The organism is Pseudomonas sp. NS1(2017) (assembly GCF_002269425.1).
GTDB classification, from domain to species: domain Bacteria; phylum Pseudomonadota; class Gammaproteobacteria; order Pseudomonadales; family Pseudomonadaceae; genus Aquipseudomonas; species Aquipseudomonas reactans.
Window position 1 is genome coordinate 3,595,088 of the sequence record NZ_CP022960.1, and the last position, 44,717, is coordinate 3,639,804.

At 62.5% G+C, this 44,717-nt stretch carries 47 protein-coding genes and 2 pseudogenes; 20 read left to right on the top strand and 29 right to left on the bottom strand.

Going from position 1 to position 44,717, the window contains the following annotated elements:
• Nucleotides 1-46: 46 nt before the first annotated feature.
• Nucleotides 47-1,126, bottom strand: coding sequence for a hypothetical protein (locus CI807_RS17120; protein WP_095015459.1), 1,080 nt, complete (start codon nt 1,124-1,126; stop codon nt 47-49).
• A 157-nt stretch (nt 1,127-1,283) separates the two neighbouring features.
• On the opposite strand from CI807_RS17120, the gene CI807_RS17125 reads away from it, so the two are divergent.
• From CI807_RS17125 to CI807_RS17140, 4 genes are read left to right on the top strand one after another with little or no spacing between them, the layout of a single operon-like run.
• The gene (locus tag CI807_RS17125) at nt 1,284-1,586 is read left to right on the top strand and encodes a PepSY domain-containing protein (RefSeq protein ID WP_095015460.1); all 303 of its coding nucleotides are present in this window, start codon (nt 1,284-1,286) and stop codon (nt 1,584-1,586) included.
• Nucleotides 1,586-1,897 (top strand): PepSY domain-containing protein, encoded by a 312-nt coding sequence (locus CI807_RS17130; protein ID WP_016980044.1) that lies wholly within the window; start codon nt 1,586-1,588, stop codon nt 1,895-1,897. The genes CI807_RS17125 and CI807_RS17130 overlap by 1 nt, the downstream gene beginning before the upstream one ends.
• Nucleotides 1,897-2,565 (top strand): response regulator transcription factor, encoded by a 669-nt coding sequence (locus tag CI807_RS17135; protein WP_016980045.1) that lies wholly within the window; start codon nt 1,897-1,899, stop codon nt 2,563-2,565. The genes CI807_RS17130 and CI807_RS17135 overlap by 1 nt, the downstream gene beginning before the upstream one ends.
• Nucleotides 2,562-3,881: a sensor histidine kinase gene (locus CI807_RS17140; RefSeq protein WP_095015461.1), complete on the top strand. Its 1,320-nt coding sequence runs from the start codon at nt 2,562-2,564 to the stop codon at nt 3,879-3,881. The genes CI807_RS17135 and CI807_RS17140 overlap by 4 nt, the downstream gene beginning before the upstream one ends.
• Before the next feature lie 25 nt (nt 3,882-3,906).
• On the opposite strand, the gene CI807_RS32135 is transcribed toward CI807_RS17140, so the two are convergent.
• Together CI807_RS32135 and CI807_RS32140 are read right to left on the bottom strand one after the other, a co-directional pair.
• The gene (locus tag CI807_RS32135) at nt 3,907-4,662 is read right to left on the bottom strand and encodes a methyl-accepting chemotaxis protein (protein ID WP_371858008.1); all 756 of its coding nucleotides are present in this window, start codon (nt 4,660-4,662) and stop codon (nt 3,907-3,909) included.
• Between the two features lie 102 nt (nt 4,663-4,764).
• Nucleotides 4,765-6,054, bottom strand: a pseudogene (locus tag CI807_RS32140) (HAMP domain-containing protein); the annotation flags it as partial.
• A gap of 247 nt (nt 6,055-6,301) precedes the next feature.
• Between CI807_RS32140 and CI807_RS17150 the strand changes: the two are divergent.
• On the top strand, nt 6,302-7,621 hold the full coding sequence (locus CI807_RS17150; RefSeq protein ID WP_177409632.1) for a Na+/H+ antiporter family protein: 1,320 nt from the start codon (nt 6,302-6,304) through the stop codon (nt 7,619-7,621).
• A gap of 167 nt (nt 7,622-7,788) precedes the next feature.
• Here CI807_RS17150 and CI807_RS17155 read toward each other — a convergent pair whose 3' ends face one another.
• The 9 genes from CI807_RS17155 to CI807_RS17195 form a co-directional block, all read right to left on the bottom strand.
• Nucleotides 7,789-8,208 carry a hypothetical protein gene (locus CI807_RS17155; protein ID WP_095015464.1) on the bottom strand — a complete coding sequence of 140 codons (420 nt, stop codon included), beginning with the start codon at nt 8,206-8,208 and terminating at the stop codon, nt 7,789-7,791.
• A gap of 130 nt (nt 8,209-8,338) precedes the next feature.
• Complete coding sequence (locus CI807_RS17160) at nt 8,339-9,124, bottom strand: glycoside hydrolase family 19 protein (RefSeq protein WP_095015465.1); 786 nt, start codon at nt 9,122-9,124, stop codon at nt 8,339-8,341.
• Between the two features lie 100 nt (nt 9,125-9,224).
• Nucleotides 9,225-9,620, bottom strand: a complete 396-nt coding sequence (locus CI807_RS17165; RefSeq protein ID WP_095015466.1) for a hypothetical protein — start codon at nt 9,618-9,620, stop codon at nt 9,225-9,227.
• 27 nt (nt 9,621-9,647) lie between these two features.
• Nucleotides 9,648-9,887 carry a hypothetical protein gene (locus tag CI807_RS17170; RefSeq protein WP_095015467.1) on the bottom strand — a complete coding sequence of 80 codons (240 nt, stop codon included), beginning with the start codon at nt 9,885-9,887 and terminating at the stop codon, nt 9,648-9,650.
• A complete protein-coding gene (locus CI807_RS17175; RefSeq protein ID WP_095015468.1) occupies nt 9,871-10,173 on the bottom strand; it encodes a hypothetical protein in 303 nt (100 codons plus the stop codon). Before CI807_RS17175 ends, CI807_RS17170 begins: the two co-directional genes overlap by 17 nt.
• The gene (locus CI807_RS17180) at nt 10,173-10,445 is read right to left on the bottom strand and encodes a hypothetical protein (protein ID WP_095015469.1); all 273 of its coding nucleotides are present in this window, start codon (nt 10,443-10,445) and stop codon (nt 10,173-10,175) included. The genes CI807_RS17175 and CI807_RS17180 overlap by 1 nt, the downstream gene beginning before the upstream one ends.
• Nucleotides 10,446-10,531: 86 nt before the next feature.
• Complete coding sequence (locus tag CI807_RS17185; RefSeq protein WP_095015470.1) at nt 10,532-11,146, bottom strand: DUF2589 domain-containing protein; 615 nt, start codon at nt 11,144-11,146, stop codon at nt 10,532-10,534.
• 19 nt (nt 11,147-11,165) lie between these two features.
• Nucleotides 11,166-11,663, bottom strand: a complete 498-nt coding sequence (locus CI807_RS17190) for a DUF2589 domain-containing protein (protein WP_095015471.1) — start codon at nt 11,661-11,663, stop codon at nt 11,166-11,168.
• A gap of 187 nt (nt 11,664-11,850) precedes the next feature.
• Nucleotides 11,851-12,846: a helix-turn-helix domain-containing protein gene (locus tag CI807_RS17195; protein ID WP_256578519.1), complete on the bottom strand. Its 996-nt coding sequence runs from the start codon at nt 12,844-12,846 to the stop codon at nt 11,851-11,853.
• A 300-nt stretch (nt 12,847-13,146) separates the two neighbouring features.
• Here CI807_RS17195 and CI807_RS32145 point away from each other — a divergent pair.
• The 5 genes and pseudogenes from CI807_RS32145 to CI807_RS17215 all read left to right on the top strand — a co-directional run.
• Nucleotides 13,147-13,968, top strand: a pseudogene (locus tag CI807_RS32145) (cache domain-containing protein); the annotation flags it as partial.
• A gap of 102 nt (nt 13,969-14,070) precedes the next feature.
• Nucleotides 14,071-14,826 (top strand): methyl-accepting chemotaxis protein, encoded by a 756-nt coding sequence (locus CI807_RS32150; RefSeq protein ID WP_371858009.1) that lies wholly within the window; start codon nt 14,071-14,073, stop codon nt 14,824-14,826.
• A gap of 102 nt (nt 14,827-14,928) precedes the next feature.
• Complete coding sequence (locus CI807_RS17205) at nt 14,929-15,597, top strand: RraA family protein (RefSeq protein WP_095015473.1); 669 nt, start codon at nt 14,929-14,931, stop codon at nt 15,595-15,597.
• A complete protein-coding gene (locus tag CI807_RS17210) occupies nt 15,594-16,253 on the top strand; it encodes an RraA family protein (protein WP_095015474.1) in 660 nt (219 codons plus the stop codon). The genes CI807_RS17205 and CI807_RS17210 overlap by 4 nt, the downstream gene beginning before the upstream one ends.
• Nucleotides 16,250-17,452, top strand: coding sequence for a pyridoxal phosphate-dependent aminotransferase (locus tag CI807_RS17215; protein WP_095015475.1), 1,203 nt, complete (start codon nt 16,250-16,252; stop codon nt 17,450-17,452). The genes CI807_RS17210 and CI807_RS17215 overlap by 4 nt, the downstream gene beginning before the upstream one ends.
• 5 nt (nt 17,453-17,457) lie before the next feature.
• Here CI807_RS17215 and flgE read toward each other — a convergent pair whose 3' ends face one another.
• Together flgE and yegQ are read right to left on the bottom strand one after the other, a co-directional pair.
• Nucleotides 17,458-18,768 carry a flagellar hook protein FlgE gene (gene flgE, locus CI807_RS17220; RefSeq protein ID WP_095015476.1) on the bottom strand — a complete coding sequence of 437 codons (1,311 nt, stop codon included), beginning with the start codon at nt 18,766-18,768 and terminating at the stop codon, nt 17,458-17,460.
• Between the two features lie 128 nt (nt 18,769-18,896).
• Entirely contained in the window at nt 18,897-20,210 is a 1,314-nt protein-coding gene (gene yegQ / locus CI807_RS17225; RefSeq protein ID WP_095015477.1) for a tRNA 5-hydroxyuridine modification protein YegQ, read from the bottom strand.
• A gap of 224 nt (nt 20,211-20,434) precedes the next feature.
• Between yegQ and CI807_RS17230 the strand changes: the two genes are divergently transcribed.
• Genes CI807_RS17230 through CI807_RS17240 form a run of 3 tightly spaced genes read left to right on the top strand, consistent with a single transcriptional unit; the run spans nt 20,435 to nt 22,193 of the window.
• Complete coding sequence (locus CI807_RS17230; RefSeq protein WP_095015478.1) at nt 20,435-20,698, top strand: DUF2790 domain-containing protein; 264 nt, start codon at nt 20,435-20,437, stop codon at nt 20,696-20,698.
• A gap of 42 nt (nt 20,699-20,740) precedes the next feature.
• Nucleotides 20,741-20,953 (top strand): hypothetical protein, encoded by a 213-nt coding sequence (locus CI807_RS17235; protein WP_095015479.1) that lies wholly within the window; start codon nt 20,741-20,743, stop codon nt 20,951-20,953.
• A gap of 31 nt (nt 20,954-20,984) precedes the next feature.
• Nucleotides 20,985-22,193 carry a cytochrome c biogenesis protein DipZ gene (locus CI807_RS17240; protein WP_095015480.1) on the top strand — a complete coding sequence of 403 codons (1,209 nt, stop codon included), beginning with the start codon at nt 20,985-20,987 and terminating at the stop codon, nt 22,191-22,193.
• A 1-nt stretch (nt 22,194) separates the two neighbouring features.
• Here CI807_RS17240 and CI807_RS17245 read toward each other — a convergent pair whose 3' ends face one another.
• The 3 genes from CI807_RS17245 to CI807_RS17255 are packed head-to-tail and all read right to left on the bottom strand — an operon-like array spanning nt 22,195 to nt 24,833.
• Nucleotides 22,195-22,860, bottom strand: a complete 666-nt coding sequence (locus tag CI807_RS17245) for a response regulator transcription factor (RefSeq protein ID WP_095015481.1) — start codon at nt 22,858-22,860, stop codon at nt 22,195-22,197.
• 39 nt (nt 22,861-22,899) lie between these two features.
• Complete coding sequence (locus CI807_RS17250) at nt 22,900-23,271, bottom strand: response regulator transcription factor (RefSeq protein WP_095015482.1); 372 nt, start codon at nt 23,269-23,271, stop codon at nt 22,900-22,902.
• Nucleotides 23,271-24,833, bottom strand: coding sequence for a PAS domain-containing sensor histidine kinase (locus CI807_RS17255; RefSeq protein WP_095015483.1), 1,563 nt, complete (start codon nt 24,831-24,833; stop codon nt 23,271-23,273). Before CI807_RS17255 ends, CI807_RS17250 begins: the two co-directional genes overlap by 1 nt.
• Before the next feature lie 197 nt (nt 24,834-25,030).
• Between CI807_RS17255 and CI807_RS17260 the strand changes: the two genes are divergently transcribed.
• Both CI807_RS17260 and CI807_RS17265 read left to right on the top strand, forming a co-directional pair.
• The gene (locus tag CI807_RS17260; protein WP_095015484.1) at nt 25,031-25,447 is read left to right on the top strand and encodes an organic hydroperoxide resistance protein; all 417 of its coding nucleotides are present in this window, start codon (nt 25,031-25,033) and stop codon (nt 25,445-25,447) included.
• Between the two features lie 148 nt (nt 25,448-25,595).
• Complete coding sequence (locus CI807_RS17265; protein ID WP_177409634.1) at nt 25,596-26,567, top strand: quinone oxidoreductase; 972 nt, start codon at nt 25,596-25,598, stop codon at nt 26,565-26,567.
• On the opposite strand, the gene CI807_RS17270 is transcribed toward CI807_RS17265, so the two are convergent.
• Complete coding sequence (locus CI807_RS17270; RefSeq protein ID WP_095015485.1) at nt 26,548-27,774, bottom strand: MFS transporter; 1,227 nt, start codon at nt 27,772-27,774, stop codon at nt 26,548-26,550. The genes CI807_RS17265 and CI807_RS17270 overlap by 20 nt on opposite strands.
• 173 nt (nt 27,775-27,947) lie before the next feature.
• Here CI807_RS17270 and CI807_RS17275 point away from each other — a divergent pair, with 173 nt between their 5' ends.
• Nucleotides 27,948-29,240: an epoxide hydrolase family protein gene (locus CI807_RS17275; protein WP_095015486.1), complete on the top strand. Its 1,293-nt coding sequence runs from the start codon at nt 27,948-27,950 to the stop codon at nt 29,238-29,240.
• A gap of 7 nt (nt 29,241-29,247) precedes the next feature.
• Here the strand turns inward: CI807_RS17275 and CI807_RS17280 are convergent, their stop codons facing one another.
• Together CI807_RS17280 and CI807_RS17285 are read right to left on the bottom strand one after the other, a co-directional pair.
• Nucleotides 29,248-32,118: a winged helix-turn-helix domain-containing protein gene (locus tag CI807_RS17280; protein WP_095015487.1), complete on the bottom strand. Its 2,871-nt coding sequence runs from the start codon at nt 32,116-32,118 to the stop codon at nt 29,248-29,250.
• 90 nt (nt 32,119-32,208) lie between these two features.
• Nucleotides 32,209-33,423: a CynX/NimT family MFS transporter gene (locus tag CI807_RS17285; protein WP_095015488.1), complete on the bottom strand. Its 1,215-nt coding sequence runs from the start codon at nt 33,421-33,423 to the stop codon at nt 32,209-32,211.
• 105 nt (nt 33,424-33,528) lie between these two features.
• On the opposite strand from CI807_RS17285, the gene CI807_RS17290 reads away from it, so the two are divergent.
• A complete protein-coding gene (locus CI807_RS17290; RefSeq protein ID WP_095015489.1) occupies nt 33,529-34,344 on the top strand; it encodes a helix-turn-helix transcriptional regulator in 816 nt (271 codons plus the stop codon).
• Here the strand turns inward: CI807_RS17290 and CI807_RS17295 are convergent.
• The 6 genes from CI807_RS17295 to CI807_RS17320 all read right to left on the bottom strand — a co-directional run bounded on the left by CI807_RS17295 (nt 34,330) and on the right by CI807_RS17320 (nt 39,618).
• Entirely contained in the window at nt 34,330-35,661 is a 1,332-nt protein-coding gene (locus tag CI807_RS17295) for a HAMP domain-containing sensor histidine kinase (RefSeq protein WP_095015490.1), read from the bottom strand. The genes CI807_RS17290 and CI807_RS17295 overlap by 15 nt on opposite strands.
• Complete coding sequence (locus CI807_RS17300) at nt 35,658-36,398, bottom strand: response regulator (protein WP_095017572.1); 741 nt, start codon at nt 36,396-36,398, stop codon at nt 35,658-35,660. Before CI807_RS17300 ends, CI807_RS17295 begins: the two co-directional genes overlap by 4 nt.
• Before the next feature lie 5 nt (nt 36,399-36,403).
• The gene (locus tag CI807_RS17305) at nt 36,404-37,837 is read right to left on the bottom strand and encodes a catalase (protein WP_095015491.1); all 1,434 of its coding nucleotides are present in this window, start codon (nt 37,835-37,837) and stop codon (nt 36,404-36,406) included.
• Between the two features lie 96 nt (nt 37,838-37,933).
• On the bottom strand, nt 37,934-38,350 hold the full coding sequence (locus CI807_RS17310; RefSeq protein ID WP_095015492.1) for an Ohr family peroxiredoxin: 417 nt from the start codon (nt 38,348-38,350) through the stop codon (nt 37,934-37,936).
• A gap of 37 nt (nt 38,351-38,387) precedes the next feature.
• The gene (locus CI807_RS17315; RefSeq protein WP_095015493.1) at nt 38,388-38,759 is read right to left on the bottom strand and encodes an RNA polymerase subunit sigma-24; all 372 of its coding nucleotides are present in this window, start codon (nt 38,757-38,759) and stop codon (nt 38,388-38,390) included.
• Nucleotides 38,760-38,838: 79 nt separating this feature from the next.
• Nucleotides 38,839-39,618: a creatininase family protein gene (locus CI807_RS17320; RefSeq protein ID WP_095015494.1), complete on the bottom strand. Its 780-nt coding sequence runs from the start codon at nt 39,616-39,618 to the stop codon at nt 38,839-38,841.
• 226 nt (nt 39,619-39,844) lie between these two features.
• Here CI807_RS17320 and CI807_RS17325 point away from each other — a divergent pair, with 226 nt between their 5' ends.
• Nucleotides 39,845-40,912, top strand: coding sequence for an AI-2E family transporter (locus CI807_RS17325; RefSeq protein WP_010211353.1), 1,068 nt, complete (start codon nt 39,845-39,847; stop codon nt 40,910-40,912).
• 9 nt (nt 40,913-40,921) lie between these two features.
• Here CI807_RS17325 and CI807_RS31450 read toward each other — a convergent pair whose 3' ends face one another.
• The 3 genes from CI807_RS31450 to CI807_RS17335 all read right to left on the bottom strand — a co-directional run bounded on the left by CI807_RS31450 (nt 40,922) and on the right by CI807_RS17335 (nt 41,971).
• On the bottom strand, nt 40,922-41,086 hold the full coding sequence (locus tag CI807_RS31450) for a hypothetical protein (protein ID WP_016980059.1): 165 nt from the start codon (nt 41,084-41,086) through the stop codon (nt 40,922-40,924).
• Nucleotides 41,087-41,176: 90 nt separating this feature from the next.
• Nucleotides 41,177-41,371, bottom strand: coding sequence for a hypothetical protein (locus CI807_RS17330; protein WP_010211349.1), 195 nt, complete (start codon nt 41,369-41,371; stop codon nt 41,177-41,179).
• Nucleotides 41,372-41,596: 225 nt separating this feature from the next.
• The gene (locus CI807_RS17335; protein WP_016980060.1) at nt 41,597-41,971 is read right to left on the bottom strand and encodes a hypothetical protein; all 375 of its coding nucleotides are present in this window, start codon (nt 41,969-41,971) and stop codon (nt 41,597-41,599) included.
• A gap of 156 nt (nt 41,972-42,127) precedes the next feature.
• Between CI807_RS17335 and CI807_RS17340 the strand changes: the two genes are divergently transcribed.
• Nucleotides 42,128-42,946: a shikimate 5-dehydrogenase gene (locus CI807_RS17340; RefSeq protein ID WP_095015495.1), complete on the top strand. Its 819-nt coding sequence runs from the start codon at nt 42,128-42,130 to the stop codon at nt 42,944-42,946.
• Between the two features lie 174 nt (nt 42,947-43,120).
• A complete protein-coding gene (locus tag CI807_RS17345) occupies nt 43,121-44,584 on the top strand; it encodes a DASS family sodium-coupled anion symporter (RefSeq protein WP_095015496.1) in 1,464 nt (487 codons plus the stop codon).
• Nucleotides 44,585-44,717: the final 133 nt, after the last annotated feature.

The window sequence follows — 44,717 nt, forward strand, 5'->3', positions numbered from 1 at the left end:
ATCAAGAGCGGCTCGCTTCGCATCGTGGTTAGCGGTAAGTCAGCGTCTACAGGGCCAGTAGTCTCTCGCCCAATTGGTCGTTATCCGCCAATTCCAAAAACTCATCGCCTAACCGTCGGCTCTCGCTCATCGCGGTCTGCCAGTACTTGTTACGGCTTGGGTCGTCGCCCATGAAACGCTTGAAGTCGCTGCGATCCGGCAGTTTGCCGTGGGGCAGGCGGGCGAGGTAGTCCTTGGACGGCGCCAGCAGCAACACATCCTGCAAACCCTGCGGGTTGCTGCGTCGCCATGGCAGGCCCTTGTCGAACCAGCCGGGGATGACCCGATCGGTGAAGTGCGGGTACAGCACGATATCGTCGCCGTGGTAGGGCAGATCAAGGTGATAGTCCAGCAGGCCGCCGTCGCGGTAGGTGCCGGCGCCTGCACCCGGCAGGTCGCGCACGCCTTGCATCACCATGGGGATCGAGCCCGAGGCCAGCAGGGCCTGGCGCAGGTTGCCCAATTCCAGGGCCAGGAAGCGCGACGGGAAATCCTTCAGGGGATGCACCGGTGGCGCCTGGCGGGGGTCGTGGATGATCAGCCGTTCAAAGTGTCGAGACAGTCGCGCGCGGCCGCGCAGGTTGTCGGCGATCACAGACGACAAGCCCAGCCCGAGCCTTCCACGGTGGTCATCGGCAAGCAGGCCGTGGCTCTTGACCACCATGATGTTGAGGCGATAGTTCGGGTTGTCCAGCACCCGTGCATCGCGACCGGCCAGCAAGTCGTCGAGCATGCGCTGGCAGCTCTGGCTGACCTCGGCCATGGTCACGCCTTTGGCAAAGCGTTGCTCGTTGTACAGGCGCCCGAGGTCCAGCAGGCCTTGCACCGGGTCGGGCAGGCACGCGCTGGCAAACCGCCAGGAGCCGATGGACGCACCGACCAGAGCCCGCTCCCGTGGCGCGCGGGGTAACCAGTCGCCGAACAGCGCCAGGTCCAATCCCTGGATACCCAGTGCCTTGGGGCCGCCGGCTGCGCCGGGCAGGATGCCGACGTCGGCCGGCGTGAGGCCTTGCTCGCGAATGCGGGCAAAGGCGCGTTTGCCGGCCTTGAGCGTCAGCGCGGGAAACTTGATGTGGATGGCTGTCATACCGGTCTCTGTTCGAGCGAGCGGGGCATTATAGAAAATCTCGCGGAATGTGTGAAAAGGCCTTGCAGGGAATTGCCATGGTGGCAATTCAGTTTCAGTTAAGTTGCAGCGCGTACGGTGACCGGCGTAGGAAAACATCCTGTAACGGAGACTTATCATGAAGCGCCTCACCGCGCTGTTAGCTGCCGGTATCATCGCCCTCACGGCGACCCAGGCCCAAGCCGTGGACCCCGACAAGCCACTGAAAGTGCCGGCCACTGTTACTATTGTCGCCTTCGATCAACTGGAAGCCACGGCCCTGGCCCTGCACCCCGGTTCGACACTGCTGGACACCGACCTGGACGAGTCCTACGGCAAGTACGTCTACGAGGTCGAATTGGAGGATGCCCACGGCATCGAATGGGATGTTGAATTGGACGCGCTCACCGGGCGGGTTCTCAAGAATCATCAGGATACGTAATGAAGGTAAATTTACGCGCCGGCAGTCGAGTGGCGCTGGTGCTCATGGCATTCTGCTCCAGCCTGGCGGCCCGCGACCTCAATCAGGATGAGGCCTTGGCGCTGCGTCAACAGGGGGTGATCCTGCCGCTGGAGCAACTGTTGCAGCAGGCCATGGCGCGCTACCCCGGCTCACGCCTGCTGGAGGCTGAGCTGGAAAAGAAACACGGCCAATATGCCTATGAAGTGGAACTGGTGACCACCGAAGGCGTGGTGCGCGAGATCAAGCTGGACGCCAGCACCGGTGTGCTGATCAAAGACGAGGAAGATTGATGCGCCTGCTCTTGGTGGAAGATAACGTCCCCCTGGCCGATGAGCTGCTGGCCGGGCTGCAACGCCAGGGCTATGCCGTCGACTGGCTCGCCGATGGTCGCGACGCCGCTTACCAGGGGCGCAGCGAACCCTATGACCTGATCATCCTCGACCTCGGTTTGCCGGGCCTGCCTGGACTTGAGGTGCTCGCGCAATGGCGCGCTGCTGCGCTGGCCACCCCGGTCCTGGTGCTTACCGCCCGTGACTCCTGGGCCGAGCGCATCGAAGGGCTCAAGGCGGGCGCCGATGATTACCTGAGCAAACCCTTTCACCCCGAGGAACTGCACCTGCGCATTCAGGCGCTGTTGCGCCGCTCCCATGGCCAGGCCAACCAACCCACCTTGCAAGCGGCTGGCCTGCACCTGGACGAAGGCCGTCAGTGCGTGCTGCGCGATGGCGCGGAAATCCAACTGACCGCCGCCGAATTTCGCCTGTTGCGCTACTTCATGCTGCACCCCGAACAGATCCTGTCCAAAAGCCACTTGGCCGAACATTTGTACGACGGCGAGACCGAGCGCGACTCCAATGTGCTGGAAGTCCACGTCAACCACCTGCGCCGCAAATTGGGCCGCAGCGTGATCGAAACCCGGCGCGGCCAGGGTTACCGGTTTGGCGCCAGCCCTGCATGAAGTCCATCCAGCGACGCCTGAGCCTGGGGCTGATCAGTGTGATGGTGATCGTCGGCATGGTGCTGGCACAAACCAGCTTGTGGTTGTTTGAGGCCGGTTTGCAGCGTTACCTGGAAGCCGGCTTGCGCAACGACGCCGAAAACCTGTTGGTGGCGCTGGTGCGCGGACCCAACGGCGTGCAGTTGGATGAGCAACGCCTGTCGCCAGCCTATCAGCGTCCGTTTTCCGGGCACTACTTCCGCATCGACTTTGCCGATACCCACTGGCGCTCGCGCTCGCTGTGGGATCAGGAACTGCCGCGCCTGCCCGAAGCCGGAATCAAGGGCAATCTGCAACTGGGGCCGGAAGGCCAGCAACTGCTGGTGCTGCGTTCGGACTACAAACGCTTTGGCCAACCGATTTCCATCAGCGTGGCCCAGGACTACACGCCCGTGCGGGAAAGCTTCCGCCTGATGCGCCAGATCGGTCTGGTGCTGGGGCTGGCGGCGCTGCTGCTGGTGCTGATCCTGCAACGGGTCACCGTGCGCCGGGCCTTGCGTCCGCTGGAAACCGCGCGCAACCAGATCGCCCAACTGCAACAGGGCCAGCGTTCACAGCTCGACACCCAGGTGCCGCTGGAACTGGAGCCGCTGGTGGCGCAGATCAACCACCTGCTGGCTCACACCGAAGACAGCCTCAAGCGTTCGCGCAATGCTCTGGGCAACCTCGGCCATGCCCTCAAGACTCCGCTGGCGGTACTGTTGAGCGCCGCGTCGAGCGAGGCGCTGAAGGATCGTCCCGAACTGAGCAAGCTGTTGCGCGATCAGTTGGAGCAGGTGCAACAACGCCTCAACCGTGAGCTCAACCGCGCGCGCCTGGCCGGGGAAACCCTGCCGGGTACGCTGTTTGATTGCGAAAAAGAACTGCCCGGCCTGCTTGCCACCCTCAACATGATCCACGGCGAACACCTGGACCTGACCTACCACGCTGCGCCCAGCCTGCAACTGCCCTGGGACCGTGAAGACCTGTTGGAGCTGCTCGGCAATCTCCTGGATAACGCCTGCAAATGGGCGGATGCCGAGGTGCGCTTGAGCGTCACCGAGGCCGAGCACAGCTACTTGTTGGCGGTGGAAGATGATGGCCCCGGCATTCCTGAAACCCAACGTGACCAGGTGTTCAGCCGGGGCACGCGCCTGGATGAACAGATCGATGGTCATGGCCTGGGGTTGGGGATCGTGCGGGACATCGTCGAGGTGTGGGGCGGGGTGTTGCAGTTGCAGGAAAGCGAGTTGGGCGGGCTGAAAGTGTTGATCGAATTGCCGAAGCGTCAGGGGTAAGCCTGTCGCTCCGACAAGGGTCTGATCACACCCTGAACTGATCCATCAAGCCCTGCTGCTGGTTCGCCAGGCTGTTCAACGCCTGGCTCACCCGTGCCGATTCATTCGCCTGTTCCGACAGCGACTCGGTCACATCGCGAATGGTCGCCACATTGCTGTTGATCTCCTCGGCCACGGCGCTTTGTTCTTCGGCGGCGCTGGCGATTTGCAGGTTCATGTCGCTGATCACCGTCACCGCGTCGCCAATCTGGCGCAAGGCCGTCACGGCTTGCCCAACCTGCTCGACACTGCCCTGGGCCTGGCGATAGCTGTTGCCCATGGCGCCGACCACCTCTTCGGTGCCGCTTTGCAGGTGCTCGATGACCACGCGGGTTTCTTCCACCGATTCCTGGGTGCGCTGCGCCAGGTTGCGCACTTCGTCGGCCACCACCGCAAAGCCACGGCCGGCCTCACCGGCGCGGGCGGCTTCGATGGCGGCGTTGAGGGCGAGCAGGTTGGTCTGCTCGGCAATGCCGCGAATCACTTCGAGCACCGAACCGATTTTTTCGCTGTTGGCGGCCAGGCCTTCGACCTGGGTCATGGCCGTGCTCATGTCCGCCGCCAACTCCCCAATATTGCGTGTGGTGTGGTCGATCACCTTCAAGCCCTCACGGGTGGCCTGGTCGGCGTCGCGTGCGGCTTGTGCCGCCTGGGCAGCGCTGCGCGCCACGTCCTGGGCCGTGGCACTCATCTCATGGGACGCGGTGGCCACCTGGTCGACCTGGCGGTATTGCTGTTCCATGCCGGCGCTGGTTTCAGTGGCAATCGCAGCGGATTGATCTGCAGTGCCACGGGCGTCCTGCACCGAGCGCTTTACCTCGGCAATGATCGGTTGCAGCTTGTCGAGAAAGCGATTGAACCAGCCGGCCAACTGGCCCAGCTCATCCTGTTTGTCGTAGGCCAGGCGGCGGGTGAGGTCGCCTTCACCGCTGGCGATGTCTTCCAGCATGCGGGCCACGCCGAGGATCGGGCGGGTCACGCTGCGTGCCATCAACCACACCAGGATCAAGCCGACCACAGCAGCCAGCAGGCCCAGGCCCAGCTCCAGCAAGGTGCCACGGGTGTTATCGGCATCCATCTGTGCTTTCAGCGCTTCAGCCGGGCCGACCAGGACTTTCTCCGGCACATCGAGCAACACGCCCCAGGACTTGCCGTCCGGGATTGGCGCGAACGGTGCCAGTACTTTCAGTTGGTGGTCAGTCCGCAGGCTACGGATTTGTGTGCTGCTGGCCAGGGCGCCGATCAATTGCGCACCGTTGGCGGTATCGACCTGGTCCAAGCGTTGGCTGAGTTTACTCGCGTCCGGGCTGTAGCCGGCGAGCAACCCGGTGGGGCTGAGGATGCTGACCTGGGTCTGGCCGTCGTACAGCTTGTGGCTGGCCTGTTGGCTCACGGCCTGCAGGCTGTTGAGGTTGATGTCCACCGACAGCGAGGCGATGACTTTGCCGTTGACCACCAACGGGAAGACGATGCTGGTCATCAGCACGTTTTGCCCGTTGATTCTGTAGAAATACGGTTCAATCACGCACGGCTTGAGCGTGGTGCGTGGGCAGGTGAACCAGGCGTTGGCCTTTTCACCGCTGGGGCCGACGCTGGTGTCGGACATGTCGCTTTCCGGCAGTGCCATCGACTCAAGCTTGCCGGGTGTCGGCTGCGACCAGTACAGGGCGAAGCGGCCTTTGTCGTTACTGCCCAGTTCGGCCTGGCCGGCGAACAGCTCATCCTTGCCGTCCAGGGCGTTGGCTTCGAACACCAGGGACAGGCCGAGCAAATCCGGGTTGGCCTGCAGGGCGGCCTTGACCTGGCGAGTCAGGTCTTCGCGGGTGTCGAAGGCATCGAGAAAGCGCTTCTCGGCCTGCTCACGCAAAAACAGCACCTGGCGGGAAAAACCATGGCCGTACTGATAGGCGTCCATGAATTGGCGACGAATGCCCAATGCCTGCACTTCGCCTTGGGCCTCGATGCGCGCCTGGGCGGCCTCATCCAGCATCTGCATGCTGGATGCCTTGACCTGCTGCGAACTCTGCTCCATGCGATACAACGACAGACCCACCAGCAGGGTCACGATTCCCAGCAGGCAGAGGCCAGCGAGCAGGGTGATTTTCCATTGAATGGAGAGCTGTCTGAGGGACATCGAGGAGCATCCTTAAACCTGAAAACACAGAGAGTCAGGTTATCGGCCGTTTTTTTTGAATCTTTATCATTTAAACGTTCAATTTAAACCTGAAAGCGGCGCCGTTTTTTGACATGCGGCGCCGCCTGCTGCAAAGTGCGCGCCCTCTAATAAGACCTCCTTCAAGCCTGCACGCTGGCTGCCACCCTATGGCCGCCTGGGCGCGGGCATGCCTGTTTTTTAAGTTTTTCTGCTTGAGGTAACCATGATTAACGCAGTCATTGCCGCGGTCGGCACCATGCTGGTGCTCAGTTTGTCCCGCGTGCATGTGGTCATCGCCATCATTGTCGGCGCCCTGGTGGGTGGCTTGACCGGTGGCCTGGGCATCGACGCCACGCTCAAGGCCTTCAACGGCGGTTTGGGCGGTGGTGCGACCGTGGCATTGTCCTACGCTTTGCTTGGCGCTTTCGCCGTGGCGATTGCCAAATCCGGCCTGGCCCACGCCCTGGCCGACAAGGCGCTGCTGCTGGTGGACCGCCAGGAAGCCAACGGCGGTAGCCATGTCAAATGGCTGCTGATCGGCCTGTTGTGGGTGGTGGCGATTGCCTCGCAGAACATCCTGCCGATCCACATCGCGTTCATTCCGTTGCTGGTGCCGCCGCTGCTGTACGTGCTGACCAAGCTGCAACTGGATCGCCGCCTGATCGCCTGCGTGATGACCTTCGGTCTGATCACGCCCTACATGTTCTTGCCGGTGGGCTTCGGCAATATCTTCCTCAACCAGATCCTGCTGGCCAACGTGGCCAAGAGCGGGGTGGACATCAGCCAGGTCAACGTTACCCACGCCATGAGTTTGCCTGCGCTGGGCATGTTGGTGGGCCTGCTGGTGGCGGTGTTTATCAGCTACCGCAAGAAGCGCGTATACGACCTGGAGAAAATCGAGCGCGTCGAGCAAGTGGCGGTGCACTACAACCCGCTGACCCTGCTGGTGGCCGGCCTGGCGATTGCCTCGGCGTTCATCATCCAGCTGTGGCTGGACTCGATGATCATCGGCGCCCTGGCCGGGTTCCTGATTTTCTCGGTGTCGGGCATCGTGCGCTGGCGCGATACCGACGACTTGTTCACCGAAGGCATGAAGATGATGGCCATGATCGGCTTCATCATGATCGCCTCCTCGGGTTTCGCCGAAGTGCTCAAGGCCACGGGTGATGTGCGCTCGCTGGTGGAAACCTCGGCGGCGTTCATCGGGCATAACCGTGGCGTCGGCGCCTTGTTGATGTTGCTGGTGGGCCTGCTGGTGACCATGGGCATCGGCTCTTCGTTTTCCACGGTGCCGATCCTGGCCGCGATCTTTGTGCCGCTGTGCGTGCAACTGGGCTTCAGCCCGGTGGCCATCGTGTGCATCGTCGGCACGGCCGGTGCCCTGGGCGATGCCGGTTCGCCCGCTTCGGATTCCACCCTCGGCCCGACCTCCGGCCTGAATGTCGACGGTCAGCATCACCATATCTGGGACACGGTGGTGCCGACGTTCCTGCACTACAATCTGCCGCTGCTGGCGTTTGGTTGGTTGGCGGCGATGACCCTTTAACCGTCTCGTCGGGAGCCGGGCAGTCGATCACATCAAGGGCTGTGCACGACCAAAAACTGCCGAGCTTTAGCGAGGCAGCGAGGGCGTCAGTCCAGCCAACATGATGTTGGCTGGGCCATTGCGATCGCTGCCTGGCTAACGCTCGACAGTTCCTGGAGCAGGTCGCCTTACGGCGTGACTTCCCGGTGACGGGTCAGGTCGACGGCCATATCGGTATCACCTTCGCAGCCGAACAGGCGCAGGTTCGGAAGCCCGGCGCGAATCAGCGGGCGCACGTTCTGGGCAAAGGCGTAACCGTTGCAGATGTCGAAGTACAGGCTGCCGCTCCATCCCCCCGGCGGATTGGCCAGCAACGCATCGGCAAATTGGCGAGGGGTGAAGTCGGTGAAGCTGACGCCTTCTTCACCGAAGGCTTGCGGGGCGCCGTGTGCCGTGATGACCAGAACGTCGCCATTGCCCAGACGCCCGAGTGTCTGCGGCAGGGCGGCGCGGCGGCAGCCGCTGTAGCGAAAGTCGGCTCGGAAATTACGCGCGGCAGCGGTCAGTTGGCTGTCATCACGGCACCAGCAAAGCAGGGTTGTGCTCATGGTCTTGCTCCTTGCATGAGGTTGCGAACAGTGAGGTAGGTTGCGTTTACATCGATTCCCCTTTTGAAAGGGGAGGCGCGATTGCGCCTGACTCCCGGGCCTCGCAGCACAGGAAAGCCTTAAAGCAGGGTCAACTCATCAGCAGCCATTTGGCTCGTTCGAGGTAGGCGATACGCTCGGCAAGGCCGTTGAAACCGCCGTTGATTTTCTGCGTGATGGTTTTCACGTTGTCGGCATCGGCCAGGGTATTGAGGCCCCTGGTGAACCAGAACCAGCCTGCAACGTCGACCGCGAGGCCGCGGTCCGTGCTGACCAGTGAAGGGGCATCCCCCTTCTCGAAATCCCGGTGGCAGGCCAGGCCGTACTGGTGATAGTTGGCGCGGCCCGTGAGCTGGATCAGCCCCCGGCCCTTGAACCGCGTTCCGTCGCCTGCTTGCGTATTGCCCAGGTTGGCGCGATTTTCGTAATCGGCGCCCGAAGCCAGTTCTTCGGTGTAGACCAGGCACCCACTTTCATGGGCGATCTGCGCAAGGAAATGAGCGATACGCAGGGGTGTATTAATGTCGTAGCGTGCGAGCACGTCGACAATCGGCTGGTAGAACTCAGCGACGCGCGAGGCGCTGGCGGTGGCCATGATGATGCGCAGCTTTTCTACCGTCAGGCCTGCTGGCAGCCCTTTGCGCAGTGCTGCGATTGTCGGGTCTCCCGGCGCCACCAGCGCTCCCGGTGTTGTAACCCCTGCGCCTTGCTGAAAAACCTTCAAGGCCGCGCGCGAGCCGCTGCCCCACGCACCATCGATGGCGAGTTTGCAGGTCAGGCCGTGTTGGCCACTATTGAGGTTGAGTAGAAACTGAAGGCTGCGGACATCTGCCGGAATATTCTTGCCGCCGTCGCCGACCGTATTGCTGATGCACATGGCTTGCTCCTTGCCGCAGGCACACGTTCCCCGTCAGGCGACGAAAAACCTGCCTTGCTGGATCTGACTGAAAGTGGAGTTCAGGAAGCGGTGGTGGTCGTCATTTGCCGGTAGGGACAAGGTCGACGGTGTAGACCGGAGCCTGGTGGAGACGATCAAACACTTGAATGACAGTGCTGCCGCCTGCACCGGGTCCTCTGTGCAAATAACCGGACGCCAGCGCAACGCAGCGACCCGACCCGGCCCCCTGCAAGGAGTAGATATCGACTTTGTCGCGGGTTTTGGAGAACTGCAGCGCAAAGCCACATTTCCACTGGTCCTCAAAGCGGATCTGTCCGGCAGCACTACCTGGTTGGTGGGTCGTGGCGATGGTCAGGGCGACTGGAATATCGTTGTTGCCGTCGCTGACAGTGCCTGTGAACTTTTCATCGGCATTTGCTGGCAGGATGACTGCCAGCAACATCACGCTGCCGAATATAGAGGCGGTACGTCTCATATTGACTCTCCTTGTTAAGTGATGTGTCTAGAGCAGCAGCGCGAGCACAGGCCCCGCCAGCTTGACAATGGCCATCGCGAGGTCGGGCTTGATCATCCCGAGTGCCGCCAGGGCAAACAGGAGCGCGACGCCCGACCCGCACAGCACCCGTTTGGGCAGCGACATACGCTTGGGCCTTTCCACTTTTGCTTTGATGATGTCTCTCAAGGTCTTTGTCTCCTGTTCCGTCAGGTTCAACAACATCGAACGGTCAGCACGCTTTGCCATCTCCATGCCCCCGGTAATGCCCAAGCAGAGTGCCGTCGAGGCGAACGGTAATGGCCTCGGCGCCATTGCCAGGGACCTCGATACACAGCTCATGAGCGATCGTTTTGCCCCGTGGTGCGCGCCCGATCCGCAGCGCCAGCGCCCCGGATGCAGCCCGCTCCACCGTGGCGGCTACGACGACCTCCATGCCGGCCACGTAAGTTCCCGGCCACAAGCGGCTGGCCGCCACCTGCGCTTGATGCATCTCGCCGCCCAATGCCCGGATGAACTCCTCCAGGCGGGTCATTACGACTGCCCTTCGTCATCAGGCAGCCAATACGGCTTGCGGGAAAAGCCCAGGTGATAGATCAGTGCTTGCAACACCACCTGGTGCTCACCAATGTTGATTAAGGTGAAATTTTTCTCGATGCCGACGATCCGCCCCTTTGGGGTGTCGGTCAGGCAGCGATTGAGCAGCGTGGCTTGCGCCTGCACTACCGCTTCGGGAGTCAGCTTTTCCGGATCGGTACTGCCGACCACGATGCGCTTCACGTATCCCACGTCCGTCAGGTCGAACATCCTGGGTCTCCTTTCCGGAAAAGACTGACGACCAGCGCCGGGTTCATCCCTAATGCCGCTGGCTGTCAAGCTCTAGCGATGCCGGCTTACGCCGCCGCCTGGGTAATCGCCTTGGGTGCGACGGACTGGGCGATCATGTCGAGCACCCTTGCCAGGCCTTCGGGCATGCCGTCGTCAGCGGCGTGCACCTCAACGTGATACTTGGCCGACTGGTCGCTTGATCGCGTGTTCTCCTTGTGAGAAGACACCGAACCCGAGATGTTCACCTTGGCGCTGAACGGTCCCCAGCCAACCTTCGCCTCGGCCGCCAACGCCGCCTGGGAGTCGCTGGATTCGCGGGATTGCTCGGAGTTTTTCACTTCCATGTCGAAGCTGATGTCGACCTTGTTAATGGACAAGTTCGGCACCTTCACCACGGCCAGAAGCGGTACTTCCAACTCCACCGTTTCCATCGGGTTTACCCCAGCCGTGCCCGGGTTGGCTTGTGAAGGTCGATCGAAACGGAACATCACCGTTCGCACGCCGCCGACCGCGTTGGGATCGTCATCAGTGGTGGGCGGCAGAAAACCGATCACTTTGATGAAGTCAGCGGTGGCATTGGCCAGGCGTACCTGGGCATCGCAAGCGGCGGTCAGGGGACCGCCGATCAGGTCACCCATGGGAAGGCCGCGGAATTGGTCACCCATCGAGAAGTTAGGCATAAGTCATCTCCATTTGTACTCAGATCAATTTATCGAGGTTTTGAACCAGCCGAGCCATCCCCTCGGACGAGGGTTGGGTTTCGACTCTGAGGGTGACGCGCGCGAGTGGCCCGCCTTCCCCATTACGGCGAGCGCCGAGATCGACGCTCAAAGGCTTGTGGGATTCAGTCGGCCATGGGGAATCGGCATCGTCTGCGTCGGCCGTTGCGTTTTGCGCAGGGAGTATTGCGCTACCGTCATCGGCATTGAGACCAACCTCGAAGGAGATTTCCATGTCCTTCACGGCAAGCAGTCGCGAGCCTACGAGGGACAGCAGTGGCACGGAAACCACGCGTTCCTCACCTTCCGCAGCCCCAGGAGAAGTGGATGGCAACCGAACCTCGATACTGACCGGCCGGTTGTCTTCATCGAAATACTGACGCACCGTGGACACTTGGAAGCGTTGGATCTTGTCCTGCGCTTCGGCGACGGCGCCAGCGATGCTCTGGATGAGTAGGTGCAGAGATTGGTTCGCCACGCTAGACGCTCCTTGTCATAGTTCAGTGCCATTGCAGGATGCTGTGCCTGGCAACGCCACTTCCTGATGGGGTGGTTGGTGAGTCGAGGTTAGGCCCCGGCGCTGGGTGATGTCTGTGGGCGTGCGTCCCAAAAACTTGGATGCGCGTCCCAAACAGCGGCCGTTCGGTCAAACGGCCGCAGGCGGGTCAGTTGCAGGTCAATTCCCGGACCCAATCCGCCAGCCCGGGCGTATCGCCTGCGGGCGACACCCTGGACGAAAATCCCGGCAGATCACCACGCTGCATGGCGGCTTTGGCTGCCCGTGGCGATAGGCCGAACGCTTTGCGAAAGAGGCGGCTGAAATGCGCTTCATCGGCAAAGCCGTGATCGTAGGCAAGCTCCGATATGCGCCGTGTGGCATTACCTGGGTCGCAGAGCGCGAACAGGCAGCGGCGCAGGCGACGTTGCAGGAGGTAGTGACGCACGCCGCCAAATGGCTCGAACTCTCGATATAGCTGACTGCGCGAAACGCCCAGCTCTTTGGCCAGTGCACCGGGTGTAAGGTTTTCACGCTGCAGGTTCTGTTCGATGTAAAGGCGCACTCTGCGACCCAGATGCGCCGGGGCGGAGCGCGGCGCAGCGGCAGTACGGGCCGCTACCTGGCCCAGGCAGGCGGCGACCATGCCGAGCATGGGCAGGGTGAGCCTGAAGGCCTCGTCCATCGACAGCCTCGGCACTGCGATCGCCAGTGAGGACAACAGTTGCGTCAACAGTGCGCCGGATGCACTCTCCCGGCGCAGCACCAGGCCATGCAGTTGGCCCGTGTCATGCAACAGGGGCGACAGTGCCGTACGCGAGATCAACAGGCTGACTCCCTCGCCCGTGGCCATGGAAAACCCGGCAGGTTGAGAGAGGTCAAGCACCACCACATCCAACGGGCGCACCCGTAAACCATTGCCGCACACCAGGCCCCTGTGCAAAGGAAGATGGAGCAGGTAATGATCCAGGTCGCACCACCCCAGCCGGGCCCTGTCACGCCAGTAACGGGCGCCGTCCAGGCTCCCCATGCAAAACAGAAAACGGTTGAAATGGTAAACCGCAATTGAGGCTGAAAAGTCGCGGGTATCGAGAGCGGTTGCGTCAAACAGTACCTCGATGGTCTGTCGCCAAACGGCAAAGCCTTGCTTGCTGGAAGTACCCACTGTTGCGCTGTGGAAACTTGGAATTGCTGCATCACCCGGTCCTTCGCTGTTGCTATTACCCTTAGCAGAATAAGACTCCATATTACCGACCCATCCATAGTTGAGTCGGTTAATGGCTTAGAGGGGGAATCCGGAATGTGCCACTATTTTGGCATTGCCCATTCACAAATAAATGTTCTGCCAGGCGTTATCGATCTGAGCGGCCGACGCTCACCCACCACAGCACCCGTTGAGCCCTACAGAATTCGGGCCATTGGCCGTTAACCTCTCAAGTCGCCACTAATAAGAGAGAGAAACGCCATGCGTCTGAGCCTCAAGGCCAAAGTCCTGTCCCTCGCCGTAGTGCCGGTGTTGCTGTTTGCCGTGGTCATCAGCCTGACCACCGTGTGGATCCTGCAGGGGCAGGCGCGCAACGAGGTGGACGAAACCCGCCAGCGCCTGCTCAACGACGCCAAGGCCACGCTGCAAAGTTATGTCGAAGTGGCCATGACCACCATCAAGCCGCTCTACGAAGCGGCCGCACCCGGTGACACCGCCGCGCGTGCCCAGGTGGTCAAGCTCCTGTCGAACACCAGTTACGGCAAGGACGGCTACTTCTTCGGCTACGACTCCGAGACCATCCGCCTGTTCAAGGGCAACAGCCCCGACGGCGTGGGCAAGAGCTTCAAGGACAACCGCGACCCCAATGGCGTGTACGTCAATCGCGACCTGGTCAAGGTCGGCAAGGACGGCACCCACTACCTGCAATACAGCTCGACCCAGCCCGGCCAGACCGAACTGGTACCCAAGCTCGGCTACACCGAATACCTGCCGAAATGGGACATGGTCATCGGCACGTCGGTGAACCTGGACGGCATTGAAGCCCAGGTGGCGGTGGTCGAAGCCAAGGTGCAGAAACGCATGGAGGGCGTGCTGCTGAGCATTCTCGGCGTGGCCGTGGTGGTGCTGTTGGTGATCGCGGCCGTGGGCATGCTGCTGGCCAATACCATCCTGCGTCCGCTGCACTTGATGAAAGCCAACCTCGACGACATCGCAGCCGGCGAAGGTGACTTGACCCGCCGCCTGGCCATCACCAGCCAGGACGAACTGGGTGACCTGGCGGGCGCGTTCAACCGGTTTGTCGACAAGATCCACGGCCTGGTGCGCCAGATCACCGAGATGACCAGCCAACTCACCGGCCTGGTCAGCCAGGTCTCCGATCAAGCCCAGCGCTCCGAACAGGCCATGGAACGCCAGCGCCATGAGACCGATCAGGTCGCCACTGCGATCAACCAGATGTCCTCGGCCGCGCACGAAGTGGCGCGCAGTGCCCAGGGCGCCTCGGTCGCGGCCCAGCAGACTGACGCCGAAGGCCAGGCTGCCAAACGCGTGGTGGACGGCAGCATCGCGCAGATCCATGCGTTGGTGAACGATATCCGTAGCAGCGGCGTATCCCTCGACAGTCTGCAGCAGGATGTGGCTTCCATTGTCAGTGTACTCAGCGTGATCCGCTCCATCGCCGAGCAGACCAACCTGCTGGCGCTCAACGCCGCCATCGAAGCGGCGCGGGCAGGGGAGGCCGGACGTGGATTTGCGGTGGTCGCCGACGAAGTGCGCGCCCTGGCCAGTCGCACCCAGACCAGCACCCAGGAAATCCAGGGCATGATCGACCGCCTGCAAAAAGGCACCGAGGCTGCGGTGGAGGCCATGCGCCGTTCCAGCGATGCCGGCGACGGCACCTCGGCCCAGGCCAACGAAGCCGGGGCGTCTTTGGACACCATGGCCCAGTTGATCGGCACCATCAATTCGATGAACGCCCAAATTGCCAGCGCCGCCGAGGAGCAGACCGCCGTGGCCGAAGAGATCAACCGCAGCGTGCATCAGATTGCCGTGGCGGTGGACAGCGTGGCCGATGAGACCCAACTGGGCGCCCAGACGTCCCGCAGCCTGGCGGATCTGGGTCACCGCCTGGGGCAGTTGGTCGGCCAGTTCCGGATCTGATGATTCATAGGTAAAGCGTATGTTTGCCTAACGTTAATACGAATATACCGATCACCGCCCCTCAGTGAGACTTGAGCCCCAACCACAACAGGGGCTCATCTCATGTCACTTGTCGACCCGCTTCAGCGCCTGGCTGAACTCGATACCAATACGGTTTCCGACGCACTGGATTTCCTGCAACTGACGGGCGCGGTGGTCGGCATTCGGCCGCTGTGGGACTGTCCCAAAGTGGTCGGCCGGGCCAGCACGGTCAAACTGGCCCCCAAGACCGATGACGCGCCCACCGCGCACCTGATCTCCCCGGTGATCGACGCCATTACCACGCATGACCGCGTGCTGGTGATTGCGGGCGGGATCGATGGCATTTCCTGCTGGGGTGACATCATTGCCAACGCCGCCGTCGCCAAGCACATCCGAGGTTCGGTGATCGACGGTTTCAGCCGTGACATCGACGGCAGCGCGTCCATTGGTTATCCGGTGTATGGCCGTGGCGTGACCATGATCAGCGCGCGTAATCGCGTGGTGCAGGTGGACTCCGGCGTCACCCTCAACGTCGGCGGTGTTGACGTCTCGGAAGATGACTTCGTGATCGCCGACCGCTGCGGCACGGTGTTCATCCCGGCTGCGGTGATCGAGCAGGTGCTCGACCTGGGCGAGCGCATCGCCGCCCGTGAAGCGGGCATGGTCGACGCGGTGCGCAGTGGCCGCTCGGTCGCCGACGTGATGCACGACAGCCAATTCGAAGCCATCCGCGTGGAGTCTGCCCGATGAACGATCAACACTTGGTTGCCCTGTTCGAAGGGCTGGACACCCCTGGCGTCTCGGACGCCATGGACAAGCTGGGCATCCCCGGCCAATGCCTGGGCATCGCGCCGCTGGATAACTACCGTGGCACTGTGGTCGGTCCGGCGTTTACCGTGCAATACGTGCCGGCCAACACGCCACCGGGCTCGGTGGGCGACTTCATCGAAGACGTGCTGCCAGGGGATGTGGTGGTCATCGCCAACGCCGGGCGCACCGACTGCACGGTGTGGGGCGACATCATGACCCAGTACGCCGGCGCGCGCGGGATTGCCGCCACGGTGATCGACGGCGTGTGCCGCGACGTCAGCAAAGCCCTGGGTGATGGCTACCCGATGTTCAGCCGAGGCCGCTACATGCGCACCGGCAAGGACCGCGTCGAAGTGCTGTCGGTGAACCAGCCGGTGGCGATCAGCGAAACCCGCGTGTGTGCCCGGGACATCGTGGTGGCCGACGCCAACGGCGTGCTGGTGGTGCCCCGCGCTCGCGCCGCTGAAGTGGCGCAGGTCGCACGGCAGATCGAAGCGGTGGAGTCGCAGATCCGCGCACAGATCGAGGCAGGCAAGACGTTGAAGCAGGCCCGTGAATCTCTGGGTTATCACACCTTACAGAGGAAGGGATCATGAATACCCTGAACAAGCGCCTGGCCCAGGCGCAACCGTCCGCCACCTACCGCATCATCGACCGCGTCGCCGCGCGCCGGGCCGAAGGCGCAACCATCATTTCGTTGTGCGCTGGAGAGCCGGATTTCGACACGCCGGAGCACATTCGCCAGGCCGGCATCGAAGCGATCCGCAACGGCCATACGCGCTACACCCAGGTCGCTGGCGTGCGGGCTCTGCGCGAAGCGGTGGCGGAGAAATTCCGTCGCGAAAACGGCCTGGACGTGACCTGGAAAGACACCCTTGTCAGCAACGGCGGCAAGCATGTGATCTACAACGCACTCGCCGCCACCCTCAACGACGGCGACGAAGTGATCGTGCCCGCGCCGTACTGGGTCAGTTACCCGGAAATGGTCGAGCTGTGTGGCGGCACGTCGAAGATTGTGCCGTGCAGCGCCGAGGACGGCTTCAAGCTGACCCCGGCCGCGCTCGACCAGGCGATCACCCCCAGCACCCGCTGGCTGATCCTCAACTCACCGTCCAACCCGACGGGCGCCGTCTACAGTCGCCCGCAATTGCAGGCGCTGGCCGACGTGTTGCTCAAGCATCCCCATGTGCTGGTGCTGGCGGATGATATCTACGAGCATCTGCTGTTCGACGACCAGGCCTTCCACACCTTGGCCCAGGTAGAGCCGCGTCTGGTAACTCGGGTGCTGACCATGAACGGCGTCTCCAAGGCCTACGCCATGACCGGCTGGCGCATCGGCTTTGCCACCGGCCCGCGCTGGCTGCTGGAGGCCATGGAGAAACTCCAGGGCCAGCAGACCTCGGGGGCCAGCGCGATTTCCCAGCATGCCGCCATTGCTGCCTTGAACGGGCCACAGGACTTTATCCACCAATCAAGGGCGGTCTTCGAGACGCGCCGCGACTTGGTCGTGTCCCTGCTCAACGCCACGCCTGGATTGGAATGCATCCGCCCAAGCGGCGCGTTCTACGTCTTTGCCTCTTGCGCCGGACTGTTGGGGCGCACCTCGGCCGCCGGCACCTTGCTGGAGACTGACGAGGATGTCGCCCACGCCTTGCTCAACGAAGCCAACGTGGCCGTGGTGCACGGCAGCGCCTTCGGCCTGGCGCCGTACCTGCGTATCGCCTATGCCCTGGATGAGGATTCGTTGCGCCAGGCTTGCGCGGCGATCTACCGGTTCTGCGCAGCGACGCGTTAGCGGTGTCACGTCATCTGGATCAACGTCTTCATGATCGTGCTTTCGGTCGAGATGGTTTTAGCGTTCGCCTGGTAGTTGCTCTGGGCCTTGATCAGCTCGACCAGCTCGTTGGTCAGGTTGACGTTGGAGTTCTCCAGCGCGTTGGCCTTGATTGAGCCCAGAGTGCCGGCTTGCGGAGTGTCGTAACCCGGTTGACCCGATGCGAACGTCTCTCTCCAGGCGGTTCCGCCAGCCGGTTGCAGGCCCTGTTCGTTGTTGAAGCTGGCGAGGGAAATCTGGCCGATGGCCTTGCTTTGCTGGTTGCTGAAGGTGGCGAACAGAACACCGCTGCCGTCGATTTTCAGGCCGGTGATCTGGCCGGTAGCGTAGCCATCGGTGATCGGTGGATTGCGGTAAGTGGCCGAGTTGTATTGGGTGATGTTGGCCATGTTGACGGCGATACCCGCCGGGTGGGTGTCTGCACCGTTTGCCTTCCACACGCCGTTGGTTACCGTGCCGGGGACCCAGCCGGTAACGGTCAGGGTCTTGTCGGACACGCCGGCGGTCACGACGCTGGTGAGTTTGCCGGCACCGTCGAAGGTCAATGTCGACGGCACGGGCGGGGTGGAAGGTGTGCCGGTGGGCGCAGAGCCGTTCGGGTTGCGCCCGTCGATGAGGGTGTAGGCATTCCACTTGTTGCCGTCGGTTTTCACCAGGTATTGCACCATCGGGTGCGCGTTGCCCTGGGAGTCATACAACGTGGTGCTGTACTGGGTGCTGAAGGTGCTGGTGTCGTTCGGGTTGAACGGCTTGGCGGCCTGGTCGATCGCCGGCAACGATGAATTCAGGTTGCTGGTCGAGTCGACTTTGGTGGAGGCCTTGGGCGGCAGGCTGGCCAGGTTCAATTGCAGGTCGACCAGGCCGCCCTTGGCGATCTTGCCGTTGGCATCCGCTGCGTAGCCCTGCAGGCGCGAGGTGCCGGTATTGTTGGTGATGTAGCCGTCCTTGTCGGCACGGAAAGCGCCGCTGCGGGTGTACTCCAGCGAGCCGTCGTGGGTCTTCTGTACGAAGAAACCACCACCCTGGATGCCCATGTCCAAGGTGCCGCCGGTGGTATTGACGTCACCCTGGGTGAACCGTTGGGACACCGCTGCCAGGTTCACACCGTTGCCGATGCTGTTCTGGCCGGTGCCCAGTTTCGTGGCGGCATAGATGTCCGCGAACTCTGCCCGGGATGCCTTGAAACCGGTGGTCGCGACGTTGGCGATATTATTGCCCGTCACGTCCATCTGCTTGTTGGCGGCGTGGAGACCGCTAAGACCAATATTGAAAGACATATCAACTCCTTCTGGTGCCGTTGCTGTTCAAGGCTGGGAAGGGTTGAGTGTGCGCAATGCGCATGGACGTTTGCGGGAGGCTGTGTGGAGAAAGGGTGGAGGCCGGGATTAATTTGCCCGGCGCTCTATCAGAGGTCGCGCATCAGCAGGCCAAAGCGCAGGTCCAGCTCGGCGGGGAGTCGCAGGTAGACGGTGTACCCGTCCCCCGGCGCGACGTCGATGGCGTCGCCTTTGGCGTTGTTCAAGGTGGCCAGGTCGAAGTGGAAGTTGCCAGCGGGGGTCATCAATTCCAGGTGATCGCCCACAGCGAAGCGGTTCTTCACCTTGACCTCGGCCAGCTCGCCCCGGCGCTCACCAGTCAGTTCGCCGACGAACTGCTGGCGTTCCGACACCGAGCTGCCGTTCTGGTAGTTCTGGTATTCATCGTGCACATGACGGCGCAGGAAACCTTCGGTGTAGCCGCGCTGGGCCAGGGATTCGAGGTTGGTCATCAGGGTGCGGTCGAAGGTGCGACCGGCCACTGCATCATCGATGGCCTGGCGATACACCTGGGTGGTGCGCGCGCAGTAGAAGTGCGACTTGGTGCGGCCTTCGATCTTCAGTGAGTGCACGCCCATCCGGGTCAGGCGCTCCACATGCTGCACGGCGCGCAGGTCCTTGGCGTTCATGATGTAGGTGCCGTGTTCGTCCTCGAAGGCGGGCATCTGTTCATCGGGGCGGTTGGCTTCCTGGAGCAGGAACACCTGATCGGTGGGCGCGCCAATGCCCAGTGTGGGCTGGCATTGCTGGACGATATCCCCCGTGGCGTTTTCCACCGCCGGGGTAGCCTGGTACTTCCAGCGACAGGCATTGGTGCAGGTGCCCTGGTTGGCGTCGCGCTTGTTCATGTAGCCCGAGAGCAGGCAACGCCCGGAATAGGCCATGCACAAGGCACCGTGCACAAACACTTCCAGCTCCATGGCCGGCACCTGCTGGCGGATCTCGTCGATCTCTTCCAGCGACAATTCCCGTGACAGGATCACCCGGCTGATGCCTTGCTGCTGCCAGAACTCCACGCTGGCCCAGTTCACCGTATTGGCTTGCACCGACAAATGGATCGGCATCTGTGGAAAGTGCCTGCGCACCAACATGATCAGCCCAGGGTCGGACATGATCAGCGCGTCCGGACCCATGGCGATCACCGGCGCCAGGTCCTTGAGGAAGGTCTTCAACTTGGCGTTGTGCGGCGCGATGTTCACCACCACGTAGAAACGCTTGCCCAGGGCATGCGCTTCCTGGATGCCGAAGGCCAGGTTGGCGTGGTCGAACTCGTTATTGCGCACCCGCAAGCTGTAGCGCGGCTGGCCGGCGTAGACCGCATCGGCGCCGTAGGCAAAGGCGTAGCGCATGTTTTTCAGGGTGCCGGCGGGGGCGAGCAGTTCGGGAGCGAGGATGGGAGGCATGGGCACGGGTCGCAAAAGGTCGCGAAGGTAGCCGAGCGGCGAGGGCGGTTTATTGATCCAGGTCGTCCTTTGGGCTTTTTGTATCGCTGTGTATCGGCAGGGGCTGTGGATACGTATCGATTTATCCGCGCGGTTTTCCGACACAGGCGCGATACCTCAGGGGCTTTTAATTGATTCCAACGAGGCACACCGCCTCCAACCCTGAGAACCTGGAGTCAACCACCATGAACACCAAAGCCATCTACGCCGCCTGCCTGTTTGCCGCCCTGAACATCTGCACCTTGTCGGCCCGCGCCGAAGCCGCCGTTACCGCTCAGACCTACAACTACGGCACGCACCTGGACATCAAGCAAGTGGTGTCGATGAGCCAGGACTCCAAGCCCGCCTGCGGCGTGGTGAATGCGCGCATGACCTACCTGGACTCCCACGACAAGACCCAGGTGCTGGATTACCTCAAGTTTGGCGACGGTTGCGTTGGCGATAACTGAGTCCCGCTTACCCCTCCCATTGTTTGCCACAGGAAGACCGCCATGAACCCGCTGACCCGCTTTTTGACCGCCACCGCCTTTGCCCTTGCCGGCACTGCCGTGCACGCCAACGCCGCCGTGGAGAAAAACAGCTGCGCCGCCAGCACCTGCTTCCAGCTGACCCCGGTGCAACACGCCGCCGGCCATGACCTGCTGGTGGAGGACGGCAGCCGCCGCACACCGCTCGGCCAGGCGCTGGACCACCAGACGGCGTGAAGCCGTCTCCCCACTCGATAAGGTGAACCTCATGCTACTCATCGCATTCCTGGGCGGCATCCTGACCGTCCTCAGCCCTTGTATCCTGCCGGTGGTGCCGTTTCTGTTCGCCGGCGTCGACCGCACCCGCCGTTCGATCCTGCTGACCCTCGGCGGCATGGTCCTGACCTTCGCGCTGATCTCCAGCCTGGCCGTGGTCAGCACGGAGTGGGTGATACAGGCCAATAACACCGGCCGCCATGTGGCGCTGATCGTGATGGGGCTGTTTGCGCTGTCGCTGATCTCGGCGCGGGTCGGCGGCTGGCTGGCGCGCCCCTTCGTGTTGTTGGGCAACCGTATCGATCCTGACAGCCGCACGCTGTCCGGTCCGCTGAAGTCGGTGATGATCGGCGTCGCCACAGGCCTGTTGTGGGCGCCCTGCGCCGGGCCGATCCTGGGGGTGATCCTGACCAGTGCGATGCTGCAAGGCGCCAATGCGCAGACCAGCCTGTTGCTGGTGGCCTACGGCCTGGGCAGCGCCTTGTCCCTGGGCGCGCTGATTTTTGCCGGGCGTGGCCTGGTCAATCGACTCAAGGCGTCCATTCCGGTGACCGGTTGGCTGCGCCGTGGGGCAGGGGTGGCGGTACTGGCGGCGGCGGTGGTGATTTCCACCGGAGCGGACAAGACCCTGCTCGCCGGCACATCGTCCGAGGGGGTCAGCAGCCTGGAAAAAGGCCTGCTGGAAAACGTGCCCAAAGTGGTGGATTACGTGGTGAGCAAGGTCAAGGCCGACGCGGCCCAGGACAATACCAAGGGCGCCATGCCATCGCTGGCCGGTGCGGTCGAGTGGCTTAACTCACCCGAACTCACCCGCGAATCCTTGAAAGGTAAAGTGGTGCTGGTGGATTTCTGGACCTACGACTGCATCAACTGTCAGCACACCCTGCCGTATGTGAAGCAATGGGCGAAGAAATACGAGAAGGACGGCTTGGTGGTGATCGGCGTGCACACCCCGGAATACGGCTATGAGCGCATCATCGGCAACGTCAAGGACCAGGTGCGCAAGCTGGGTATCACCTACCCGGTGGCCATCGACAACAACTATGCGATCTGGCGAAATTTCGACAACCAGTACTGGCCCGCCCATTACCTGATCGACGCCAAGGGGCAGGTGCGTTACACCCATTTTGGCGAAGGCCGTTATGAGGCGCAGGAGCAGATGATCCAGACGCTGTTGAACGAGGCCAAGGCCCCTCAGTGACTCAATGCAGCGGCTTTGCCAGCAAAGCCGCCATTTTGACCAGCTCCGCCAACGAGCGGGCCTTCATTTTGCGCATTGCCTTGCCCCGATGGGCCTTGACCGTGATCTCGCTGATCGCCAGGTCGCAGGCAATGACTTTGTTCATATGCCCCGCGACGACCCTTGTCATCACTTCCTGCTCCCTTGGCGTCAGGGTGGCGTAGGCCGCCCGCAGGACGCGCAATTGATCCTGTTGGTCCAGCAGGGTGCGGCTCTTTTCGAGGGCTCCGGCGATTGCGGTCAACAGCACGTCATCATTGAACGGCTTGGTCAGGAACTCCACCGCCCCCGCCTTCATGGCGCGTACGGTGAGAGGGATATCGCCGTAGCCGGTGATGAAAATGATCGGCGTGTCCGGGCGTTCGCTGGCGATGGCGGCTTGCAGGTCCAGGCCGTTGAGGTCGGGCAGGTTGATGTCCAGCACCAGGCAGGTGGGCACGTCTGCACGCGGCTGGCTCAGAAACGCCTGGGCTGATTCGAACAGCCGGGGCTGCCACTGGGCGAACCGGATCAACAGCTCCAGGGATTCGCGCACGGAAACATCGTCATCGACAACGAATACGATCGGCTGGGTGTCGGTCATCGGCGCGGCTCTGCGTGCATGGGCGATGGGGTGAGTCGAGTACATCATGATAGCTCCTTCAAGATAGCTCCCTGCTGGAGCGGTTCAGTCGACTGGAAAGGCCGCGCTCAGCGCTTTGAGCAATTGCGCTTCGCTGAACGGCTTCATCAGGCAGTCCACCACGCCGGTGCGCATCAGTTTCAGCCGGTCGCCGGCATCGCCATGGGCAGTGATAAAGATCACCGGAATGCCGTGGCCGCGCAGTTGGAGGGTGGCGTGCAGTTCCGGGCCGGACATGCCTGGCATCGCCACATCCAGGATCAGGCAGCGCGTACCCGTCACATGGGGCGATGCCAGGAACGCTGGCGCCGAGGAAAACGCTTCGACCGCAAAACCGAACTCCCGGAGCAGGTCCGGCAGGGATTCGCGCACTGATTCGTCATCATCGACAACCGCTATAAGAACAGGCTGTTCCATCAGATTCCCTCCTTGGTCGAGTCGGCGTCCTGGTTGGTCATGCGCGGCAGGGCAAATTGGAACGTGGCTCCGGGGCCGTCATGGGCGGTGGCCCACAACACGCCATCATGGCGCTCGATAATGGAGCGACTGATGGACAGCCCGATGCCCATGCCGGTGGCCTTGGTGGTGTAGAACGCCTGGAACAGGCGTTCGGCATCCTGCGGGTCGAAGCCATTGCCGTTGTCCTTTACGGCAAGGTAGACGCTCTGTTGTTCATCCAGCCCGGTGGTGACATGCAGGTGCCGCGAACGACCCGTCATGGTGTTCATCGCCTCGGTGGCATTGAGGATCAAGTTGAGGATCACTTGTTGCAGTTGCACGCGGTCGGCCTTGACGGTGGGCAGCGCGTCGGCAAATTCCGGGATCAGCTTCACGTCATTGCGCTGCAATTCGCCCAGCAGCATGGCGATGACCTCCTGTGCCGCCTCGTTCAAATCGACGGGCTCGAGGGTGATGCATTTCTTCGAGAACAGCGCACGCAGGCGGTTGATCACCTCGGCGGCGCGGTTGCCATCGCGAATGGTACGCCGCGCGGTCTCCAGGGCACCGGTGACATTCGGCGGGTCGGCGCCCAACATGCGCAGGCAGGTGCTGGCATTGGTGATGATGCCGGCCAGCGGCTGATTGACTTCGTGGGCAATCGAGGCGGTGACGGTGCTCAGGCTCGCCACACGTGCCAGGTGCGCCAGCTCCGCGCGCACCTTGCTCAGGGTTTCTTCCGATAGCCGGCGTTCAATGGCGATGCTCGCCGCAAGCATTTCGGCGCGCTTGCGGTCTTCGATATCGGTGTTCTCGCCGTACCAGCGCAGCACCACGCCCCACGCATCACGTTGCGGTACCGCGCGCACCAGGAACCAGCGGTAGTCGCCGTCGAAGCGGCGCAACCGCGCCTCGTACTCTCCGGCTTCGCCCGACTGCAGCAGGGCACCCCAATACTGTGCCAGTTGCTCGGCGTCGTCGGGGTGGACCGAGCGCGCCCAGCCATCGCCACGCGCTTCGTCCAGGCTCATACCGGTGTAGTCGCACCAGCGCTGGTTGACGAAGCCGACACTGCCGTCGGGCGCCGCGCTCCAGACAAACCCTGGAATGGCGTTGATGATGTTGCTGAGGCGGTCTTCCGAGGCGCTGACTTCGGCCAGTGCGTGGGCGATCAAGGCTTTGTCGCGCTTTTGCTCGTTGATGTCCACGCTGATCACCCACCAGCGAAGGATCCGGCCCTGGCTGTCGCGCATCGGCTTGCCGTCACTGACGAACCAGCGGTAGGCACCGTCCGCCTGGCGCAGGCGCAGTTCCTTGCGATAGGGCTCGCCACTGCGTACCGCCTCGCGCCAGGCGTTGAGCGTGGTCTGCAGGTCGTCCGGGTGCACGGCCGCCTGCCAGCCGCAGCCGATGGCTGCGCTGGCACTGTGTCCGGTATAGGCGCACCAGCCTTGGTTGACGTAGTCGACGCTGCCGTCCGCCAGGGCGGTGAAGGCCACCCCAGGCAGTGCATCGACGACGCGCTCGAATTCATTCGACATACCGGTTCTCTAGTGACAGGCGCCGTGCGCAGAGAATGCCCTGTGGGCGGTTGTTCGCCCATCATACTTAGGTGTCGCATGCCCACGCCGGCGGGCAGGCAAACGATACCATCGTGTTATCGATGGCGGGCACGGGTTCTGTTTTGATTGAGCCGCGCATCCCGAGTGCGCTTTCCTCAATTTCCCGGAGCTCTGCCATGACCGCCAAACAAGTACTCTACACCGCCAAAGTCCACACCACCGGTGCCCGCGATGGAGGCACCTCGCGCAGCGACGATGGGCGCCTGGACATTCTCCATTCCCCACCGGGCGCCAAAGGCAGCGGCACCAATCCCGAGCAACTGTTTGCGTCCGGTTGGTCGGCCTGTTTCAACGGCGCCCTGGGTTTGGCAGCGCGCAAATTGAAGGTCGAGCTGCCGGCGGATGTGGCCATCGATGCTGAAGTCGACCTGTGCATGGAGGGCGATGCTTACTTCCTGCGGGCACGCTTGAACGTCAGCCTGCCGGGCTTGGAGCGGAATGTGGCGCTGGCGCTGATTGAAGGTGCCCACCAGACATGCCCGTACTCCAAGGCGGTGCGTGGCAACATCGATGTGGTACTCAACCTGGTGTGAAGGTAAGCCACTGTATCCAGAGTGACTGACGTTACACAGCCATTCAAACCTGCTGCTTTGCCGACATGCCGCAGATACACGTGCTGCACAGCATGGCGGCAGGTTTGGCGTCATCCGACGCTGACGGATGTTGAAGGCTGTGAACACGATGAAAGCGGTGATGATCAACGCATTTGGCGGCCCCGAAGTCTTGGCCGTGCGAGAGGTTTCACTGGCCCGGCCAGGGCTTGGGCAGGTACTGGTCCAGGTCATGGCCGCCGGGGTGAATTTCATGGATACCGGCGCGCGCCGAGGACTCGGCGCCGCCAGCCCGTTGCCGCTGACGCTGGGCGCAGAAGGCGCAGGCGTGGTGCTGGCCGTCGGGCCGGAGGTGACTGAGGTAACACCCGGTGATCGGGTGGCCTGGTATTACGTGCCTGGCAGCTATGCGCAACAGGTCATCGCCCCGGTCAGCCAATTGGTGCCGTTGCCCGATGACATCGGCTTCGAAACCGCCGCCGGCTTGATGATGCAAGGCCTTACCGCGAGCAACCTGGTGTTTGACGTGCACGCGATCCAGAAGGGCGACGTGGCGTTTATCCACGCTGCGGCGGGGGGCGTGGGGCTGATGCTGACGCAGATGGTCAAGCTGCTCGGCGGCCAGGCGATTGGCCGGGTTTCCCATGCCGACAAGGTTGACAGCGTATTGGCGGCCGGAGCCGATTACGTGGTGATCGGGCACGCCGGGCATATCGCCGGCCAGGTCGAGCGCCTGGTGGGCAAGCACGCGGTAAATGTGGTGTATGACGGCACCGGCAATGAAGGTTTCAACGAGTCACTCAATCTGCTGGATTACTTCGGCACCTTGGCCCTGTTCGGCCCGTTCATGGACCCGATCGCGCCGATCGATATCTTTTCAATCCCGCGTAGTATCAAGCTGACCTACCCGGTCGTAATGCACCATGTGCGCAACCGCGAGACCTTGCTGGCGCGTGCGCAGCAGTTGTTCACCTGGGTGCGCACCGGGCGGCTCAACGTGAACATCGGCCAGCTTTATTCGTTGGCGCAGGCGCACCAGGCTCATCGGGATATCGAGTCACGCCGCAGCACCGGCAAGCTGATTATCCTGCCTCACGCCTAGGCTGGCAGCGGCTCCAGATCAGCAGGGCAGCCAGCAATTGGCTGCCCGCATAGAAGGTAAACAGATCCTGGGGACGCCACTGGGCATCGAGCAGTACACCGGCGAACGTGGGCGACACAATTGCCCCTAGCCTTCCCGTGGCCAGCACCAGGCCCACGCCGCGCGTACGTTCGGCGCTGTCGAACGCCTGGGGCGCGAGCACAAACAGCGCGGCAATGGCGGCATAGAGCAACAGGCCGGTCGTGAACCCCGTGGCAATCGCCAGCAGCGGTACGCGCGTGGCTGTCACCATCAGCAGCATCAGCACGGCATTGAGCAGCAGGCACATGCACAGCAACCGGTTGCAGCCCCAGCGATTTGCACCCAAGCCCAACAGCAGCGCACCGAACATGCCGCCAACCGTGAGCAACATGCCGCCGGTGATGCCGTGGCGTGCGGAAAAACCGCTGTGGGTCAGCAGCATGGGGGTCCAGCTCATCACAAAATAAAACCCGAACATCAGCAAAAAGCATACGCAGGCCAAGGCGCAGGCCGATGCCCAGCGTCCGTGGCTGAACAGGCCGCGATAACCTTGGCCTGGCCGCTCGGCCGCCAGCGCTACCTGCGACGCAGACTCGCGCAACCACAGCACGCCGGCCACGCCGACCAACAGCGTCAGGCTGCCCCCTGTCAGGAACACATAACGCCAACCGAGGCCGTCATTCAGCAGATGGGCCAGCACCCCACCCAAGGTGGCGCCCAGCGCAAAGGCCACCGATTGCAGGGCAATCGCCAGGCTGCGATGGGTAAGGGGGGCATATTCGTGGGTCAGTACATTGGCGCCGACCAGCACTGCGCCCACGCCGATCCCCGTGAGCAAACGCAGGCACAGCAACGTGCAATAACCCTGGCTCCAGAAACACAGCACCATGGTCACGCCGCTGAGCATCAGGTTTGCCAGCAACACCCGGCGGCGTCCATGCCGGTTGGCCATCGGCGCAGCCCCCAACGAGCCGCAGGCCATGCCCACCAGGCTGGCGCTGAGCAGCAGGCCGATTTGCGCCGCGCTCAATGACCACTGCGCCGCCACGTGGCTGGCGGTGAATGCCATGGCCATGGCGTCCAGGCCATCGATCACATTGAACAGCATGCACAACCCCACGACGATCCATGCCGCCCCACGCGTCGAAATGCGTTGTGTGGCTGCGCTGATTGACTGACCACTCATCTGTTGCGGATCCCGTTTTTATCAGGGGTGGATGGCAGCATCGGGCGGCCACGCTGACAAGTCATACCAAGGTATCGACCGACACTTACGTGCAATCGTCTGACGTCGCCCTCGATGGTCTGATCGGCCTTGCACTGGCCACCCGGGCGCGGTGCCACTACAGGAGATTCATCATGCTTGCAGCTTCGTCCCTTTACCTGCGACTGCGCTGCCGGGCCTCGTTGCTCGGCCTGGCGCTGCTCGCCGGTAGCCAGGCCGCGTGGGCGGCGTCCGACGCCATCCGTCCGTACCGTATTCATGTTGAAGAGGCACAACTGACCGACCTGCATAAACGTATCGCCGCCACCCGCTGGCCCGACAAGGAAACCGTCAACGACACCTCCCAGGGTGTGCAGTTGGCGCAGGTGCAGGCACTGGTCAAGTACTGGGGCAGTGGTTACGACTGGCGCAAGGCCGAGGCCAAGCTCAATGCGCTGCCTGAGTTCATCACCACCATTGACGGGGTCGACATCCAATTCATTCATGTGCGCTCGCGCAATCCCAACGCGCTGCCATTGATTCTTACCCACGGGTGGCCGGGTTCTCAATTTGAATTCCTCAAGACCATCGGCCCGCTGACCGACCCGGTCGCCTACGGTGGCCGCATCGAAGATTCGTTCGACGTGGTGATCCCATCGATCCCCGGCCACGGTTTTTCCGGCAAACCCACCGAACTGGGATGGGGCCCGGAGCGGGTCGCCAAGGCCTGGGATGTGCTGATGAAACGCCTGGGCTACCAGCATTACGTGTCCCAGGGCGGCGACCATGGCTCGGTGATCTCCGACGCGCTGGGCCGCCTGGCGCCCCCCGGTTTGCTCGGCATTCACCTGAATATGCCGGCCACCGTGCCGCCTGAACTGGTCAAGCCGATCAACAGTGGCGAACCGGCGCCCGCCACCCTCACCGAACCTGAGCGCACAGCCTACAACGCGCTGAGTACTTTCTTTGGGCGCAATGCGGCGTATGGCGCGATGATGGTCACTCGCCCGCAAACCATCGGCTACCTGCTGGCCGACTCGCCGGCCGGTACGGCGGCCTGGATGTACGAAAAATTCGCCGCCTGGACCGACAGTGATGGCAAGCCCGAGCGTGTGCTCAGTCGCGATGAAATGCTCGATGACATCAGCCTGTATTGGCTGACCAACAGCGGTGCGGCGTCTTCGCGTTTCTATTGGGAGAACAACAACAATAACTTCAGCGCTGCGGCGCAGAAGACCGAGACCATCAGGGTTCCGGTCGGCATTACCGTGTTCCCCCGCGAGATCTACCAGGCGCCGAAATCCTGGGCCCAACGCGCTTATCCCTCGCTGTCCTACTACAGCCAGGTCAGCAAAGGCGGGCATTTTGCCGCCTGGGAACAGCCGCAACTGTTCAGCGAGGAACTGCGTGAAGCCTTCCGCCCATTGCGCCCTTCGGCCAAGCCCTGAGGCTTCTTCAGGCGTGTTGAGCATCGTCCAGGCGCGCCTGTAGCAGGCGCAAGTCCTGGGTGTCGAAGCCTTCCGAAAACTGCTCGCGGTGTTGGCCCAGCAAACACTGGGACTCACTGCCGCGACCTTGCGCCTGCCACAGCGCGGCCAGATCGATGGCACTGCGCAACGCCCAGCTGCGTGAGCCTTGCTGCTGACTCAGGCTCAAGGATTCTTCCAGCAGTGTCTCAGGCCGTTGGTTGTCGCCGGGCACTTGTGCCTTATGAATGCTGGCCTGGAGGCGCAGCAGTTCCGGCAGGGGGAAGGCATCGCCGCTGTGTCGGCAGTGTTCGATGGTCGCCTTCACTTGTGCCAGGGCCTTTTCAAATTGCCCCTCCAGCATCAAGCCCTCGGCCAGGGCGATCTCGAAGGAGGTGGTCAGCAATTCGTAGCGCATGCCGTGCAGGCGGGCCAGGGTTTCCTCAAGGACGGCGACGGCATTGCCGGGCTGGCCTGCGCGGATCGCGATCGCCGCGCCAAAGCCCATGGCTGCGGCGATATAGGGGCCGAAGGCATTGGCCTCGGCAATGGACTTGAAGGTGTGCAGGCGCTCGGCGGCGGTGTGCAGGTCACCGGTCCAGATGTAAATCTGCAGGGTCCACACCAGCGCGATGCAGTAGGTGGTTGCATGGTCCAGCGCGGCGGCTTCGGTTTCGACCTGCCGGGCGCCTTGTCTGGCCTGGTCGGGAAAGCCCATCAGCCACAGGGTGCGCGCCAGGGCCAGGCCGGTGCGGTTGCGATGGTCGAAACCGTAGTGAATGGTCAGGCTGCGCTGCGACGGCACGCTGTTGCGCAGGGAGTGTTCCAACGCGTGGCGCGCCAACGCCTGGTCCCCCAGCAAGTGATAACAGATGCCCGCAAGGGAGGCGGCCACCGCGATGGCTTCCGGCTTGCCGATCACTGCGCCGATCTCCACGGCGCGTTCGGCCCAGGCCAGGGACGCCTTAAAGTCACCAATGCGTTCGTAGAAAATCTGCAAACGCCCCAGCAGGCGCAGTTGCGAGCGGTGCTCGCCAAGGGTCACGGCAATGTCCAAGGCACGTAACAGGGCTTTTTCTGCGGCGACGCTGTTGCCCTTGGTGAACATCAGCACCAGGCCCAGGGCGGCCTGCAGTTCCATTTCGGTGGGCGTGCCGAAGTAGCCGAGTTCCAGCAATTCGGTGGCGCGGGTGCACCAGGTGCGGCATTCCACCAACAGGGAAAAATGCAGGAACAGTTGCGCACTCGCCGCCGCCAGCGGCAGTGCCAGGCCGGGGTCGCCCTGAGGGCCGAAGCTCCACTCCAGCGCGCTGCGGATATTGCCCAACTGGCAACCCAGCCGCGTGGCGCTGGCGAAGATGGCGTGAGGGGTGTCGCCCAGGTGCTTGAGCTGCTCCATATGGTACGCCGCATGCCTGAAGGCCAGGGCGTGCACCTCGGATGGGCCCCGCACCTGGAGTTTTTCCCGCGCATAGGCGCGGGTCATTTCCAGCAAGCGGTAAGAGGCCGTGGCGTTGCTGCGGTTCACGGTGACCAGGCCCTTGGCGGCCAGCTCATCCAGGGTCGCGGCCACGCTGACGGGGTCGATCCAGTCGTCGGCGGCAATGTGCGAGGCCGCCTCCAGGGCAAACGGGCCCACAAACGCCGCCAGCCGCTCGAACACCAGGCGTTCATTGGCCGAGAGCAGGTCGTAACTCCAGTCCAGCATTGCGCGCAGCGTCTGATGCCGTGGCAGTGCGGTCCGGCGACCGGCCCATCCCAGGGAGAAGCGCTCGCCGAGCAGGGCGTGAGTGGCGTGTACGCCATGCAGCGCCACACGCACCGCCGCCAATTCGATGGGCAGCGCCATGCCTTCCAGGCGTTGGCACATGTCGGCAATCAGACGTGCATCGCCGGGTGCCAGGGCCAGTGCGGCATTGCTGGCGTACACGCGCTCGACAAACAGTTGCACGGCAGGAAATCCCAGCAGTTGTTCGACGCTCAAGTCCTGCAACTCGCTGGGAAAAGCAAGCGGGTCGAGCCGATACACGTGCTCGCCGCGCGTCCGCAGCGGTTCGCGACTGGTGGCGAGAAGGGCCACGCCCGGGGCCGCATCCTGGATCTGTTCAACGAGGGTGCAGACCGCATCGATCAGGTGTTCGCAATTGTCGATGATCAGCAGCAACCGTTGCGCCCGCAGGTGGGCGAGCAACACCTGCATCGGTTCTTCGGCCTGCACCGCAATACCCAGTGCGCTGGCGAGGGCGATGGGCACCAAGCCCGCATCCTCGACCTGGGCCAGGTCGACGAAGTGCACCGCGTCTTCCTCTGCGCGGCAGTGGCCGGTTTCCACGGCCAGGCTGGTCTTGCCCACGCCGCCTGGGCCGACGATGGTGAACAGCTTGGGCTGTCGCAGCCGCTCCATCACCAGCGCCACATCGGCGTGGCGCCCGATCAGGCTGGGGCGCGGCGGCAGGCGGCCGACGCCATTGGCCACTCGAGGGCGGCTGTGCGCGGCAGGCAATGGTCGGGCAGTGCGCTCCATCGGCGCGACGAACGCGTAGCCGACGCCTACTTGGGTGTTGATATAGCGTGCACCGTTTTCGCCATCGCCGAGAATGCGGCGCAGCCCGGTCATGTGAAAACGCAGGCTGCCTTCTTCGACGATGATGTCGGGCCACACCAGGCTGATCAGTTCACGTTTGGACACCACGCGTCCTGGACGTTCGAGCAGGGCGATCAGCAGGTCGAGGGCACGACCGCCGATATCCAATGCCGCGCCATCTTTGGTGAGCAAGCGTTTGCCCGGAACCACGCGAAAAGGGCCGAAGGCAAAGTCCAGGCTCGCGGCCTCATGCAGGTCGTCAGGGGCGGACTCCACGGTTATCGTGCTCTCGAAAAGAGGAAGGTGTATTCATGGGGGTTGGAACGCTGTTTCGGTCTGAGCATGATAGGAGAACCCAGCGTTGGTTCAAGTCCGTACAGCCTCGGCCGCATGTGGCGCGAGGGCATTGGTCTGGGCCGGTTTGAGCATCGGCGTCAGGCACAGCATGAAGACCAGCACGGCAAACAGCATGGCGTAGGCCAGGCTGTAGTTGCCGCTGTGGTCGCGCAATGCACCGAAACACAGCGGGCCCAAGGCGGCCACCAGATAGCCGATAAACAGCATGAATACCGTCCAGGCACCGGCTTGTGCAGGGCTGCTGGCATTGTCCAGTGGCAGCGTCATGCCCACGGTGAACGCCATGCCCAGGCCGATCGCCACCAGCAACACGTACAGGGTTGGCCACGCCGTCGGCGCAAACGCCATGCCTGCGGTGCCCAACAGCGCGATCAATGTGCAGACGGCCAGCAGGCCGCGACGGTCATGGGCCTTGCCGGGGATCAGGCCGGCGCCGACGCTGGCAACCGCGAATACAGCGGTGAACAGCCCCAACAAGGTGCCGGCGGACAGGTGGGTGACGGCCGTTTCCGTGGAGGATGGTGCCAGCCAGGCGAACAGGGCATAGACCACAAACTGGCTGGCACCGAAGTACAGCGCCACCAGCCACGCCTGGGAGTTGCGCCACGGCAGCCGGATCGACCGGGCCGGTGCAGGGGCCAGCCGGGGCGCGCCGGCCGCGAAACGCCGGGCCATCCACACCCAGCTGATCACCGCCGTGACGCTCAACAGGCTCCATACTCCGGCGCCTACCCGCCAGCTGTGGGCAAGTTCAGTGATGGGCGCGGTGAACAGTGCAGAAAGGGTGGCCCCGACACTCAAGCCTGCGGCATAAATACCCATGAAAAACGCCGGGCGGTGGGCAAAGTGGGTTTTGATCCAGCCCCCCATCAACGCGCCGGCGATAGCGATGCCGACACTGATCACAAAGGTGTTCAGCAGCAGCAGCGCGGCATTCGGCGAGACCGCCCGCAACAGGCACGCGGCGCCGATCAGCACCAATGCCGCAATCATGCAGCGGTCCGACCCAAAACGTCGGCTCAAGCCTGGCGCAAGCAGGGCGAGCACACCCATGCACACGTCCGGGATCGACGTCAGCAGTGCCGCTTGGGTAAAGCTCAACCCATACTGGTCCTGGATCAACAGCAGGATCGGCCCGATGGATACGATGGCAGGGCGCAGGGCGATGGACAGCACCAATAGGCCGAGGACGGCTGCCAGGCTGTGCTTGTCGGTGGAGGTCATGTCGACGGGCTCTTCGGGTCGTGGAAGTCGAACCGATCGTAGCAATGTGCAAGAATCGACAAATGCCAGCTTATATCGACAAAGTGACAATACGATGAGCCCACCATGAAGCAAGATGCCCGCGCCGTCGGTAAACCCGTCGAACTCAATGGACGCAGCGAGGACTACCTGGATTACCAGGACGTGCCCCGTGTGCTCATGGCCCTTGTGCGCAACCAGGCGGCCGGCGCCTATAACGCGCCGCACACCCACCGCCACGGCCAGTTGCTGTATGCGGTCAGTGGGGTGATGCGCGCCGTTGCCCAGGGCAGCCTGTGGTTCTTGCCACCCAAACGAGCACTGTGGATTCCCGCCGAAGAAGAACACGATCAACTGATGCTGACGCCGGTGCAGATGCGCTCGATCTATATCCAGGCCGACGCGGCCGCCGGTTTCGGTGACCGGTGCCGGATCGTCGATGTTTCGCTGCTGTTGCGTGAGCTGATTCTGGTGCTGGCCAATGAGCCGATCGAGTACGAACTGGAAGGCCGCAATAGCCACGTGGTGGCGCTGATTCTCAGCGAACTGGCCGCCGCGCGCACCTTGCCGTTGCAGATCCCGTGGCCGGTCGACCGCCGACTGCTGATGGTGTGCCGCGCGATACTTGAAACACCTGGGCAAACCCACACGGTGGCGTATTGGGCCGACCAGGTCGGCGCCAGTTCACGCACGCTGATCCGCTTGTTTCTCAAGGAGACCGGCTTGACCTACCGCCAGTGGGTGCAGCAGGTGCGTCTGGCCTGTGCCCTGGAACGACTGGAGAATGGCGAGCCCATCGGCCGGATCGCCCAGGAGCTGGGCTATGTGAGCGCCAGTGCCTTCAGTGCGATGTTTCGCCGCGCGATCGGCGTTTCACCGCGCGACTTTCTAGTCCGCGACTGACGGCATGGGTGACTGGCAGCGAGGCAGCAGCAACTGCGCGCACAACCCACCGCCCTCGCGGTTATACAGGGTCAGGCCGCCTTGCAGGCTGTGCGCCAGTTGCTGCGCGATGGCCAGGCCCAGCCCGGTGCCGCCGGTGGTGCGGTTGCGTGAGCTTTCGACGCGATAGAACGGCTTGACCACGTCGGGCAGTTGCGCCTCGGGAATGCCGGGGCCACGGTCAAGGATCTGGATCGACAGATGCGCGTCGGCGTGCTGCTCGACGTTGACCGTGACGTCGCTGCCGAACTTCAACGCGTTGTCCACCAGGTTCACCAGCACCCGGCGCAGTGCGTGGGGGCGGGTGTCGATCACGGTGCCGGTGGGCGCGGTGAGCACCACCTGTTTGCCGACGTCCTGATAGTCGAACACCAGGCTGTCTAGAAACGAGTGCAGGTCGACCCGGCGACTGGCCTCGACGGTGCCGTCCATGCTGCGTGCGTAGGCCACGCCTTCCTGGACCAGGTGCTGCATTTCACTGAGGTCATTCCAGAGTTTTTCCCGCTCCACCGACTCCTCCATGAGCTCGGCACGCAGTTTCATGCGCGTGATCGGGGTTTGCAGGTCGTGGGAAATAGCCGCGAGCAGTTGCATGCGTTCCTTGATGTGGGTGGCGATGCGTTCCTGCAGGGTATTGAAGGCCACGGCCGCGTAGGCCACCTCGGTGGGGCCGTTCTCATCCAGGCGCGCGCCGCCGCCGTTTGGGTCCAGGCGGTCGACCGCATTGGCCAGGCGCGTCAGCGGCTCAATCGCGGTGCGCACGGCCAGCAGGGTGCAGCCGAGCAGCAGCAATAGCTGCACCCCCAGTAACAGCGGCAGCCAGGGTGACAGCGGTGAGACTTGTGGGCGCACATCAATGCTCAGTGGCGTGCCATCGTGCAGGCGCAAGTGCGCCTGATAATGCGGGCGTTTGTCGGGGATGGTATTGAAAGTCAGGCTGTAGTCCTGGCCCAGGGTGGCCACCATCGAGTGCACCGAGGCGGGCGCGGTGGCCATGTCCATCGGCTGGCCAGGCTGGCCTTCATCCAGTTGGTAGCGATAGGTGGCATGTTCGAAGCGCGGCAGCCAGGCTCGCCGCTCTTCGGCGGGCAGGCGTTCGAGCATGGCCACCGAGGTGCTGATGTCCTGTTCGAAGTTGCCCAGCATCAGTGACATCGCGCTCTGATAACGCTCATAAAACTGCAGCCCGAAGGACAGCCCGTGGGCAATTACCAGGCTGGTCAAAAAGATCAGCGTCAGGCGTGAGGCCAGGGAGCGCGGCCAGCGCAGCCGTTTCATGACGCTTCTCCGAGGATTTCCACCGGGTAGGTGAATACATAACCTTCGCTGCGCACCGTCTTGACGTACGCCGGGTCGCGCGCGTCATCCAGCAGGCGCTGGCGCAGGCGGCTGACCAGCAAGTCGATGGAGCGGTCGAACAGGTCGGCATCGCGGCCCTGGGTGAGATTGAGCAATTGATCGCGGCTCAGTACACGCTGGGGGTGGTCGACAAAGACCCGCAACAGGCGGTATTCGCCGCCGCTCAGGTTGACGATGGTGCCCTGGGCGTCCATCAGGTGGCGTGCGGTGGTATCCAGCCGCCATTTGCCGAAGGCCACCAGGCGGCTGGCCTCGCTGACGATCAGGTTGGGCGGCAGCGAGCGAGTGCGGCGCAATACGGCGTTGATGCGCGCCAGCAGCTCGCGGGCGGCGAAGGGTTTGACCAGGTAATCATCGGCGCCCATTTCCAGGCCGATGATGCGGTCGGTTTCGTCGTTGCGTGCGGTCAGCATCAGGATCGGCGTGGCTTTGTGTTTGCCCGCGCGCAGCTCGCGGCACAGCACCAGCCCATCGTCGCCCGGCATCATGATGTCGAGCACGATCAGGTCCACCGCCGTGGCATCGAGCAAGGTGCGCATTTGCCGACCGTCCGAGGCCACCGTGGTACGCAAGCCGTTTTTCTTCAGGTAATTGCCGACGAGTTCGCGGATCTCACGATCGTCGTCGACAATCATAATGTGATCGATATGGTCCATCTGGCTCACCCTAAGAGTTCGATGGCGCGGGCAACACCCGCGCCGTAGGCAGGATCGGCTTGCGTGCAGTGCTGGATGTGGCGCGCTTTGGCCTGGGGGCTGGCGCCCTGGATGGAACGCGCGGTGTTGTCGAACAAGGCCTGTTGCTGGGTGGCGCTCATCAAGCGGAACAGGGCGCCGGGTTGGGAAAAATAGTCCGTGTCTTCCCGATGGTTCCAGTGCGCAGCGCTGCCTTGCAGGGCCAGCGGTGGCTCGCGAAAGTCCGGTTGCTCCACCCATTGCGCGTGGCTGTTGGGTTCGTAGCCGAGGGTGCTGCCGGCATTGCCGTCGGTGCGCATCTGCCCGTCGCGGTGGTAGCTGTTGACCGGGCAACGCGGGGCGTTCACCGGGATCTGATGGTGGTTCACGCCGACGCGGTAGCGCTGCGCATCGCCATAGGCGAACAGGCGCGCCTGCAGCATCTTATCCGGCGAAAAGCTGATGCCCGGCACCACGTTGGCGGGATTGAAAGCGGCTTGTTCGACGTCGGCGAAGTAGTTGTCGGGGTTGCGATTGAGCTCCAGGACGCCCACTTCGATCAGCGGATAATCCTGATGCGGCCAGACTTTGGTCAGGTCGAAAGGGTTGATCGCATAAGTGCCGGCATCCGCCTCCGGCATGATTTGCACGTGGAGCGTCCATTGCGGGAAGCGGCCTTCTTCGATGCTGGTGTACAGGTCGCGCTGGGCGCTTTCACGGTCGTCGCCGACCACTTGGCAGGCCTGCTCGTCGGTGAGGTTGTGGATGCCTTGCGCGGTTTTCCAGGTGAATTTCACCCAGAAGCGCTCGTTGGCCGGGCTGATAAAGCTGAAGGTGTGGCTGCCAAACCCATGCATGTGCCGATAGGACTGCGGCAACCCTCGGTCGCTCATCACAATCGTCACTTGGTGCAGGGCTTCGGGCAGCAGGGTCCAGAAATCCCAGTTGTTGCGCGCGCTGCGCATGTGGGTGCGCGGGTCACGTTTGACGGCGTGGTTGAGGTCGGGAAATTTCAACGGGTCGCGCAGGAAAAACACCGGGGTGTTGTTGCCCACCAGGTCCCAGTTGCCTTGCTCGGTGTAGAACTTGATGGCGAAACCACGGATGTCCCGCTCGGCATCGGCGGCGCCGCGCTCGCCGGCCACGGTAGAAAAACGCACGAAGACATCCGTGGTCTTGCCCACGTGGGAAAACAGGTCGGCCTTGGTGAAGCGGGTGATGTCCTGGGTGACGGTAAACCGGCCGAACGCGCCGGAGCCCTTGGCGTGCATGCGGCGCTCGGGGATGACTTCACGGTCGAAGTGCGCCAGTTTTTCCAGCAGCCAGACGTCCTGTAACAACACGGGGCCGCGGGGGCCGGCGGTTTGCGAATGGTTGTTGTCGACCACGGGTGCGCCGGCGGCTGTCGTCAGTTTTTTCATGCTCAAGTCCCCTTGCTTCTGATTGTTGTGTCAGGGAGCATCAAACCAGACCCCTCAGGGCACCGCGATTGCACGTAGGTATCGAGTCACTGACCCTCAGTTCAGGGTGAAGCTGACGTCGATGTTGCGGCGTGTGGCTTTGGAGTAGGGGCAGTTCTGGTGGGCCGCTTCAATCAATTGCCGGGCTACCTCGGGTTCTATCTCGGGCAACGAAACGCTGAGGTGTGCCTGCAAGAAAAACCCCTGTGCGCCGTGTAGCAGTTCGACCTGGGCATCAATCGCCGCCGTGGCCGGAAACAGGATTTTGCGGGCATTGCAGGCATGGCGCAGCGCGGCCAGGAGTGACGCTGACCAGCACACCGCAAACAGTTGCTCGGGGTTGGTGCCGCTCCCCGGAGCACCGGGCGGGGAGAGCTTGATATCCAGCCGGCCATCCTCGCTACGCCCTGCGCCCTCTCGACCGCCTGTGGTAGCGGTGTGGCCGGAATACAGAATTTTTTCGATGCTCAGCATGGGCATTTCCTGGGAAGAATCGACGGCAGTGGGAAAGTCAAATTGCCCACTGGATAGATGGCGAATTCAGCAGAGGGGTGACGTTGGTGGACGGCAGATATCCCAACAGCGTCGTACGGGCGATCTCCAGCAACCAGGCTCGGAACGGCGTGGCAGCGTCGTAGCCTGCGGCATTTTCCAGCACGGCCAGGAAGGCTTCACGTACCAGGTACTGGATGTTTTCATGGCGAATGCGCCCGGCCTGTGCCTGGCCCTCATAAAAAGCCACCAACAACGGTGAGACGTTGCCCGAGAGTCGCCGCACGGCGCCTCGGTCACCGTTGAGCACATGCACCATCAATGTGCACAGCCTCTCATTGCCGAGACGGCCCACCTTGCACAGGCAATTGCCGCGATACCCTTCGGTCATGGTTGCATCCCTCTTGAATGCTGACGGTGGTGAGATTCAAGAGTGATGCCTGGCCGCGTTGGCCACCAGTTAGGCGGTGTTAGCAGTTGTTAGTCGAGGCGCTGACGGGGCCGAGCGGTGTTGATTCATGGCTGAATGCCTCCAGTTCGCGCACCAGGCTTTCGGCCGCCAGCCTGACCAACTCACCGCCTTTTTCCGGTGTTGCCTGGCCTGGGTCCGAGCCCATGCGGCCGTCCGGGAAGCGTGCGCGGAAGTCATGGGCCTCGCGAATCGGTCCGGAATTGGCGATTTGCGGCGAATAGGCCGCCGATTTGATCGCGTCCGGGTAGGCCCATTGAGTCACCGCAATCTCCGACGGCGTGGCGTGGATCCCGTGGCCGGTGGGGAACTGTCGGTTGGCCAGTGCGCCAACGCCTTCCAGGTCCCACCAGTTGCTCAGTTTCAAGGCGAACCCGGCGGGTTGCCTGGCGAAACTGGCGCGGGCATACAGTTGCGAAAAGGCCGCTTCGATCGAGGCAATGTTGCCGCCATGGCCATTGAGAAAGAGGATCTTCTCGAAGCCGTGGGCAACCAGGGAAAGCACCCAGTCCTCGATGGCCGCGATAAACGTCGATGGGCGCAGCGTGATGGTGCCGGCAAAGCCCAGGTGATGCTGGGCCATGCCGATATTGAACGTGGGGGCGATCAGGATATCCGCCGTTTCCTGCGCCTGGTGGGCAATGATCTGCGGACACATCCAATCGGTGCCCAACAGGCCAATGGGCCCGTGCTGCTCGTTGGAGCCGATGGGAATCACGATGGTGCGGCTGCGTTCAAGAAATTGCTCGATTTCAGCCCAGGTGGACATGTGTAAAAGCATGATGGCCTCTCTGTTCGACAGAGCCCCGGTGGGAGCGTGATGGAGTGTCGCAAGTGCACGCCAATCTCATCACGGGGCAGGGGCAGCGGACATTGCACGATGGTGTCGATCCACGCGCTGTGGGCGGGTCTATGCTTGTTCAATAACCGAGGGCACTCCCAGGTTTCGCTGCGGACTAAGCAACAGGGCCTACAAGGGACCTCTGCTTTTCTGACATGGACCGGACATGAATCAAACCAACCTGCAATTCAAGACCTTGCTGTTACTGCTGGGCCTGGTGACCATCGCGTTTATCTGGATATTGCTGCCGTTCTACGGCGCGGTGTTCTGGGCGGTGATCCTCGGCATCATCTTTGCCCCGATGCAGCGGCGCCTGCAGCAGCGTTTTGGCTGGAACCGCAACCTAACTTCCCTGGCCACCTTGAGTGCTTGCCTGATCATCGCGATCTTGCCGGTGATCATTACCAGTGCCCTGTTGGTGCAGGAAGGCGCGACGCTTTACAAGAACATCGAAAGCGGCAAGCTGGACGTGGCGGGGTATATCGAGCAGTTCAAGAATGTGTTGCCGCCGTACTTCCAGCACCTGCTGGACCGTTTCGGTATGGGCAACCTGGAAGGCTTGCGCGAGAAGATCGTCAAGAGCGCGATGCAGGGTAGCCAGTTCTTTGCCACCCAGGCGTTCAGCTTTGGCCAGGGCACGTTTGATTTCCTGGTGAGCTTTTTCATCATGCTGTACCTGCTGTATTTCCTGCTGCGCGACGGCCCGGAGCTGGTGCGCAAGGTGCGCACGGCGGTGCCGTTGGCCGAGCCGCAGAAGCGCCGGTTGCAGCTCAAGTTCAATCGTGTGGTGCGGGCCACGGTCAAGGGCAATGTGCTGGTGGCCGTGACACAGGGTGCGCTCGGCGGGCTTATCTTCTGGTTCCTGGATATTCCCAGTGCATTGCTCTGGGCGGTGCTGATGGCGTTTCTGTCGCTGTTGCCAGCGGTGGGTGCGGGGATTGTGTGGGGGCCGGTGGCCGCCTACTTCCTGTTGAGCGGCGCCATCTGGCAAGGCGTGGTGCTGGCGCTGTTTGGGGTGTTTGTGATCGGCCTGGTGGACAACGTGCTGCGCCCGATTCTGGTGGGCAAGGACACCAAGATGCCGGATTACCTGATCCTGATCTCGACCCTGGGCGGTTTGTCGGTGTTTGGCTTGAACGGCTTTGTGATCGGGCCGCTGGTGGCGGCGTTGTTCATGTCCAGCTGGGCGTTGTTTGTGGAAAGCAAGCCGCGAGTCAAGCTGCCGTTGCCCTAAAAAGCAGCTTCAAGCTTCGAGCTTGAGGCTTGCCGCTGCTTCTCGGCTGCTCTTGAAAGGACCGCTAATAGCTTCGCCGTCGCGTACCAGGTACCAGCAGGCGAGCAAACCCAGCTTGCGAAGCGGGGCGGGAACGGCGCTGCCGATGACGGACATGATCTGAATAGTGGGCATAAGGACCTCCAATCGCTATGGGGTCACTGTACGGGGCAGGCTGGCGTAGCAAAAATCACCCGTCTCGATAGTCGTCATCGACGCGAGGCGTCAGTCCACCACTTGATCGAGCATGTTCACCACTTCCTGTTCACTGAGCAGGCCCTTGCGCACCAGGTTTTCCGCCAGCAGCGCAAGGAATTTAGCGCTACGGTGGCCTTCCAGGTGCTTGAGTTCGGTGAGGGCGCTGTAGACCTTGCTGGACGTACAAAGGCCAGCGGTGCGGTGCGGGTTTTGCGTGGGCATGGTCAGTCGTCCTTGTTGTTATTGGGTGGACAGGATCGATAGTGGAAGTAAGTTGTGACACAAACATGACAGCGCGAGGCCCGATTGGGCAAGTAGACATTGGCTTCGATGATGTGCGATTTCGCGCCGGGCATTGTCCTCAGAGCGACCTTGACGCCCTGAATCCGGACTTTTCAGACAAAAAAAGGCCCCGCAATTCTGCGAGGCCTGTTTCAGACGATTCGGTTACCAGCCGCGGCCGTAATAGCCGTGAGGAGGGCCGTAGTAGCCGCGCGGTGGACCGTAATAGCCACGCGGTGGGCCGTAGTAGACCGGTGCCGGGCGGTAATACACCTGTTGCTGCACATACACCGGTGGCGGCGGTGCGTAGTAGACCGGCGGCGGCGCGGCATATACCGGCTGCGGTTGCACATACACCGGCTGCTGCACGTAGACCTCACGCGGCTGGCTGGCAACCACGGAGCCCACGACGGCTGCACCGACTAAAGCACCCAACACGGCCGGGCCACCCCAACCACCACCGTGGGCGGAGGCTTGGCCTGCCATCGCGAGTGCGCCAACCAGCAAGGCGATCTTGGGGATTGTACGAATCATGGTCATTCCTCGGTTAGCCCCAGCGCTTGTGGTCTGCAATCAATAGACTCAAGTAATGTCGCGGGGATACTTTTAAGACAACGTATTTCTGAAAAACAGCACAGCCGCTAGGTAAAGGTTGTGTAAGGTCTGTACCCAATTGCTTACTCAAAGGAGTTACCCATGCAGATGCACCCCAACAAGGACACCCAACTGTGCATGTCTCTGTCGGCGCGCCCCGGGAATTTCGGCCTGCGGTTTCATAACCACCTGTACGAACAGCTGGGTCTGAACTTCTACTATAAAGCCTTCAGCAGCCAGGACTTGCCCGGCGCGATCGGTGGTATCCGCGCGTTGGGCGTGCGGGGTTGCGGGGTTTCCATGCCGTTCAAGGAAGCTGCCATTGCCTTAGTGGACGAACTCGACGATTCGGTTCAGGCCATCGACTCCCTGAACACCATCGTCAACACCGACGGGCATCTCAAGGCCTACAACACCGATTACATCGCCATCGAACAGTTGCTGAAAAAGCACGCAGTGCCCAAGGAATCGACCTTCGCCCTGCGCGGTAGCGGCGGCATGGCCAAGGCTGTGGCCAGTGCCTTGCGGGATGGCGGCTATGCCAATGGCGTGATTGTGGCGCGCAACGAAACCGCAGGCCGGGCCCTGGCGCAGAACCTGGGGTACGAGTGGTTGGCCGAACTGGGTGACCTGCGCCCGCAGATGCTGATCAACGTGACGCCCATTGGCATGACTGGCGGGGCTGAGGCCGATGCGTTGGCATTCGACGCTGAAGCGGTGGATTGTGCCGAAACGGTATTCGATGTGGTGGCGATCCCCGCCGAAACACCGCTTATCCTGCGTGGTCGCTCCAAGGGGAAACGGGTGATTACCGGGTTGGAAGTGATCGCCATCCAGGCCCTGGAGCAATTTGTGCTCTACACCGGCGTGCGCCCGACCCCTGAACAGTTCGAAAAAGCCGTGGCCTTTGCCCGTGCCTGACGCTTCACGGGTAAGGCTCCCGGCCGACGCGTTGCTGGCCCTGCAGGGCAGGGCGCCGGAACTGAGCCTGGCAAGTTGCGCGCCGTGTTGAGTCAGTTGTTGGCCTAGGTCAACACGCCGCAGGTGGTTTTGCCCCATGCTCCAAGGCTCTGATTTAGAGCCTTGGAGCACCCCATGAGCGCGGCATCCTTCAAATTACCCCTGGGCCTGGTGGTCGCCGTGCTGGTGATGACCGGGGTGCTGCTGTTGCCGCTGCCCGCCGACTTGCCGGTGGCCGGGCACCGCATGCTGGCGATCCTCGCGTTTGCCGTGGTGGTGTGGATCACCGAAGCGGTATCGTACGAAGCCAGCGCGATCATGATCACGTCGCTGATGGCCTTTCTGCTCGGCACGGCACCGTCGCTGCAAGACCCTACCCATTTGATCGGCAGCAGCCCGGCCATCAGCATGGCGCTCACCGGTTTCTCCAACCCGGCGCTGGCGCTAGTGGCGGGCGCATTGTTTATCGCCGCCGCCATGACCCACACCGGCCTGGACCGACGCATCGCCCTGGTCACCCTGAGCCGCGTCGGCACCAGCACCCGGCGCATCCTGCTGGGGGCAATTGCGGTGACTATTTTGCTCAGCCTGGTGGTGCCCAGCGCCACGGCGCGCAGTGCCTGCGTGGTGCCGATCATGATGGGCGTGATCGCCGCGTTCGGCGTGGACAAGCGCTCGAACATCGCCGCCGGCATCATGATCGTGGTGGCCCAAGGCACCAGCATCTGGAACGTCGGCATCCAGACCGCCGCCGCGCAGAACCTGCTGACCGTCGGCTTCATGGACAAGATGCTCGGCCAGCGCGTGTCGTGGATCGACTGGCTGATCGCGGGGGCGCCGTGGGCGTTGATCATGTCGGCGGTGTTGCTGTTCCTGGTGCTCAAGTTGCTGCCGCCGGAGACCGACAGCATTCCCGGTGGCAAGGAGGCGGTGGCGCAATCGCTGGTAGATATCGGGCCGATGACAGGCCCGCAAAAGCGCCTGTTGACGGTGTCGGTGATGTTGCTGCTGGCCTGGGCCACGGAAGGGCGTTTGCACAGTTTTGACACCACCTCGACCACGTACGCGGGGTTGGTGTTGTTGTTGCTGCCGGGTATCGGCGTGATGACCTGGAAGGATGTGCAGTCGCGGATTCCGTGGGGCACGGTGATTGTGTTTGGGGTGGGTATCAGCCTGGGTACGGCGCTGTTGACCACCCAGGCGGGGCAGTGGTTGGGGGCTGCGGTGGTGGCGCACACGGGGTTGGATCAGGTTGGGCCGCTGGGGGTGTTTGCGATTCTGGGGGCGTTTTTGATTGTGATTCATTTGGGGTTTGCCAGTGCCACGGCGTTGACCTCGGCGCTGCTGCCGATTTTGATTGCGGTGTTGCAGACGTTGCCGGGGGAGTTCAGTCGGCTGGGGATGACGATGCTGTTGGGGTTTGTGATGAGCTATGGGTTTATTCTGCCGATCAATGCGCCGCAGAATATGGTGTGCCTGGGGACGGGGACGTTTACGGCGCGGCAGTTTGCCAAGGTGGGGGTTTTGGTGACGCTTGTTGGTTATTTGTTGATGTTGGTGTTTGCGGTGACTTACTGGAGTTGGTTGGGGTGGGTTTGATTGGGGTGGGTTGGGTGTATATCCGTTATTTGGGTGATGGCGGGTATTGGTTCCGCCCTTACGGCGGGTCACTTTTGGAAAAGAGCCCCAAAAGTAACCAAAAGGGCTCTTGCCCCAACACTCGGCACCTCGC

Excerpts from the sequence above, each read along its gene's own strand:
- CI807_RS17165 (WP_095015466.1), bottom strand. The coding sequence starts at position 9,620 with ATGAGACGTACCGCCTCTATATTCGGCAGCGTGATGTTGCTGGCAGTC.
- CI807_RS17205 (WP_095015473.1), top strand. The coding sequence starts at position 14,929 with ATGTCACTTGTCGACCCGCTTCAGCGCCTGGCTGAACTCGATACCAAT.
- CI807_RS17310 (WP_095015492.1), bottom strand. The coding sequence starts at position 38,350 with ATGCTGAGCATCGAAAAAATTCTGTATTCCGGCCACACCGCTACCACA.
- CI807_RS32135 (WP_371858008.1), bottom strand. The coding sequence starts at position 4,662 with ATGGAACAGCAATACCGCCAGGTCGACCAGGTGGCCACCGCGTCCCAT.
- CI807_RS17345 (WP_095015496.1), top strand. The coding sequence starts at position 43,121 with ATGAGCGCGGCATCCTTCAAATTACCCCTGGGCCTGGTGGTCGCCGTG.
- CI807_RS17260 (WP_095015484.1), top strand. The coding sequence starts at position 25,031 with ATGACCGCCAAACAAGTACTCTACACCGCCAAAGTCCACACCACCGGT.
- CI807_RS17170 (WP_095015467.1), bottom strand. The coding sequence starts at position 9,887 with ATGGCAAAGCGTGCTGACCGTTCGATGTTGTTGAACCTGACGGAACAG.
- CI807_RS17340 (WP_095015495.1), top strand. The coding sequence starts at position 42,128 with ATGCAGATGCACCCCAACAAGGACACCCAACTGTGCATGTCTCTGTCG.
- CI807_RS17155 (WP_095015464.1), bottom strand. The coding sequence starts at position 8,208 with ATGAGCACAACCCTGCTTTGCTGGTGCCGTGATGACAGCCAACTGACC.
- CI807_RS17210 (WP_095015474.1), top strand. The coding sequence starts at position 15,594 with ATGAACGATCAACACTTGGTTGCCCTGTTCGAAGGGCTGGACACCCCT.
- CI807_RS17320 (WP_095015494.1), bottom strand. The coding sequence starts at position 39,618 with ATGCTTTTACACATGTCCACCTGGGCTGAAATCGAGCAATTTCTTGAA.
- CI807_RS17245 (WP_095015481.1), bottom strand. The coding sequence starts at position 22,860 with ATGTACTCGACTCACCCCATCGCCCATGCACGCAGAGCCGCGCCGATG.
- CI807_RS17290 (WP_095015489.1), top strand. The coding sequence starts at position 33,529 with ATGAAGCAAGATGCCCGCGCCGTCGGTAAACCCGTCGAACTCAATGGA.
- CI807_RS17160 (WP_095015465.1), bottom strand. The coding sequence starts at position 9,124 with ATGTGCATCAGCAATACGGTCGGCGACGGCGGCAAGAATATTCCGGCA.
- CI807_RS17250 (WP_095015482.1), bottom strand. The coding sequence starts at position 23,271 with ATGGAACAGCCTGTTCTTATAGCGGTTGTCGATGATGACGAATCAGTG.
- CI807_RS17285 (WP_095015488.1), bottom strand. The coding sequence starts at position 33,423 with ATGACCTCCACCGACAAGCACAGCCTGGCAGCCGTCCTCGGCCTATTG.
- CI807_RS17270 (WP_095015485.1), bottom strand. The coding sequence starts at position 27,774 with ATGAGTGGTCAGTCAATCAGCGCAGCCACACAACGCATTTCGACGCGT.
- flgE (WP_095015476.1), bottom strand. The coding sequence starts at position 18,768 with ATGTCTTTCAATATTGGTCTTAGCGGTCTCCACGCCGCCAACAAGCAG.
- CI807_RS17125 (WP_095015460.1), top strand. The coding sequence starts at position 1,284 with ATGAAGCGCCTCACCGCGCTGTTAGCTGCCGGTATCATCGCCCTCACG.
- CI807_RS17185 (WP_095015470.1), bottom strand. The coding sequence starts at position 11,146 with ATGCCTAACTTCTCGATGGGTGACCAATTCCGCGGCCTTCCCATGGGT.
- CI807_RS17140 (WP_095015461.1), top strand. The coding sequence starts at position 2,562 with ATGAAGTCCATCCAGCGACGCCTGAGCCTGGGGCTGATCAGTGTGATG.
- CI807_RS17295 (WP_095015490.1), bottom strand. The coding sequence starts at position 35,661 with ATGAAACGGCTGCGCTGGCCGCGCTCCCTGGCCTCACGCCTGACGCTG.
- CI807_RS17180 (WP_095015469.1), bottom strand. The coding sequence starts at position 10,445 with ATGTTCGACCTGACGGACGTGGGATACGTGAAGCGCATCGTGGTCGGC.
- CI807_RS17120 (WP_095015459.1), bottom strand. The coding sequence starts at position 1,126 with ATGACAGCCATCCACATCAAGTTTCCCGCGCTGACGCTCAAGGCCGGC.
- CI807_RS17235 (WP_095015479.1), top strand. The coding sequence starts at position 20,741 with ATGAACCCGCTGACCCGCTTTTTGACCGCCACCGCCTTTGCCCTTGCC.
- CI807_RS17175 (WP_095015468.1), bottom strand. The coding sequence starts at position 10,173 with ATGACCCGCCTGGAGGAGTTCATCCGGGCATTGGGCGGCGAGATGCAT.
- CI807_RS17135 (WP_016980045.1), top strand. The coding sequence starts at position 1,897 with ATGCGCCTGCTCTTGGTGGAAGATAACGTCCCCCTGGCCGATGAGCTG.
- CI807_RS31450 (WP_016980059.1), bottom strand. The coding sequence starts at position 41,086 with ATGCCCACTATTCAGATCATGTCCGTCATCGGCAGCGCCGTTCCCGCC.
- CI807_RS17230 (WP_095015478.1), top strand. The coding sequence starts at position 20,435 with ATGAACACCAAAGCCATCTACGCCGCCTGCCTGTTTGCCGCCCTGAAC.
- CI807_RS32150 (WP_371858009.1), top strand. The coding sequence starts at position 14,071 with ATGGAACGCCAGCGCCATGAGACCGATCAGGTCGCCACTGCGATCAAC.
- CI807_RS17335 (WP_016980060.1), bottom strand. The coding sequence starts at position 41,971 with ATGACCATGATTCGTACAATCCCCAAGATCGCCTTGCTGGTTGGCGCA.
- CI807_RS17305 (WP_095015491.1), bottom strand. The coding sequence starts at position 37,837 with ATGAAAAAACTGACGACAGCCGCCGGCGCACCCGTGGTCGACAACAAC.
- CI807_RS17255 (WP_095015483.1), bottom strand. The coding sequence starts at position 24,833 with ATGTCGAATGAATTCGAGCGCGTCGTCGATGCACTGCCTGGGGTGGCC.
- CI807_RS17325 (WP_010211353.1), top strand. The coding sequence starts at position 39,845 with ATGAATCAAACCAACCTGCAATTCAAGACCTTGCTGTTACTGCTGGGC.
- CI807_RS17240 (WP_095015480.1), top strand. The coding sequence starts at position 20,985 with ATGCTACTCATCGCATTCCTGGGCGGCATCCTGACCGTCCTCAGCCCT.
- CI807_RS17300 (WP_095017572.1), bottom strand. The coding sequence starts at position 36,398 with ATGGACCATATCGATCACATTATGATTGTCGACGACGATCGTGAGATC.
- CI807_RS17315 (WP_095015493.1), bottom strand. The coding sequence starts at position 38,759 with ATGACCGAAGGGTATCGCGGCAATTGCCTGTGCAAGGTGGGCCGTCTC.
- CI807_RS17265 (WP_177409634.1), top strand. The coding sequence starts at position 25,596 with ATGAAAGCGGTGATGATCAACGCATTTGGCGGCCCCGAAGTCTTGGCC.
- yegQ (WP_095015477.1), bottom strand. The coding sequence starts at position 20,210 with ATGCCTCCCATCCTCGCTCCCGAACTGCTCGCCCCCGCCGGCACCCTG.
- CI807_RS17130 (WP_016980044.1), top strand. The coding sequence starts at position 1,586 with ATGAAGGTAAATTTACGCGCCGGCAGTCGAGTGGCGCTGGTGCTCATG.
- CI807_RS17330 (WP_010211349.1), bottom strand. The coding sequence starts at position 41,371 with ATGCCCACGCAAAACCCGCACCGCACCGCTGGCCTTTGTACGTCCAGC.
- CI807_RS17215 (WP_095015475.1), top strand. The coding sequence starts at position 16,250 with ATGAATACCCTGAACAAGCGCCTGGCCCAGGCGCAACCGTCCGCCACC.
- CI807_RS17275 (WP_095015486.1), top strand. The coding sequence starts at position 27,948 with ATGCTTGCAGCTTCGTCCCTTTACCTGCGACTGCGCTGCCGGGCCTCG.